The organism is Noviherbaspirillum malthae, assembly GCF_015352985.1.
GTDB lineage: Bacteria > Pseudomonadota > Gammaproteobacteria > Burkholderiales > Burkholderiaceae_D > Noviherbaspirillum > Noviherbaspirillum malthae.
The window spans coordinates 1-55,007 of sequence record NZ_JACYXF010000040.1; the positions used below are offsets into that span (position 1 = coordinate 1).

Genomic DNA, 55,007 nt, shown 5'->3' on the forward strand with positions numbered 1-55,007 from the left:
GGTACAGCTCGAAGCTGCCTTGTGCCAGCGTTTGTTGTTTCATCGTCAGATTTCCCTCTTCCGTTTCAAGCCTACCTGCTTAACGCATGACACAATAAAACGGACGACTTTTGCAGAGATTCCTTAACATTCATTGGCCTTGCTTTGTCGCGGTCCGGTTTTTTCGGCCAAGGCGGCACACCGCCTGCAGGCAGCGCAAAGCCTTCTTTGAAGACGTTGTACACTGAACTGCAGCTTTTGATTCCATCCCAATTATCCGCAACTACCTTTATGTATCTGGAAGCTTTGCTGGGAGAAAGACCAGCGTTGTCACAGAAGGCTTTATGTTGACCTGAGACGCCGGGTTGCTGGCAAGTGTCATGAACGGTAACGACACGAGAGCAAAACGCGTATAGATCGCTGTTTACCTTTGTGGGATTACTGACATCGCAGTATTCAATGTTACGTTTCCAGATATCGGCTCCCCAACGAAGCCATTCCGTCTCATGAAACATGCGCTGCGCCGTTCCGTATCCTTGGACGGACGCTTTCCATTCAAGGCACGTCGTCTGGCTCTGCCTCACACATGTTGCTTGAGTCACTCTGGGCGACTCGCTATGAGCATCCATTGAGAGCACTGCAATAAGAACCGGTAGGCACAGAGAAATCCACCTTCTCATTTGCCACCGCACGTCTGCATTGCCATAACGGTCTCCTGCGGTGAAGCGCTGCGTCCCGTACTTGTGTAGATCCCTTCAAGCTTCGTACTGACGCATTGCTTGAATTGCGCTTGCCCGTTTTCATTACCAGAAACAATTGCGGGCGCTTGTGTCTGATCCAGACCCGTTCCACTGAAAATATTGTTATGTCCTGATGATGGTCCCACACTGGGTACCGGTTGTGTCATCGAGGGCATGCCGTCAGGTTGTGGCCCCCCGCCTATACCCATCATCCTAGCCCGGTGTAGGGCATCCTGTTGTATCTGCATTCCCATCATCGCAGCCTCGATGCCGGTTTGAACGGCGCTATCGTAAGCCTGCGTGTTTGGCCTTTGCGTAAGGCATTTTTGCGTAGTGCGATCATAGAAGGCGCATACCATCTGGCCTGCTCCGGGCGGCCCTGAATTCAGATGATCCCTGCCATGATTTCCGGTTGTTCTGGCGCCGGGCGGCGTTTGTGGACCAGGTCCCGTCATGCACTTTGCCGAATTAGGATCATCCAGTGGGCCACACGCTAATAACAGCGGTGCAAAACTAACGAGAACTAGTCCGACGAAGGGTGCCAATACGGCAGCTATTCTCAGTCTTTTCATTTCTGCACCTCGGCTGTTGCCTGTTGAGGTAATGCAACAGCCGCTCGATATGTCTGGGGAACCAAAAGGGACCAGCCTGCTGTTAACTTCGCCGTATCCGCTGTTACGAACGCGCCATTTTCCCAGACTGCACGTAGTACAGATCCTTGACTTGCGTAACGGGGTTGCGCCTGTAACGCCTTACTGATTCCCTGAACGACAGGGATAAAGTCCATCTGTGTCGCTTTCAGGATCCGGAAGGCAGCGGTAATTTTCTGGGACGTTGGGTCAAAGTTGAATACTGAGGCAGTCGCCACGTCGTCGCCCGCGACCGGTGCATAGGCTTCTGCGGTACTACTACCTTCGATCTTCTTCCAGCCAATGTTCCCGTTCTCCCGGTAGAGATCACCCTTCACCAGTTCGCTCGGATGTTTCTCGAAGAAGTTGAGAGGATGGTTAAGCTCGTTGATCTCATACGTCTTACTTGATGCCGACAGCTGTGAGTCTCTCAGAATCTGCTGAGTGGTAGAGGACACCGCCCCTGATACCGCAGTTGTAACTGCGCTCGTCGCCGTGGCCGTAACGGCGGCCGCTACATTGCCTTGGATATTTGGTATCGTACCGGCTGCCGTGCTACCCATGGCTGAAGCAGCCATTCGGGCGCCTGTTGCATCAAATCCCGTGCTCTGAGCTCCGACACCAGTCAGAATGCCGTTCATCGTGGCGCCGCTCAACACTTCCCCAAGACCGTTATTCCCAAGCAGTGCGCCGCCCATATTGGCCTGCAGAGCGACACCGCCTAGCGCGCTTGTGGCGACCTGCTTGAAATCTATAAGCGGACCAAGCTTGCTACGGTAAGCCTGCGCATTCCGCATTAGAAACCCTTGCTCCGCCATTGCCCAACTCGCTTCCAGCTTCGGTTGCAATATCCGCTTGGTTGCATCGTCCATTCCTGCCAGCTGGGACTCAACTGACCTATTGAACTTGGTCCGCTCGTCCTCTAGGTTAACCGCATTTTCGCCACCCATAATCCGGTTACCAAGCTTTCCGGTGACCTGATTGGCAGCGTTTATCACGCCTTGAAAAACGCCGAGAAACTGTGCATGAGCTGACGGGACAATGACGGTTGCAGCTAAGCAGGCGGTTACAACTCGTCCGATCATCTTCTTATTCAAGTTATATCCCTTCTGAATGGGTGATTTTTGATATGGAGCGATAGGGCTCTCGTAGCGAGTAGACATCACTAGCAAGAAGGGAGGGAGTCTTGGGTGGATGCCATGTAGCTTGCCCATATACCCCCCCAAGAGCAATGCATGTCTGCAGAATGTCTGTGGCTCGGACTAAGCCTAATGTCGCAAGCCTCTAACGACTATGCCGTTCGCGGTTCTTGGCTTTGTGAATACCACTACTCAAAAAGCCAGTTTATCGAGTTTCTGTTAGCTACACGTTGGACATTGGTATGACAGATGGTGGGCTTCAACGAGGTGAGGCGTCTGACATTTTCGACACAACATCACTTTAGCGTTGTCATACTCGAAGCCCGTAGACCCACCTTTGGGAATATCACGCCAGTTGCGTTCGAAGCCACGGCCTACCAGGAGTTGCCACCGCTCTCCACTTATTTCCGCATCGTCCTTAGCGACCTTGACATATAGTCTATAGGCCAATGTAAACGCGACGCCGTGCGAGTCGGCCATTGAGGAGTAATGCTCTCGATATTTGGCATAAGTCATCAGTAGGAACGCCGCTTGTTTCCGGCGTTCCTTACTGGCAAAGAACCATTGATGATCGGTGGGTGTTTGGCCGCTTTGAGACTGAGTACCCTTGACGTCTTTGTAGATCTGGCGCGAATCGGCAGGCTTCGTCCTAGCGACGGCGGTCAATGTCACGGCCCGGCAGTCCAGTTCCGCGAGCTCCTTAGCGATATCGATCTTCGACGCATAATTCCCGCTGACCTTCATTATTGTCTGCCGTTACAGAGTATTAAGCGGAACGTCGCTGGAGAATGTCTTCAGCAGCACGTTGAACAGGGGATCGGTCTTTCCTTCTGCCAGGACACTGATGGCTTCGGTGGAGGAGAGACGCGACGACCAGATCGGCACTCCGGTCTGCAGCACCGGGAGCAATTTAGACTTACTTGTCTGCCCGATAGCCTTGATAGCTTCATCATCGACGCCGAACAAGTTCGCCGCCATCGGCTCACCCAGCTCATAAGCAGCCCGGTAGGCCTCAATAATAGCGAGATTAGCCGCCTCGATAAGGCGAGCCACCTGCTTGTTTGCGTCCAAAGTTGCTCTTGCAGCGGAAACGGTAACGAGACTCATCATGCACCTTTCAACAGATTGCCCATTGCGACCATAGCATCGCCAAGAGCGTTAATAGACGATTTGATATTCTTGTCGGAATCGGACATAGACTTGAGCATCGCGAGCGGGAATTTCAGCATCAATGCCTCGACTTCTTTTTTCATTTGAAGGAAGTCTTCACTGCCAGCTTGTGCGGCTGTGAGGTTCGCACGCATCTCAGCCATTTTGCGCTGACTTTCTTTCAAATCCGCGTCTACCCTCTCCAGTTCGCCGGTCTTTGCTTGCAGTGCCTGCTCCGCAGACTGAATAGCCTCGGTTACGGTGCTGTAACCTTTCGGAAGAACCTCTACTTCAACGGTCCTTTCCACAACTTGGGTTTCTTGTTTCTGCAGACGGTTGACTTCCTCTTCCAAGGAATCGCGCTGCTCCGTCAGGCGACGGCAAAGTTCCTGGCTGTTCTCAACCTGGCCCTTGACCCTAGCGAGTTCGAGCTCTGCACGTTCACCGGCCTTTTGTGCCGTACGTACTGCCAGTTCGACTTCTGCCTCGGCGGCGGCAACGCGTGCTTCAAGTTCGGCTTCGCGGCTTTCAATCAGCCGCTTCACAGTGGCCTCATTGACCTCCTGCCCGTTCTGAGCAATAGCGCGAATTTCCGCGATAACTTCATCCGCTGGCTCATTAGCCAGAAGAAGCAACGCACCTTGCGTTATATGGCGGGTCTCGCTCCAGTCATTGCGTCCGTTCGCATCAGTAAAATGGGCTTTGAGGACCGAATGCACCTGAAGATAGCGCCGGCCCGCGCGCCTCGAAATTCCGAGTTCTGATTCGACGAATGCTGCAAAGCAGTCACCTAGCATCTCATACACAAGCTGAAGCCGCTCAGTTAGCAGGTACAGTTCGCGGCCAATTCGATCTTGTGCAGTGCGTATCTCAGCGACAAGAATACGAAGTGTGGTCATCTGTTCTTGGCTCAGATGAGACAAGTCGACCTGCTTCTGATTACTTACTTCCCTGAACGGTGCTTCAGCAATGATGCTCATATTTGTCCTTCAGCGGCTGTTAGTGACTGCTCAATCCCTTCTAGCACGAACCGATCGCCAGACCGCCTTACCAAGCGAGAGCGAAGCAGCGTTGAAACGGATCAAGAACAGTTTCAATTTGTAAATTCTTATCGAGTTGAATTGTAATCTTTGAAATTCTCATGCGCAAGGAGAAAATTGTCATGTGGAAACAATAATTCGCATGTCGATATAAGAAACGTGACACTTTGCAATATTTGCATGCATTTTATTTCGCGATGCGAAATGTCTTCGCATCTAAGACGAGAATTCTCATCGTGACGACGCAAGACAAGAACCACACGCAAGAATACTTCGCCTGTATTAGGAAGAAATCGGCTTTCCTATGAGAAAATAACCCTCGCTATATCCTGAACGTTGTTATGCCTACCATACTTGGATGATTGAATGAGTGACCAGAATATCGTCGAGGACTCCGCCGCGGTTGCTGAACGCGTGCGTGACCTCCTTTCTAGGCATGGTCTCCCAAGAGGGCAGCAGGCTTCTAAGCTGGCTGAGATATTGGGGTTGAGTCTCTCCCAAGCCTATAAGAAGCTTGGCGGCGTTAGCCAGTGGACAAAAGATCAGCTACAAGCGATCGCGACCTTTTATGGAGTGCAGATCTCTGAGCTAACGGACGTCAGTCTTTCTGTCACTGACATGAGCGACACGAAAGTCGGCGGCAAGCGCTACGATGCGATCATGGAAGTGGGTGGCGAGCAGATTGATTGCGTTATACAACTAGGTAAGCAATTGAAACTCATACGTGATACTGACTTCGTTGCTTACAAACACAAAGAAGACGGCATTTGGCGGGTTGTACGTCCACGCGCCGCACCATTCGATCATGTTTTCTTAATTAGCAGCCTAAAGGTTACCCTGAAAGAGCCGAAAGTCTATTCGGTAGCTATGCTCGACGACGATAGAGATACTACGGACAGCTTTTGTGAGCAGCTAAATGACCTGGATCTCGATGCGCGTCCGTTTTATGACATCGGGACATTGGAAAATGCATTGGCGTCGCGAAAATTCGACGCCTTCATTCTGGATTACTTCATAGGCAATACCACTACGGTAGAACTGATTAGGAAGATTCGAGCACAGTCAGCCAAGGTACCTATAGTCCTTCTCACCGGTAAGTCCGCAGATGCATCGCCTTTTGAAGTCTCGCAGATGATTCACATGTTTTCGCTAAATTGGCAAAGCAAACCCTCGCTCCCGGCTGTAATTGCAGCTGAGATTACGAGAGACATAATCCAGAGCCATTAAGGGCAGCAAATCGCGTCACCAAACACTTTGGCGTCGGTTCTATTCTTGCTCCCAGAAGATAGGCCTACGCGTCCCAGATAATAGAAGAAACAAAACCTAACATGAGAAGGCGAATAGATCTGCAGAGTGCTTTCTCTTACGTCTTACTTTGCGTCGGCCTTTCGGCGAGCCCTGCTCTCACTCTAGCTGCACAAGACTCCACTGCCCCAATAACTGCTCCACTTAGCAAGGGGACAGCGAGCAATCTATCAAGCACCTCGCAGGGTCCAACTACACAATTCGCTCAACTCGCAGACAGACGTAGACGTGAGGAAGCATTAACCCAAGGCTCGATTGCAGTCCTCTATCCCCAGATAGAAGAGCCATACCAATCCGTCTTCGCTACTATCGCACGCGGCATTGAATCGCAGTCAAAGTTGCCCGTTCGGACATATGCAATACCCAATTCGGATCTGCAGGACCTTGGCAGTAATTTGAGGAGGAACGGCACAAGAGGAATCATTGTTTTAGGAAGGAAAGGCTACCAGACCATCGACGCGCTAGACAAGGATCTACCTATCCTCGTAGGGGGCGTATTGTCCGTGCCGGAAGACCCAAGATATTCGCTGATCAGCTTAACACCTAGCCCAGTACTCCTCTTTGCAAAGATGAAAGCTCTCGCGGGACAGATTCGTCGGATCTACGTCGTGCACAATCCAAAACGAACTGAAGCGCAGATTCGCAATGCAAGAGAGGCTGCTAGAGAACAAGGCCTGGAACTTATTGTGCTTGAAGCTTCGGATGTTAGTGCTGCAGCTCGCCAATACGATGGGATCATGCAATCGATGGACGGGCGAACCGATGCCTTATGGCTCCCGGATGACCCCAGTATTCTTAATAACAATATCGTTCTGCCACTGATTCTGGAACGTTCTTGGAACAGAAGCATTCCAGTATTTTCGAGTACGGTTGCGCATGTTGCACGAGGCGTGCTCTTCTCGATGCATCCTGATAACTATCGTATGGGACAGACCTTGGCAATTTCGATGTCAACAATGCTGACGGAAAAGGGGCGCCGATATCACGACGATCTTCGCGATGTTCGTGTTGCCATCAACCAGAGGACCGCTCGCCATCTTGGTCTGAACCTTGCGGGCCATATCGATATAGATATTGATTGAATTTCAATGTCCATCGCAGCCTTCGTGCCTTAGCTCCCAATCAGTGTCTCTTCCACTAGCCATGATTCAAGCATTTCTCCGCAAGACTGGTCTAAAACAACAGCTGACGATCGTTGTAAGCCTTGCCATTCTTATTATGGCTGTAGCGATCTCTCTCCAAAGCTCATGGGAGAGCAAGAAGCGGATGAGGGATGCGCTGGTAAACCATGCCAAAAGCGTCGCTGCCACCCTCATGGACCGCGGCGCCTTGGCGCTGATATATGACTCGAGCGAAAACGTCGACGTACCTCTTAACGCTGCATTGGCCATGAGCGATGTAGTACGAATTGATCTACTCCATCCTGACGGCAAACACTTGCTCACCCGGATAAGCGAAAACTACTCAAATATCCCCCCGCTTCCCAGTGATCCGGACCAGTACAAGAAAGGGGTACTGAAGGAGGACCACAATTACCTCAGCCTAGTCGTACCGGTGAAGGAAACCACCGAATCTGAGAATCCTTTCCAAGTCGCCGAGAGCCAATCTGTGCTTTACGGATATGTTCACGTTGCCGTGAGCAAGGAGCAGCTGAACCGTGTTGGTACCGCACTCCTAACTAAGAATTTGTTGATCGCACTGATTATCGCGGCGGGACTCATTGCTTGTCTGAGAGTCCTGACAGGTGCAATCGCTCGCCCCGTCGATATTCTTTCGCGCTCGATGAAACGTGCTGGTCAAGGAGAACTTGGCATCCGAGCAGATGTTGACGGGCCCTATGACATCGCCGAAATGGCATTGTCGTTCAATGAAATGATGAAGGCGCTTGAAGTCCGGGAGACGGAGCTAAAGGCGTCGCGCGACGAGGCCTTACACAACGCGATGGTCAACGCGCAGTTCACGGCGACCATCAGTCATGAAGTGCGCACACCGCTCATAGGAGTGATCAGCTTGTTGGAATTGCTCCGCAAGCAAAACCTGACCAAACAACAGCGTGAGCACGTCGACTCGGCCTATAAATCCTCAACTGCATTGATCAATCTGCTGAACGATACCTTCGAGCTTTCGCGGATGAAGGCAGGCGATCTCCAGCTGAATGAAACGGACTTTGACCTTCATAAGCTTGTTGAAGACGTAATGGACGTATTCGGGAAAACAGCACATGCGAAAGGGATCTACCTAGGTTATCTCCCCTGTCCTTTCGTTCCAGATCGGATAAAGGGTGACTCCATCAGGTTACGCCAAGTCCTGACCAATTTGCTTTCTAATGCGATCAAATTTACCAATTCAGGAGAGGTGGCGATAAAGGTAACAGCCGCTGAGAGTGGCCAGGAGTCGAAGCTACGGTTTGAAGTGACAGATAGCGGGATCGGATTGACGTCCGAGGAAATTTCCAACGTTCTGGACGCCCCAGTTCAAGTTGGTCGTTACAAAGACAAGCAAGTGGGCCAACCAGGTCTGGGAATAGCGATCTCCAAACAGATCGTTGGACTGATGGGCGGCGAGATGGGCGTCACAAGCGAGAAGGGAAAAGGATCCACTTTCTGGTTCACAATAGTATGCAAGCCTTCTGACGCAGTGGAGCTAGACGATGACCACCCCATGCTGTTTGATACCCGAGTACTTATTGCCGATGAGAGTTCGATCGTAAGGGAGTTTATTGGCCAATGCCTGACTAAGCGTGGAATGCGTTGCGAGTCGTTCGATAACGCTGACGATGCATGGGCCGCCCTTATTCGTGCAGAAACGTCGTCTGATCCATTCCGTCTCGTGATAGCGAGCAGTCGCTTGAGAGACGGGCTGTCACGAAGCTTCATCGACTTGGCCTACAGCGAACTCGTCGCATCTCCGGAACGGATACTCGCTCTTGATCTCTATAGCGCCCCTTACCGATCTGAAGCAAACGACAACGGAAAGTGCCTCGGGCGGCCGCTAACGCAGTCGCGCTTGATTCAACATATCGAAGACTTGCTGGAGAAACTACCTGAGTTTGCATTGCCGGCCAAGAACCATATTTCAGTATCTTTAGAACATGGAGACCCAAGACACCGAGCTCTGGTAGTTGATGCTGATGCAAATAGTCGCAGCCTTGCGGCTACCGCCCTAGCTAACGCTGGATGCGAATTCACGCTGGTCAGTAATGGCTTGGAGGCTTTACAAGAGATCAGAGACAATGAATATGACTTCATCCTTCTAGCATCGGATATGCCCGTATTAGACGGATTCGAGACCGCACTTCGGATTAGGACGGAGGAGAGCCGGACCGGCGCGCGTACACCAATCGTTGCCATGATAGACGTTGGGGATCAGGATGCTAAACAGCAATATCAAGCGTTCGGAATGGACGACTGGATTCGCAAACCTATTACCACCGAAGATACCCGGGCTCTGGTACGCCGAATGTTGCAGCAATCCGAGATCACCATCGGCACTCAGCCTTCGCTGTTTCCTGAGATTGAGAGCGGTTCGTCGGCCCCGCTGGCTTTCAACCTCCGACGTTATGAAGAGATTAAAGCCTTGCTTGGAAAAGCGGCCGGCGATTCCTATCAAGCATTCCTGCAAGATATGCCGGGCCATCTCGCCGCATTACATGTCGCAAAGATTGCCAGCAACCATACGGAAGTTGCGCGGCTTCTCCATCTGATAAAAGGTACGAGCATCAATATTGGAGCAGACGGACTGGCGACCGCTGCAAAAGACCTTGAGCAACGATGGAACGCTTCAGAGCCAATTGACGACGGCGAAATGATCTCCCAATTACGCTCGTTGTTCGCCGCTGCGGAGACTGTGATCAACCGTATCGTGCCGGACTGTACAGAAGTAACCGACCCCATCGCCGAGCCTATTGGTCATGTATTGATTGCCGATGATGACCGAGTGAATCGAATCTCCCTTCGGGCGATCCTTGAGAAACAGGGTTATAAAGTCACGGAAGCGGACAATGGTGCGACCGCCCTCGCTCACCTCGACAACCAAACCCCCGACGTGATCTTGTTAGATGCAGTAATGCCGGTACTTGATGGTTTCGAAACCTGCGCGCGCATCCAAAAGCTCCCGCCTTCGAAGGCATGTCCGGTCATTATGATGACCGCATTGGAAGATGGTGCAGCGGTAGAGATGGCCTTTGCAGCTGGCGCAAGCGATTACATTACGAAGAGCAGCGGCACCTCTGTATTGCTATCCCGGATCAAGCACACGGTCGACTCCAACGAAGAGCTCAGATCGGCTCGGGCACGCTCGTACGGAGATGAGCTGACTGGACTTCTCAGCCGTCCTGCTTTCTACGAGATAATTACCGAAGAGCTACGTGCACCATCAACCGAACGGGCCGCGGTACTGTACCTCGATATTGACCGCTTCTCGTCAATTAACCACGAGTACGGACACGACGTAGGCGACCAGTTGTTACTGGAGATAGCACAGCGCCTTAAGCGCACAGTCCGCAAGCAGAACTGTATAGCCCGCATTAGCGGATCTGACTTTGCAATATTACTTAGCCCAATTGCCTCCGAATCAGAGGCGGATAGTATGGCGGACCAGCTGGTAAAGGCCATCGCCCACCCCTTTGTGGTAGACCAGCATACGATCTCCGCTTCCGTCAGTATCGGCATCGCAACGTATCCTGCAGACGCTACCGATGCAGGCATGTTGGTTAAACGCGCCAGCACTGCCATGGCAAAAGCTAAGAAAGCCAATGCGACGATCCATTTCTATGAAAGCTCGATGGACCCGGGCTTCACCGAGAAGCTACGGGTGCAAGAAGAATTGCAAGCAGCATTGGACAATGGGCAGCTCAAGATTCTCTACCAACCGCTGGTTGCCTCGAATACCGGATTGATCACTGGCGTGGAAGCGCTTGTACGTTGGAACCATCCGTCGCGCGGCGTGCTTGCTCCGGCGGATTTCATACCAGCGGCAGTTGAAACAGGACTGATTATTCCACTCGGAGAGTGGGTGACGAACAACGCATTCGCTCAATTGAAACAATGGCACAGGCAAGGCTGGACATCACTTAGCCTCAGCCTCAATGTATCAAGCCAAGAACTCCTCCAGCCCGATTTCCCAAGCCTTATCAGTCAGATGGCGAAGAAGGCGAGCATCCCTCCCTCATCTGTCATTCTTGATGTTGCAGAGATAACGCTGGTTGAACATATCGACCATATCAGTGACGTTCTTGCACAGTTGCAGGGGCTGGGGATCAGGATTGCAGTTGACGATTTTGGGTTGGGTTTCACCTCGATGTCCTATATCAAGCGGCTGCCTATCGAGTTTATCAAGATTGATCGGGCGTTCATCCGCGATGTGCCACGTGCACGTGAGGACACTAGCATCCTTGATTCAATGCTCACTCAAGCACGGGAATGCGGGATTTCTGTGGTAGCAGAAGGAGTCGAGCGCGCTGATCAGTATCAGTTTCTCAAACAGCGAGGATGCGCCTTCGTCCAGGGGAATTTCGCCAGACCGGTAACGGACGCCTCTCACCTTACCGTTTTCTTGACGCTACATGCAGATAATGTAGCAACGCAACTGCATCCCGAGCCGTTAATTACGGTCCAATAGATTGCCCCAACGTACGCCAGGTATCAGAGCATCTTCAAGCAGGGAATAAGAGCATATGCATTACAGACACAACATGACTAAACAGCTTGCAGCAAAACGCTACCTGCTAGAAGTTCTGGTTATCGCAACATTGATTGGAATGCAGGCTGTAGCGACGTATGCTTATCTTGCATATCGCCAGGTGCATGACCTACTTACCCTGTACTTGATCTTTCAGACAGTATGGACTACCGGTCTTGCCGGCGTCTGCGCACTTGGCTTCGTAAGATACCGGGAAGGCCAACTGTGCGCCGAGAAAGATCTAGTCATCAAGGTGAACGACGAGCAGCTCGCAAAGGCACGTGACGCCATCATGACAAAAAATCATTTCCTGGGGACCGTGAGTCATGAATTACGTACTCCACTGCAGCGGATCGTCGCCTCGATTGACTTACTTGATCGCCCTGATTACGACAAGCGCCAGAGAAATGCCCTTGACCGAATAACTTCAGGTGCGGCTCAACTGGATGCGTTGCTACACGACTTTCTCGACTTCTCCCGTTTGGATTCCGGCAAGTTGCAGTTACGCAGCGGTACTTTCAACCCAATGGAAGTGGTCAGGAAGATCGTGTCAAACTACCAAGCAGCAGCCAAGAACAAAAACATGCACTTGGTATGCGATTTGGGCACATCACGTATTGAGGTCCGATCGGACATATTCCGCTTTCAGCAGATCGTGACGAACCTTGTGACGAATGCGATCAAATACGCTGATAAGGGGAAGATCCACGTAACACTCATTTACCGGCACGACAACCAAAGCGGCAAGACAACACTCGGGCTTTCCGTTATCGACGAGGGCCCGGGAATTGCGCCAGAGCACCAACAAATTATCTTCGATCCTTTTACTCAGGTAGATCAGACAAACACCCGAGCAAAGGACGGTGCCGGGATGGGGCTGGCAATCGTCAAACGTCTGGTCGAAGACCTATTCGGCGGTCGAATCTGGGTAGACAGCGAGCTTGGGAAAGGCTCTCGCTTCGAGGTCCGCATTCCCGTGGAACTGGTATCACAAACTCCGGAATTTAACGCCCAAGCGCCTCAGGCCTTGGAGACAACGCGCTACCACCAATCGCCAAAAACTATTACCGGCACCGGAAAGAGGATACTCCTGGTAGATGACCAGTTAGCAATACTCGATCTGTTCAAGGATCTGCTCGAACAAGTCGGCTATCTATGTGCGACGGCCTCGAATGGAGCAGATGCCGTTGCGATGGCTTTGGTGAACAATTACGATGCAATTCTTTTAGACATCCACATGCCTGGCATGGACGGCTTCGCCGTAGCGCGCGAGATCCGTGGCCAGAGCGGGCCCAATACCGGCACACCGATCATCGCCGTAACAGCGCATTCAGAGTACCTTACATCAAAGGATCAACGCCAAGTGTTCAGTAATTACCTCTTGAAACCTGTGCGGCAAGACGACTTGACGAATGCGATCGAGCGCGCCGTTACAGAAGAATCCTCTTAAAAAGCAAATTTGTCATGCATACCGCCGCTTTTGAAGAAACCGTTTTCTTTAAAAACAATAACTTAGAGGAAAAAGCGCGTGGGCACGCTGGCCGCGTAATATGGGTTTTTACATGAAGCGCATCTGCGGTGACTAGAACTGCAAATTCTCCCTGTTTTTGACCTCTTTTTGGCTCTGAAGAAGGGTGACGGTTATGGACACTGCTAGCCATGACCAATTTCTTAAAACAGATCCCGCCCGAAGCGTTGCTGGAGGATGCAAAGTCGGCTATCGAGGCAATACGAACCGCGGCGGGGTTCTCTGATGCCCAATTCAACCACCTGTTCCTGCCCGTATTGAAGCACTACGCGAAATGCGTACAACAGCTTCCGCTGAAACCGGACTATTTCTCCGAGGCACGAGGGTCTTGGGAATTCGGATTGACGGTGTCGATCCTGACTCTACGCCTGGCGGGCACGCGCATGTTCTTCCCATCTCTTGAGTCGGAAGCACGCCGCGCTCTCGAGCCACAGTGTCGCTTTGCTGCGTATGTTGCCGGACTTGCCTCTGGGGTGGCGATACTAGCCCAGAATGCCAAGTTGCTCGACGGCGATGATGAATTCCATCCGCTAACCGCCGCTCAGCCATTGCAGAACTGGTTGAACACTGCGAAAAACCCCATGTTCAACTGGCGCATAAATGAACAAGCACTGTCGCCTCAGGAATGTGCTGCTATAGGCGCGCTTTTCATTCCAAGGGGTCTTCTACGCGACTTCGACCTCCGGGTCACCCTAATGATTTGTAATTCAATCAATCCCCCTGCTTCTGCAAGTGGCATCGAATCTACTCTAGCTAAGGTTGTCAGGACCTCCATTGAAAAGACGATCGAGCTTTACGCAACGAAGCAAAGGATGCAATACACGGAGCCAGCAAAGAACGGCGCACCGCTGATACATGAGGCTGGCCGTGCAGCAGCCCAGATGATAGATTCTGCTCGCCCTGAACCGGTAGTAGTGAATCCTCTATCCTCTCCTCCCGCAACAGAGGTGACTTCGCACGGGAGTCCCGGCGAGCTGTCGGCGGCGCACTTTGCAGAGGGTGCGTTGCGACTGGCAAATGGCGACCATACCGCCGCAGCGCTACTGAGCAAGGGAGACCCCGTTTTATTGGAATGGTTTAGCGCTCTTACCACTCACGAGCGGTACGCCGCGGTACGCGAGAAGCTCGTTGTCACCGAATCCGGTATAGAAATGCCGGGAGCCATCCTGGGTAGCTTCGGCGTGAGCGGTGCAACAATCAAAGGCTATCTCGATAGTGCGGGCCTTGTGGCCGGCAAAGCGTCGAGCTTAAAGAACGTTCTACTTTCCCCATTGCTGAAACCGGTTCTCTTTGGAGATAAAACATGACACGCACTTACCAGGATATGTTTCGTCCGGCGTATGAGGCGCCTGCATGCGTTGCATGGGCCGGTTCCACCATCGCATTATTAGCCACTACCCCACCAGGTTGGCCCCTTTTCGCCTTAGGCTCTATTACCCTCACGTATATGCGTGGGAGGGAAGCGCTGGAACTGTACCGGTTCAGATCCTCCGTCTCATCACTTCGAGTCGAAACTCTCACGTCGGAGGAAGCGGTTGCTATCTCGAAGCGCCATCTGCAGGAAAAGACGAAGTTCTTCTGGATGGGGCGCGGTTTCCGCTGGACCCAACGGCACGCGGAGATCGCCCGTAACTTGATGTACCGAAACCCAGAAGAGATCGTCGGCGCACCGGCGTGGCTTCCCTCTTTCGTGAAGCGCCGAATCACTCCACCTAACATGGTGCCACTCAAAGAGGACTTAATTGGCGTTCCCTGGATCCATGGTATTGAACCGAAAGAGGAAGAGCTGAAACTGCCCATTGAAGCGCTTCCCGGTCACACCTTAATCGTCGGCACGACTCGAGCAGGTAAAACGCGCCTTTACGAGCTGCTAACTACACAGATCGTACATAAAGGCGATATCCTCATCGTTCTTGACCCAAAAGGAGATAAGGACTGGGAGAACCGGCTTCGGCGTGAATGTGAAAAGGCGGGTCGTAAGTTCTTATACTTCCATCCCGCCCATCCCTCTAAGTCAATCCGGATAAATCCGCTTGCGAACTGGAACACGCTCTCGGAGCCTGCAACTCGCATCGGCCAGCTAATCGATGCTGAGGGCACCTTTGCCGCGTTCGCGTGGAAGACGCTCTATCGAGTGTTCCGTGGCATTGTCGCTGATGGAGAACGTCCCACGATCAAAGCGGCAAAGGAGTATGTGCAACTCGGCGTCGAGCCGCTACTGGAGCGCCTCCTCGCCAAGACGCTTTTTGCTAAAGAAGGCTCGAAGTGGGACGCTAACCTACAACAGTATGCCGCCGCCGCGAGTGTCGGCAAGAAAGGTGCACAAATCTCCGAGCGGTTGGAGCTCATGATTGCCAAATACAAGAGCTTCGAGTTGCGAGATGAAGCGATCGATTCACTGATCTCAATGGTGCATCATTCGAAAGAGCACTATAGCAAAATGATCCAGGTACTCGAACCGATCCTTGAGATGCTCGGCTCCGACGAGATCGGCAAGATGCTCTCCCCGGACCCGTTGGATAGTGCAGACCTGCGACCGATTTACGACACTCAGAAGATCATCGAGGAAGACGCCGTTCTTTACGTTGGGCTTGACTCTTTATCGAACAAAATTATTGGATCGGCCATCGGCTCGGTGATGCTCGCCGACATCGCAAGTGTTCTCGGTGCCATCTATAACTTCCGCGAAAAAAAGGACATATACCTATTTGTCGATGAGGCTGCCGAGATCGTCAACGAACAAACGATTCAGATTCTGAACAAGGGTGGCGGTGCCGGCATGAAGGCCTTCATCGCGACGCAGACCATCGCTGACTTTGACGCAGTTTTCGGCTCCAACGCGCGCACCAAACAGGCTTTAGGAAACCTCAATAACGTCATATGTCTGCGAGTAAAGGATCCAGATATGGCGAAGTGGATTGCCGAATCGTTTGGAAAAACGACTGCGCGTTCGCTTAGTGTCTCGTACTCAGCCGGTTCAGAATCGTCTGCTTCCTTTACTGAATTCCGCGGCCAGACCTCCCGCTCCATGAATGAAACAGAAATTCCTTTTGTCTCACCAGACTTGCTTACCCGATTGCCTGGCCTTCAATACTTCGCATTTCTTGCCGGCAGCACTCTATACAAAGGCCGCTTGCCGTTGATGATTGATGACCCGAAGAATAACTGATTCATTGTCCAGCATACGAAAATCTCATGACCACAACCCAAAAAGCCCTTCTGTCCGTCATCGATAACCAGGCCGTTCAGGTTAACGCGAAGCGTATATGGCGCCATAGCCCGTTGCTCGAGTCAATGACAATAAAGTTGGCCAACTTTGTCGGTATACATGCCCAGACACATGGCGGGGAAACGCTGCTTGCCGCCGCAATTTGTGCGGCCGCCGCCGCCTATGCGAATGCCGAGATCGATGATGGTAATGATGACGCCGCAGTCAACGCCTACGCCGACCAGATTATCCAACATGCTGTACTCGTATTCAGCCAGACTATCTACGTCGCGACCCCATCAGGGGAGGTAAAGTGGATGCCGTTTGAATGTTCACTGCTCGACTTCGTGCGACGCCATGATGGGACAAACGTGTCTGTGTTGTTCAGAGAGCCACTGTTCCCTAAGGCGCTCGCAGTGGCCTTCGTGATGGCAAAGCTAGTGCCCTACCCTTTGCTAGAAGCGTCTACCTCTAGCACGATCTTCACCGATATTGTGAACTAGGGACCAAATGCATCCCGCTTCAGTGAAGAACACTTTCATGAGCCATATGGTGTTCTGGCTCGTGTTTCTCCCTATTCTCACCATCATCTTTCTTCCTCTAATGAAGATTGCAGCAGATATCGACCCCGTGGAGCTGCGAATGGTAACGAGCGCCGGTGTCGATGTGCAGGAAGTCGCAGAGAAGGTCAATGCCCGCTTCTCCAACTGGTTCATCCGAACCGGCGTAATGCCTGCAAGTGAATCGTTCTTTGGCGGGTACGTACCAGGTACCGACCAGCAGGAAGGAATGGGCATGGCGACTAATATGCGCACCTTCGCTGCCGACTGGGTACGGGGCATGTGGATCATCGTGTACCGTGCAATGTGGCGTCTGCAGGCCCTGTCGGGAATTTATATTGCAGCGTTGTTCGCAATCTGCCTTCCAGCGTTCATCGATGGACTTGCTGTTCGAGCAAGGAAACGATACCAGTTCGAGAACTACAATCCAGTCTTTTTCTACTTCTCATACCACTCTGCTGTGCTGGTTTTAGGCATCCTCTTCTACTTGCCTATTGTGCCAGTTGCGCTCTCGCCCCTCGTCGTAATTCTTTTCCTTGGTCTGCTAGGCACTGCGATCTGGTGGGCCGCTGCAAACCTCCAGACCGGTTCATGAGCTAGCTTTGCTATGGTGGAGGGTACTTTCTGCCCTCCTACGTCGCGCAGCACGATCGATTGCCGTAGCCGCAGCAATATCAGGAACGACAGCAATCTCCATCTGAATAGCCCGCAGAGCGGCATGTGCGTTATTTTCATACGCTGCAAGCAGTTCTGTCACGGTCACCTGTGGGAGACTATCCGGTGCTTGTCGGCGCGATTCCTGGTCCAAATCGACTTCGTCGATGACCTCTATCTTGTCCGAATCGCCGATAGCGCGCAGTTTTTCCCATCCGAGCCAAACGATGGCACCGATCGCTATAAGAACTGTTCCGCTAAGGCGCACGGCCTCAGGTGCATCAAGTTGGCTGGCCAGCTTACTGACGGCTAGACCGGGCACCATGCATACCGAAATACGCACCCAGTTCTTGGTATCCATCAGTGACATGAACCTCTCGATGCGACTTTGCATGGCTTCTTTCCTCATTTTCCAAAAAATACAATAAGTGTCGCTCAAACAGCCATAAGCCAGCGGTCGAATCATGTCCAAACCTAAGGCCTATTCATTTCACAGATAGCAAAAATCTTGGTAATATCGTCAGGCCGCTCTGCGGTCTTACTCAAAAAATTAATGCACGTTTGCGTCAGCAGGTGCATATTCATGCGATCACGGCCACTGCAATTTTGTTGCATGGTTTTTTTCGCTCCACGGATTTACGGACTTCCCGAGTAGGAGTACTCAGGAAGCCTTTATGGCTTGCTCCTTACCAACGCCTCTCTGAGGCAATGACAGGAGAAAGCAATGAAACAATCCGTTACGGTCAACACGGCCGTGCTTCAACGTACGCTTGCTAATGTTGAGCGCATCATTCGTCCAACCCCGCTTTTACCAGTGTGCGCCTACCTCAATATCGTCTGCGAGGATGGAAAGATGGTAGTTACAGGTACTGATTGCCAGGGTTGGTTGGTTGCGGAAATCCCGCTTCCTATTCCGATCAAAGCCACCGCGCTTATCGATGCGAAGAAATTGGCTGGAGCCGTTTCTACGGCCACCACCGAGACAACGACGCTTACCTTTGAGGACTCGCCAAAACGGCTGATTGTAAAATCTGGCCGGTCGGTTTTTCGCCTTGCTTCGGCTTCCGGGGCCATGGAGTTCCCGGGCCCCACAACGATTGATCGAGGGGATGCTAGTGTGTTTGAAGTAAGCGGCCCAGTATTGGCCAAAGCAATCCGCAAGGTGGCGTTTGCAGCCGCACGGGGCGATATACGGCATTTCCTCAACGGCGTGGCGATCCAAGGCGACGGCCAGCAGTTATCGCTAATCGGTACTAATGGGCACCAGCTCGCCAAGACATCGATTGCCCTAACCGCTCCTCTGGAACGCGGGGTCAATATAATCTTGGCCGTTGAATACTTAGGGATTCTGGCTCGCTTCTGCGAAGCAGATAACATCACCGTAGCGATCGGGCGAAAGTTGGAAATAAGGACATCATCCCTCCTTTGCCACCTACCGCTTATTGAGGGCCAATTCCCAGATTGGGGCCGTGTTATACCGAAAGATAACCCGTGCCAGCTGACGGTCAATCGTACTGCCTTAACTGAAGCCATCACGCGCGTTAGTTATTGCATGAACGAAAAGCAAAAGGCTGTCTGGCTTAAGGCATCCTCTGATTCCGGCTTACTTACCGTACGGAGTCAGGACGATGAAAATCAAGTGGAGGATGAAATCGAGGCGCAGAATCAAGGCCTCGAAGTGAGCTTGTCCCACGTTTACCTGAAGGACGTTATCAGCGTCATCGAAAATACTGATGTGGTTATCAGCTCCCGCGACCACGGATCATCAGTTCTCTTTCTCGACAAGTCCGATCCGAACTGGCTAGCAGTCATTATGCCTATGAGGATCTGACAGAAACGCTTCAGTAGTTACTGTCGGTAAGGCCCATCGCCATCCTGGCGATGGGCAGTATCGGCGGACTACTGAGCGCATTACTACATGTGGGCAGGCACATACCACATCCGTTACTAGACGCCCTTGATAGTGTTGCGTTCCAAGATTTTCGCCGCTATTTCAAGATCGCCTTGGCTCATGTTTAGCGCAGCTGGAAGCATTGCAGCTATGTTGAACTTGCCGCTCACTAGGCCATACGCAACCATCAATGTGAGCTCTTCTATCGCTTTTTTTCGGTAGCTGGATAGAAACCCCCTTGCACCGGCGTATGCGCCTAAGAAGTCCGCAATCTGAACGTTCAATCGGTGCGATAGTGGCAAAATACCGCTGTCGGAATTGAGCGGCTTTGGTTTCTCTTGTTTGCGCTGATTTCGCAGATTGCTTGGCCGTTTCCCCAAAGCTGGCGCCGCTTGTATCACCAATGACCGTAGCATGGCAGTTCGCCAATATGGGACTTCATAACCCTTTGACTCGCATAATTGAAAGATTTCGCTTCGCCTCGGCCTGTATTGAGTGTGCTGAACAAAGTGATGTGCGAATTCTCGTGCGATTGCATGCAAATCTATATCAGTGCGCAGGTTATCGAGCTCGGGCAACCCAGAACGAGCCAGGAACTCATCTCTGATAATTTTGATCTGTTTGACGTTGAGGTTAGTGTACTTAAGGTCTTTCAATGCTGCCGCAACCGCTCCCAAGGTGGGTTTTGCACCACTTCTTTCGAAACTTTTTATTAGGCTCACAACAATTTCGCCCCGTCTTTTGAGGGAAATCCGACTTCCTGACCTGGGACTTGACAGCTTCACATGGACTGCATCTTCAACAGGCACCTCTTCTTCGAAGAACTTCTTAGTAAGGCCTTCAGCCTGCTCTACAGTAAGGTAGCCATATCCACATTCATGGAGCACTGCCAAGAAGTCACCCGAGGAAATCTCCCCAGTTTCATTGGATAGATGTCGTCTTACACGGGCGAAGATCACCTCCCGAGCTTGAGGGGTCACCTTATTGCTACGGCGCTTGACTGGGCGTTCCGGGCTTGCAACTTTACTATTGTTCATCGCTTTACTATCCACAGGTAATACCTTTTCTTTCAGTCGTCCAAGTATGCCGCGAAATTACCGTCACGCAACCATCAATGCTGACGCCAATACCATCTAGAAACGTCTAGCCTTCTGCGAGCGAAGATAGGTTCTCCACATAGAGAGCGCATGCATCCTTTTCCTCTTTGTTATCCGACGTTATTTGTCTGGGAACGCCATACCGCTGCGTGCTGAGTGTAATTACACAATCTACGTCGCAGAACGTCTGTGCGGGATGGATAGCATCAGGACATTTCTTGTAGTAAAATAAATTTGGATCGTATGGAAAAGGCATCTACGCTTTCCGCCTTCATATGATCAAGCCGCTCTGCGGCACGAAGTTCATCAATCCGGCTTTACGCCCACATCAAGACTATTCCGTCTTTGTTTCCTTGATGTCTTTACATCTAGGAAGCCTTCAATAGGCTCGTCCCTCTTTTCAACAGCCGTTCTACGGCAAGGAGATGGGAATGCAGCAGCTATTACCGTGTCCGCAGGTTGGGCACGCTAGCTTTGAAAACAGCCTCAAACAGATACATATCGGGGATGTCGAAACCCCCGCCCAGATCAGTAAATTTGTTCGCCCCGCAATCTGTATCACAGACGACGGCCTTGGCATTCAATACGCCGAGGGCCAGTTACAAAAAAAGGACCTAAGCCTCGTACCGCACCTCTTTGCTTACCCGAGGTTCGTGCTTGATACCTTCCATCAGCACCGGAATCGGTTTCGGGTTTCCGAATGCCGCATCTACCAATTCCAGACGGTTCCGAGATCCGGCACGCCATTCGTGTTCGGCCTCTTCATCACCGATACCGACAACGCCCTTATCGACTTTTGCGTGGAGTCCACGCAGTCGGCCAAGCGGCGCCAAGTGCTCGTTCGCCTAATGCGCGCGATCTGCACGCCGAGCTCCGTCACCTTCAAACTTACCCATTAGGGAAATTCAATGCACCCGCAATTACATGAAACCGGCCCGATGTTCCTGGCGCCGGCAGGCCCCTCTTACGAAATCGACATCGAAGCGCGCTATGAACGTTGCAACGATCCGAGCCCGAGCTATATCGTCGATGCGCACCAGCCCAAGGTTGTTGAAACGCGCGCAACACGTATTGTCAGAGCGATCTCCGGGCAGACCGAATTTCGGCTGCTCAAGGAAACAGAGGATGGAGTCCACACCAAATACATCCTCGCCAAGATCAATCTCAGTCCCTATGCGGTGCAGAAGGAGCCGCTGGTGACGCAATTGAAGCGACGGGATTCCGGCGATCTGCTGCCGATGCATGAGGATCAAGCGCTGAAGGCCTTCGATTCAGCGGTCGCAGCTGCCTACCCTTCGCTCCCAACGCGCGGTGGCAAGATGGTCGCCACCTGCATCGACATTCTTTAATCAACGGTTATCACACCGAACTACTCTTCAAGAGGAAAAAATGGCACACGATATCTCTATCCGTGCAGACGGATTTGCTGAAATGGCCTATGTTGGCCAACTCCCTTGGCATGGCCTTGGACAGGTACTCACTGATAACGACTCAATCGACGACTGGCGCGTAGCGGCCGGGCTGGATTGGACCATTCAGCGCTCTCCTGTGCAATTCATGAACGGCTCGATGCATACTTGGCCGCAAAATGAAGTGCTCTACCGGAGTGACACGAACGATCCACTCGCGGTCGTATCAAATCGCTATAACGTCGTCCAGCCAGTGGAGGTGTTGGAATTCTTCCGCAACTTGGTGTCGGAGCATGGTTTCAAGCTTGAGACCGCTGGATCGCTAAAAGGCGGCCGCCGTATCTGGGCTCTAGCCAGAACCGGCTTCGATGGCGATGTCGTTACCAACGACCGCGTTAATACGTACCTCCTGCTTGTCACAAGCTGCGATGGCGGCTTGGCAACTACAGCCAAGTTCACCTCGGTACGGGTTGTTTGCAAGAACACCCTTCAGATGGGCATGTGGAGCGCGGCAGAGACGGGAACAACTGTCAAAGTGCGGCATTCAACGGTATTCGATCCCACTGCGGTAAAAGGCAACCTGGGGCTGAATGCGAACATCGTATTCGACAGCTTCATGGGAAAGATGAAGTCGTTTGCGGAAAAGTCGCTGTCGGGTCAAGCCGCCACGGAAGTCATTGAGCGACTGTTCGCCTCGAGCGGAAGCGCCAATCTACCAGTACGAGAGACCCGCGGCTTCAAGACGGTCATGCAGCTCTTCAATGGCGCTGGCAAAGGTTCAACCATGGACGGCGTTGCCGGTACCGGTTGGGGCTTGGTCAACGCCGTCACGGAGTATGCCGACTTTCACATTCGTGCGAAGAATCAGGACAATCGTCTCAATAGTGCGTGGTTCGGTGAAGGTGCAAACCTGAAAGACCGTATCGTCGACTTGGTCGAGATGGTGTAAGCAAAGAGACGAACACTTGTTCGTCGGAAAATCCTCTCCAGAGGGTTTTCTAGTGCCTTGGGCACTAGAAAACCGCTTGGCCTTATCCGGAACAACACTCCTCGCTGCCGAGGTCGTTACATGGTCGAAATTATCGTATTGAAACAGGGTGTCGTGTATCCCGTCGGCTTCCGCGAACGCGTACGGCATTTCAACAATCGTTTGCTTCGCGATCACGATCCCTACATCATGGAATTGCTGGATGCATTCCCGGGCTCGCAAATACAAAGCCTTGTCATCCACAATGCGAGTGACGAGGAAAGAAATACCTATCGCGAGCTACTAGCGATCAGGCAAAGCGTGCATGATGCTCACTTGATCTAACGTCCTGCCTCCGCAGTCCGAACCGCTCACCGACGACACCTATATCCGGCAGCGATCTGGCCCTACCAGTTCGGTGCCCAACAACGCACTTCTCCTTCACACGCCTTGAATAAGGCAATGATGAGTTGGTAAGCACGTTGCTTACCAAAAACCCATTCAGACGAACGTCTGAATAAGGAGAAAACGTGAACATGAAAGTGTCGATTCTTTCGCAACGCGCTGCAGGGCGCGATCAACAGATCAAGGCTGGCGGCAAGATCCGTCCCGGCATCAAAGTACTCACCAATGCCGCAAAGGCTAACGCCAAGGCTGTGGACTTGTACAACCAAGGGGTTCTGAAGCGATTGAAGTTCTCGGAGATTGAGAAGCAGATCGTTGAAGCATGCAATATCAAGAACCCGATGTACCCGCGTAACACTCCCTATTACAACGTCGCGGCATCGGACTTCGGGATGCCGGAACTCGCTGCGATGATCGTTGAAAAGTATGGGGAAGTCCGCAATGGGGATAGTGAGAAACGTCTATATCGCTTTCCGGTCGTTTTTCACTCCGGCGATGTCGGCGACATCTACCCGAACCAGTTCCGGCGTTACGGCGGCGAACCAGGTTACGAATCCCACTATGGCGAGGATGGCAAGCGATATTGCCGCTATCTCCCAGAGGTCACAAAGGAGATGGTAGCGGAGCAGCAAGCAAGGAGAATCAAGCGTCCGCCTCGTCGCGACAAGGTGATACGCGGTGAGTGCGAACCAAGGAGCTGCCCCGAATTCCTGCAGGGGCAATGCAAGTTCCGCGGCACGCTGCATTTCTACATCCCGGGAGTTCCAACCACCGGCCTGATGGTGATGGAGACGACTTCCGAATATGCAGCAGAGGCAATCTGGTCCGACCTCGACCGTATCCAGCAAGCGCTAGGCCATATTCCGCGCACGAATCCCAATAACCCTGGAAAGCCAATTTTCTGGATTACCAAGGTTCAGGAGATCCGGACCTATTTCGACGAGAATGGTCAAAAGAAGTCGGGTATCCAATGGGTGCCAAAGCTTCAGGCCGACATCGACATGGGATCGTTGCTAAGTAGTGGCGCCGACCTTGCACTACAACACAAGCCTGCTCCCGTCGCATGGCTGGCGGCGCCTAAAGCGATGCCAGAGGCATCAATTCTGGTACCTACTGCCCCCGTTGACATGCCGCCGATCGATATCCCATCGACACCAGCGGCGGTTGCCTCTAGCTCGGTTGCTCCTACACAGCACCAAGCTACTGCGGCAGCAGGCGATCCAGTCGAAGCAGTCCTACAAAAGCTGGACATGCTCGGCTTGGAACACGAAGAAACGGTTCCCTATTTCGACCTGAAGTTCGGAGAAGGATGGGAAGACCGTACGGAATCGCTGGCCGCAGTACTGAAGCAGCTTGACGACTTCAGCAAGGTTGGCGGTGCCTGCGCAAGGCTACTGATCGAGATGACGCTCCTTGCCCATCAAATCGATGTGCCGCCGCAGGATTTCATGCGGTATGCAACCGGCCGTCATGGACGTGGCATTACTGGTAACGAAACAGTCCTTAACCAGGTCGTAACAGAACTGCGTGAGCTTGCCAAAAGCGGGCCCCAGTTTGCAAAGTCCTATATCTACGATGAGCTCAAGATGATCGAGCAACGCGTAGCGTAACTCAGCATAGAGGCCCCCGCGAGGGGGTCTCTATGTCTTCCCATGCTGGCGGCCAAGCCACCTCGCTTCGATATGAAAGGCAACTTTCATATCCTTGCTTTCACTCGCGTCCCTGACGCAAATTCCATAACCCGGTCGGGCGTCCCGATTCGGGGGGCTTCGACGACAACACGAGGCCTTAGCCATGAAACAGCACAACAACGCAGTACGTGACGCCGCTAATACCGATTACCGGACTTCCCCGACAAACTATCGTTTGAAGGACGGTGCGGTTGTTGCGACCAAGGCGGAAACGCTAACCAGCAACAAGAAATTCGTCCCCGCCGGCACGCTTGGAACGGTAATCCGTGCACGCACCCCGAAGGTCATCCATGAAAAGGGAACAAGCCTTTATTTCGCAAATGTTGATGTCGAACTCGACGGCAGGACTGAGCGAATCAGGGTGCCACACGGCGCTTTGAAGATACTCGGTACCCGTCTGCGCTCGCCTGCCCGCATAACAGCGCACCGTTCACGGTGCGTACGATGAACGCCCCGGTCGACCTCTTCGCCCTGCTCCAAGCCACGAAAGAACATGCAGAAGCCCCCAACCTCGCTGACTATGACCGCTTTTTGGTCTGGTTTAGCGGCGGCAAGGATAGCCTCGCCTGCGTGCTCCATCTCCTGGAATGCGGCGTACCTCCCGCAAAGATTGAGATCGGTCACCATCTCGTCGATGGCCGGGAATCCTCAAGGCTGATGGACTGGCCAGTGACGGAATCCTACGTTCAAGCGTTTGCAAAGCATTTCGGCCTGAAATGCTATATGTCGTGGCGTAAGGGCGGCTTTGAACGGGAAATGCTGCGGGAAAATCAGAAGACAGCCCCTGTGGCATTCGAGTCGGAAGATGGCACGGTGCATGAGTTTGGTGGAGACGGTGGCTCCGAAAATACCCGCTTGAAGTTTCCGCAAACGTCAGCAGACCTGCGCGTCAGGTACTGCAGCAGCGCGGTCAAGATCGATGTAGGCGCACGGGTGCTCGTTCACGAACCGAGATTCCAGCAAGGCAAAACCTTGGTGGTAACCGGCGAGCGGGCCGAAGAGTCGCCTTCTCGTGCCATGTACAAGGCGTTTGAGCCGCACCGCTGCGATCTACGGAATGGGAAAAAGGTGCAGCGCCATATCGACGCCTGGCGGCCCGTGCACAAGTGGACCGAGGCGCAGGTATGGGCAATCATTGAGCGGCATCGCGTCAATCCCCATCCGGCTTACTGGATTGGTTTTGGCCGCGCCTCTTGCCGTACCTGCATTTTCTCCAGTCCTTCTGGATGGGCCACCGTACGCCATTACATGCCGAAGGCTTTCATCCCAATAGCCACTTACGAACGACGCTTCGGATACACGATTCACCGTACCAAGACTGTCGATCAACTGGCTGATAGCGGGGTCCCATTCGAGTGTGATGCACGCTGGATCACGATCGCCGACAGCTTCGAATACACGGAACCCATCATCGTCGACAGCTGGACGCTCCCGCCCGGTGCGTTCAAGGAGTCTGCAGGCCCCTCCTGAACGTCCTGCGGTCGCCCACGTTCAGTCCACTTACTGCCTCATCCACGGATGGGGCAGTAAACCTCACCGCAAGCTTTCCACTTTACCTCCGATACCTATGGGTATTGGTAGGTAAAGTCGGAGTTTCCATTGTAGAATCATGCCGTCGGGTGCTTACCCCGGCCACGCCGCGATGCGGCATCACAAGAATCCAATGCTTTTCTATGCCCAGGGCATCGAAGAGCTTGTTAAAAAGCTCACTCCTTTTCTACCACCGCTCAGCGGAAAAAGGAGCAATTGTGCAACAGCAGACATCGTTGCTTGAGTTAATTTTTGACACAACACCGCCCGCAGAAACCGTCTCTTTCCAGAGCACCGACACTGCGCTTCCTCCTCCACCAGCTCCACCAAAGACATCACTCAATGATGTTTTCGCAAGCTATCTCCGCATGGAAGCCCGTCTTGGACGCGTTTATAGCGAACAACGGCATTTTGAAGAGCGGCTCTTTGGTGTGTCGCTTACCGAGGAAAAATCCACCGAATCCATCACACAAATCGCCAACCGTGCTATCAAGGCACTGGTGAGAAAAGCCGAACGCGAATTCGCTCCAGAGGGCGGAACGCTCAAGATTGATGAATACGAAGTACTGAAGGCAATCAATCAGTATGACTGGGAGGAACGCTATCGCCGGTCCTCATGGAGGATAAAGGATGACGTTCCGAAGCTTGAGCTCGACCTGGACGCGGTCTGGCTTCACCTCGAGAACACCTATGGCGGCGATGCCGGTGTCACGGCCGGCTTGCGGCAACAAGCCGCTAACCTGTTAAGTGTCTTTCACTTCGACAAAGCGGAGACGATTCGGCGGACTGCAAATTCCATCAACGTGGATCTTCGAATCTGGTCTGAAAAGAAGGATTACGGCCAGAACAAAGGCATGTTGGAGCCCTCGTACCACAGTGGCGATACACGACTGAAAGCGTTCAGTAGCCTCCGCTGTTTCGCCAAATGGGCTGAACTGTTCGACCTTGCCAACCGGCTCAACCCTGAATTCCACGACATGGCCAATTATGGCTTCTGCTACAACTCCCGAGAGAAGCGCTCTTTTCCCGGGCTGGAGATCGTCATGTACAAAGAACGCTGGGAATGGCGGTTTTCTCATGAAGTAGCCGAGAAATTGATGCTGTTCTTAGGCGAATACGCAATAGAGTAATACCCCGCAAGCCCTTATGGGCTTGCAAATGGCCTCGCTCCGCCATTTGCAAGCCGCGTGCTTTCCTGTTTTTCACGCCATTCCATGGCAATTACAGGAGAATCAAAATGGAAAACACGACCTGGTACGACCCACTTCGTAACCTGCGGAGCTTGGGGAGTCAAAAGGAGAAAATCGCTCACATGGGTGAGCTTGCCGCACAACGGCGCCAGCATCTGGGCCAGTTCTTCACACCTGACGCTATTGCCGCCTTGATGTGGCGAATCGTCTCATCCCTGCCAGTCCAGTCGATTCTCGACAACAGTATTGGCTCCGCACGCCTTCTGCAATTTGCAGATCCGTCAAAGCACCACCTGTACGGCGTCGACGTACATGCCAAGACCGTCGACCATGTAAAGGAAGTCATATCGGCGGCAGGATTTCAATGCGATATCCTCACCGCCGGCATGCAGGATATCCGTCCGCGGTCAATCGACCTCGCATTGATCAATCCGCCCTTCTCGATCCACCTCGAAAGTCCGGCACTGTCCCATTTTCACGGTTGTACAAAAATGGGACGCTTCGGCCCTAATTCGAGCGCCATCAGCGACGAATATGCCGTGTTCCAAGCATTGGATGCGGCTTCGATAGTGGTGGCGCTGTTGCCGCGATCCAGCGCTGACTCGATCCGGGCACGCAACGCGCCATGGAGTTCGATTTCAATCCAGTACCGTCTACGTGCGGTTCTTGACCTCCCTGCTAACGCATTCAAGGAGGAAGGCGCCAACGTCGAAACGTCCGTCGTAGTTTTTGGGGAAATCCGAGGCTACTCGAAACATGACCATATCCAACTGGTTGATCTGAATGATCCGCTTCCGGATTTCGGTCTGGGGAAGGCGCTGGAGCGACGCTATGGCAAACCTTCGCTTGGCTTCCAGCATATCGAGGACAAGGAGCCCACGATCACCCTTCCGGCGACGAATGATCCCTCGGTCACGATCGCATTAGATGGGCGGCGGATCAAAGTCGGCTACAAGTGCGGGTTCACCCAGGCACGTGTTGCCAACGCCATCTTGGGCAAGCGGATCTTTTCGACCGACCAGACACGGCTCCCTCGAGGAGTACGTTACTCAGGTCAAGGCCGGCTAGATCTGGAGGTCTACCTCATGCAGACGGACCCGATGCAAGCCTTCGAGGACTTACTGGCGACAATCAGAGACGCCGGCGGCGTTCCAGTCGTCAAACCCGGGGGGACGGAGACACTACGCAACAAAGCCAGACGTAAGGCCCGCGCTTCCTGTCCTATGCGGCATACGGTCTGGTCACGAGGCGCTAGCTCTGCTGCAGAGGTCGTGGGAAAGGCCACCCAGACGCACAACGTCGATCCGTCAATATGGCTGTCGCCGGTTATCAGGGCAGGCGAAGAGGTCCAGTTCTCCAGGCAAGCCGATGGAAAATTCACGTTCCAGAAAAAGGGAAAGGAATACCTCATCACTGCCGACGAGTTGGAGAATCGATTCGCCCTTCAGGGGGTGGTCGAGGACTGGCAGGTAGTGCACAGTGGACTTCGGGAGAAGTTTCCACAGCACGCGGCGCTACTCACGAAGCGGGCAAAGCACTTGGGAATCGATCAGTGGCTTACTTGGGAGTTCCAGCTGCAGGACACCGTCGAGCTTCTCATGAAACCAACGGGAGGAATCGCAGCATGGAAACAGGCCTGCGGGAAATCCCGCCTCGCTGTCGCCTTGATCCTTCTGTCCGGTGTTAAGCACGGTCTTATCGTGCTTGAATCGCGGCTGATCGATGAGATGGTTGCGCAAATCCGTAAGCTTCCGATTGACATGGCCGACGTCAACGTCATCGACGAGCCGGGCAAACTCAGCACACTGCGCAGATACAACATAATTGCGTATGAACGACTGAGGATGCCGATCGATGCACAACGGTCCAAGGCCGTTACTTATGCGAAGCGGCTTCGCCGCCGAATTGGACTGGTGACGGCCGACGAAGGCGAACGGCTCTCAAACATCGACTCCGATCAGTCACGTGCGCTGATGCAGTTAAGCGCAAGGCGGCGATACGTGCTGTCGGGCACACCGATCAGCAACTATCCACGCGATATCCATGGGGTCCTCCTCTTTACCAGCGGAGATGGCAACGCCTCCCAACCTTATGGCCTTCATCAACCATATATGGAGGAGCGCTTCATCAATTCGATGGAGTTCGCCTCCCGGGGGATTGACGCGATCCGCAATGATTTCGTCGTCGTGGAATGGTGTACCTGGGAATTCGCCGACACGCTAAGGGAGGGAGCAAAGCGTGAGGTGCCGAAGATCGCCAACGTTGAGAAGTACCGGGCATGGCTGGCGCCGCACGTCAAACGACGGATCACCGAAGAGCCGGAGGTTGCAAAGTACATTCAGCTTCCCAAGCTCACCTACGAGACGATCGACGTGGAATGGGACAAGGAGCATTTGGCCTTTTACCTGAAAGCAGCTGATGACTTCGCCGAGTGGTACAAGCAATCGGATGGGGTGACGAAGAACAACCTCGCAGTGCTCCTGGCCCGCCTGATGGCTGTCCAGACTGCCTTGAATGTTCCTCAGGACGGTGTCGATGGAATGCCTGCCTTCACCGGCTTGACGTCCAAGCAACGGGCCGTTATCGACCACTTGGCAACGCTCGCGTCTGAAGGCAAGAAGGCATTGGTGTTCACCGAACATCCAACTGTCGTTGACATCTTCCATCGTGAGCTCAAGGCGCGAGGAGTTGAGACAGTCCGTTTCCATGGTGGCATCCCCATAAAAAAGCGGGTCAAGGATAAGGATGATCACTTTGTCAATGGAAGTGCGTCGCACCTCATCGCAACAAAACGCTCGGCGCGCGCCGGTTACAACTTGCCGATGGCCGACGTTGTCGTATTTGCTGACAGAAACTGGAGTCACAAAAATGAAGACCAAGCCGTACGCAGGCCGTTGCGGGTGGAGCGAAAGGCACCAGTGGAGTGCCGGTATTTCCACATTCCAGGCAGCCTTGACGTCTACCAGGCGCAGATGGTTGCCTTCAAAAAAGATTCCGCCGACGCGGGTCTTGATTGGGCTACGCCTGAATTAGGTGATCAGGAGTTTTTGCACCTGTCCACCATTCTCGACCGTTTCATTGAAGAAATAGCCAGCCTCCGCGGAATGCGCACTTACGAGATGCGCGAACTGCTCAAGAAGGCTGCATAACCGCAAACCACACTCCCCAATTTAGCGGGGAGTGCTCCAACCATGACCGACATCACGGTCGACTTCCTGGCGACCTCGCCAGCATCAAAGGAAAGACTTGCTATGGCAACTACTATCAACGAAGCAGACGTAACACTAGGCGACGGAATGGTAACCGTCCGCCGAAAAGGTTCCAGTTCACTGGTCATTGCCAACGTATTGGGCACGGTAGCGACCGAGGCATCTGAAGCGATTTACCTCGATCGCCTTGTGCATAAGCCGTTTGAACAATCGCTGGGCAATTTTGCAGTGACGGGTGCAATTTCGAGCGTCCTCCACCACTCAAAGGCAAAGTAAGAAGCCGGCCGGACCCAAGGGGGTGACCCCTTGGGCTGTGCCCAAGAGAAGAAAGGATCTGTGTTGTTCAAGAATATCAAGAACCCACTACACACACTGACGATAGCCGAATTTTTTGCGACCTTTCGGCCAATCGAGAACTTGCCTAACCAAGGCGACCAATTACAGGGCCGTCTGTTTGCTGCCGGCGGCCTAGACGAAGCCTACGTTCAGAAAATCTATGCGACGGCGCCACTTCGGGTATGGACCGTCACGCATTCCGATGATATGACTACGATCATAAATGGGATGCATACCGGATACCGGATCGGCTATTTGATAACGGAAGTATCCGCAGAAGAAGGCATCACCTACGAGGCACTCGATCCGAACGAGCTCTTCTTCCATTTCGAAACATGATGCGGTGAGGTGAAGTCATGAAATACACAAGGCCTAAAGCCGAGAACTAACCCAGCTGCTACATTACCCTTCGCAATCTTGGCCCCTCTTTGAGGGGCTTTTTTTTCGCTCAGGGAAATTAGACTCGACCTGCAAACTCTCATCCGATTTCGTCGCGCCTTATAACCAGCCGCACTTCCGACAACGGCCACAACCGGACCTTCCTTCGCCACGCAAACCTGCATCTGAATAGCGCGACGCCTATGCCATTATGTCGTCAGCTGCGTGCGCACTTGGGCCAGCAATGCGGCAATGTCCGACACCATCGGTTCGGCGACGGGGATCACGATCGCATGGCTTTTGCCGCCATAGCGCAGGTTGAATTTTGTCTGGCCTGTCGTGTCGCCCGGAATCGTTTGGCCCGTCATGTCGTTCAGGCGCACCAGCCATCCAGGCGGGACCGGGGCAACGGCAAGACCCTCTGTATAAGCGAGACCCCACAACGCAACCAAGTCGTGCTGCACTGCTGGGTCACGCAATCGTTTTGCATCCACTTTGCAGCTCTAATACGCTTTCAGAATGTTTTCGACGGCTTGCACACACCCCAGCGCCATCAAGGTGGCGGTGTCTGGCAAGCCGGCCACCGCGTAGGTGATCCCGGCCAGCAAGTTGTCCGCTACGCCTAGATACGAATGCGGGGGCGCCGGCGGCGCGGCCGTGACCGCACCCAGCGTTACGTTGACATCACCGGTAATCGGTTCCATGGCAGCAGCCTCTTTCTGGAAATTTAAGTGTGTATTGGAATAGGTGGCCCACCATCAGTTCCAGCAATCATCATTGGTATTTGCGCACATCTTCTGTGCTTTAGGCATTTTTACTCTTCGCAAAAAGACAAGAAATGGGAATGCAGCGCCAGAAAGAAGCGCAATAATAGGATGAAAGGATTGCCTAATGAAAGGGTAAAACATGGCAGTAATTCTTGCTCCGCACCACGGCCGGCTCACTCATGGATACCTTACGGACCGTTACGGTAACGATCCGTATGTGTGGACCTCCCCCTTTTTATGGAGCCACTGCCATGCTCGCTCGCGAGCTCCGAGTTTTGGGTCGGCTACCACAGGGCCATTCGTATATGGCCACGATGCCGTGTTTTTCGTCACGCATGACCAGATAACAAAACAACTCTTTTGCGATTGCGTGTTCGTGGTGGCGGACGTCGTTCCGATAAATGCGGCGGCGGCACTGTATCCGCCTTCACATGCCGCCAGCCATTACCATTTCGACCATGGGCTTGGGCGCAATCCTTCTCATCAGCATAGCAACACCACGCGTTTTGCGGATCGCGACCTGTCATTCGTGCCGCACCCGCCGATGCCGATCGGTAATTGGATCGAAAGCCATGTCGATCGGCGTGGGCAAACGGTAGTGGACTATTTTGCGACGAAACGGCGCAAGAATGTACGGATCATTACGCGCCGCGCACAGGAGTTGTATGACCGCATCGTCGCGTGGACCGACCAGCCGGGCCATCAGCGGCTATCGCGACTGCCACTGTCCTCCCTCCAGCCAATCCCGCCCGATTATCCGGCTGCACAGCCGATCAACTGGCATATTTCCTGAATGGCTACGCTAACACAGGCTATTCTTGCGAAAGGCCGTAATTCGACCTAGGTCGATTGCATCGACTGTTGATGTTCACGCAGAACTGCCCCCGGGGGTTAGATCTCAGTGAACGTCAACACACGGATCGAGAATCGCTTCGGAACCATTTCTCTTTCGCCACCAGTTTCACCGCACATGAAGGCGTTCATAGCGAAGCAGGTGGCGCTTGTCAAAGCCAGGTAAGGCAAAATCCGTCGTTGCACCTCGAATGACCGCTATCGGCATAACTAACTGCCTGGTTTGGGTCGAACGCGGAAATTCGCAATCTGACACATCCGTCAAACCACGGCATGACTTATACACCTATACGGTCGCAGCAGGCTAATCGCCTACGTCGAGTTCCACGTCTGCCGGTGCCCCTACAACCTTGTTGACACCCTCTCTGAGCATGTCCCGAAGAGCATGAATCACGTCCTTGTCGTCCCAGTAAAGCGTATGAGACTGCGGCGTTGCGCCGAGGATGTACTCTATTGGGCCTCGGCCATTGGCATTTATTTTCTTATCAACCACTAATGCCTGATAGCGATCGTTTAAGGGGCCAAGTGGCCAGCCGAGCACATCGTCCTGATCGTACAGATTGATCCAATCAAATTGGGCTGAAGGCTTCTCAATCGGAACGATGTGCATTTCCTTATGTGCCGCTACAAATATTGGGATGTTGCAACCAGTGGTCAATAGCCCAACGACATTACGGCCGCTCAAGAACGCAATCTCGGCCTCAGTAAAGTCCTTTCCATCATCTTTTATCAATGAGCTATAGCGATGGATATCCTTCCAGATTCCAGCGGAAGGCATAACCCCGGCGTTCGATTTCTGTGCGTCATATAGATAACTAGAAAAAACCTGCCCACCTAAGGATTGAGCAATAACGACTACCGGACCCTTGGGGGGCAACATGCTATGTAAACTCAGAAGCTGACGAGCCACTTCTACTTGGGCAAGCGCATACGGCGATTCAGGATCTTCCTTGCGCGTCTCCAAGCCAGCTGCATCTGCAAATCCATAAAGCAGGAATTTCCGTAGGTCTTTATAGTTGAGTCCCTCACCTTTCATGCGCTCCCAGACAGTATCTTCATTGTCCTGAAGAATTTTCTGGTAATAGACATGCGCAGGGGCCACCGTGCCATCGAACTCGTCCATTGCGCTTTTTAGCGCCTTCAGCAAACCCTGGTAATACGTTTCGGACGTTTCCCCCATCCCATGTATCGTTAGCAATCCGATTCGGCTTGGCATGGCTATGTCTCCTTCACAAAGTGATGGCTGTTCCCATAGAAGGATTTGGCGCCTATTGTCCCCGCCCTGCTTTGATCGGCGCCATCAATCGTTGCCATTTCCACTCATGGCTATGGGATTAGCAACCGCAGGGCCAGCCGGCCAATCAGACCGAGCCGGCAACTGGTGTTTAGGCCACTTCCCTAACGCCGATGGCAGCTGGTCCTCGCCTGTTCGTGGTCGCCGTAAATTCGACGCGTTCCCCATTGCGGATAGTCCGGCCAGCGCCAATCCATGAGTCGCCTGAGAAGAAACGCTCTACCCCGTCTTCCCCGCGCAGGAAGCCGAACCCTTTTGTGTCGTTATAAAACTTGACGACGCCTTCGAGCACTTCACCGTCAGCGGCAGTCAAGCGGGCCTCACCAAGCGCATTGGGCTGCAGGCGCAACTCTCTAAGCGGGGCGGTCGGCAAACCATCCTTGATGGCCTTGTCAAACTGCTGCAGGACTTTCAGCTTGTCCGCATCCCGACGCGACATAGGCGCAACAATCGTGCTTTGGTTCGCAGCGAATGCCTTCATGCGCTCCGCTACGGAATTCGCGTAGGCATCATTGGTGGCCATACCAATGATTGACCTCGGACTATCTTTTCCGAAGGCAACGGAAACTACGTCTGTCACCCAAACGCGCAACGTTGCGTCTTCAATTCGAGTCAGGGTCGAGCGGGAGCGCACCGCGCCAACCACTTGATTGCCAATGTCCAGCTTGGATGTTTGAAAGGTCCCATTAACCTCGATCCAGACCAAACGAGATTTGAAGTACATACGGCCCCACAACGAATGGCCGATCTGGAGGCTAAGCGCAGAAGCTGTGCCAAGAGCAACGATCGACACGATCGCGCGGGTAATCTCCATGCGCGTGTAATCATCAAACTCAGGTACATAAGCTGCCGCGACAAAAGAAGCTACAGCCGCCAAGCCAAGTCCCCAGAATGCGAGCAAGACGAGAAACCGGGCATATGGAACCGAGAACGCATGGCCGATGCCTTCGATCCGGTCAGAATTGACCACCTCGGGCTGTGTCTCTTCCATGATATTGCCCGCGAATTGGCCGCGGTCGCCATCTTGTGCGACAGGCGGTTCGTTGATGTAGGCGCGATTCGGCGCATTGAATGTCCAGTTATTCTGGAAGTCGCGGCCGATCTCGCTCCAAAGCTGCGCGGGATGACAATTCATGTCAATCACAGTCTGTTTGCAGCTGACGCCGGTTTGGGGTATCTGCTCGATCAGGGAGAATGCCGATGCGAGAAATAGCGAGATGGCGACAATCGAGGTAATCAAGAGCACAGCCGGCGCCACCCACATTGGCGGAACATTGATGACCGGCGCGAACCGAGTCACCAGCGAGGGCCCGACAACAGCGAACGCTACCATTCCGACCAGGTTGAACAACATTGACTTGGAATTAGGCGGCCCCTTTGTCTTGTTCTTCTGCATGAACGGCGACAGGATCGACAGGCCTGTCAGCGGCAAATATATCCAAGAGACCAAGCCTTCGTACTTTGTACCCTCGAATAGGAAGTAGGACAGTGCCAACGAGAACAGGATACCCACCATGCCAAGCAGCGAATGGAAGAGGCGAACAGCGTCGTGCTGCACCATATCCGGCGCGGTCTCAAGGCCTTTGACAAGAGAATAAAGCACTCCAGACATGATGCCGTCAGGCTCTGGAAAAGAGATGGCCTGGTGGCGCATCTGCTCCTGCAACCCAACTGATTCAAAGCCGGCGCCAGTTTCCGAGGGACGCAGTTCACGTGCGAGGCCAGCAGGAAAGCCGCGGCCAAGCACGAATCTCAGCTGTGACAGGCATGTGATCGCCATTTTTATGGCAAACACAAACAGGATTGTGGCTGTAAGGCCTGCGGCAATGGCAATCTTGCCGTCGCCCGCCTCGATGAACTTCCGGGCCTGCAAGAGCGCGAATCCGCCGCCCCCAGCGAACGCAAGAGCCGTGAGGAAGAGAAAGAGATTTTCTACCTTATGCGGGTTTTTCACCCCAGCATGAATATCAATGGCGCTATGATCGTACATACGTCACCTAGAACAAGTTTCGATATAACAATTAAACCACGGCATCATGACAGCGCAACCTCACATCATGCGCCGCTCGCTCGCGGCTAACGTTGAAATAAAAAAGGCGAGTGTCATGAAACACTCGCCCTTACGAGGGAAAAAAACTACATTTTCTGTCAATCAGCCTATAAAGAAGCCATTCGATACCAGTACGGGGTCAACGCCTGTCTGCAGCGCGGCGATCGCATCGTTCGCAATCCCGATCAGCTTGACGTTCGTCTGCTCGTTCGCGGAGGCGTACGACAGCCATTTTCTGGCGTTCAGGGCGGCAGTACCGTTCGAATACAGGTCCAGTTCGCTCTGCCGATCGATTGCCGCGACGAACGCAGCCGCCGCTGCGACTTTGCCGGCAATAACGAGCGCATCGGAGTTCTGTGCCCCATTCAAGATCGACATGGCTGCATCGCCAAGTTTGAGGGTTCCATTGTCAATCGCTTTGGCCCAGAACGTTCTGCCGTCGGCTTCGGCTTCGCGGTTGAACAGGTATTTGTAGATGGAATTCACCTTGTCCTCGGTCGTCACGCCAGCCGAGAGCGCCTTATATTCGTCGCTGGCGCCGAAGTTGACAGTCAACTGCTCCATCGTGCCGCCCTTGTTGAAGTGCTCGACAGCAGCGGTTAGGCCGTTGGGGTCGGCGGGACGACCGAAGTACGCGATGTACGCTTTCAGCGCCGCACTAGCGTCGTCGTCGGTAAGTGCCGTCCACGGTACCAGGGCACGGTCAGTAGCCGTACCGCCAAAGGCGACACCAAGCGACAGGCCATGCTTGGAGAGAACGGGCTCAACGCTATTCTGGAGGGACGAGATCACCTCGTTAGCTGCTGCCATGGCTTTTGTATTGGTTGCCTGGTTGTCAGCCACCGTTGACAGCCATTTGCGAGCGTTGAGAGTAGCAGTCTCGCCCTTGTACAGATCGACTTCCGCTTGGGTATTCAGCGCCGTGATAAATGCTCTGGCGGCGGCAACCTTTGCACTGATGACCGCTGCATCCTGGCCCTGTGCGCCGTTCAAGATGCTATAGGCGATGTTGTTGATGGTAAGCGTGCCGTTATTCAGAGCGTCGCCCCAAAACTTCAGGCCGTCCGGTTCGGCGTTCCGGTTGAAGAGGTACTGATAGATGGAGTTGATACGAACTTCCGTAGAAGCGCTGCCATACAGGCTCTTGTATTCGGTGCTATTACCGAAGTTCGCCAGCAGGTCCACCATCGTTAGACCGGATGTCTTGAAGGTATTGACCCAGTAAGTCAGACCTTCCGGATCGGCCGGTCGACCAAAGTGCGCAATATACGCCTTGATCAGCGTATCGGCCTGAAGGTCAGCCATCGCCTGCCATTCGGGCAGCGTTGGATTGGTTGGCGATGTACCCAGTGCTGCACTGACCACATCGGGCATATAAGTGCCAAATGCAGTCTGGACCTCTGCTGCCGTGGCAACCTTATACTCCACTACCGTTTTGAGAAGGCTTACGAACACCTCCTTGTTCGTGATGATGGGGCTTTTCCCGTAGATATCGTCATTCATCAACGCGTAGTTCTTTGACCCAAGGTAATAGCCAGTAAGCGTTTCAATATCAACGGAACCGACCGTGTCCTTGGTGATCGTCCCATTTGGATTGATCACATGGGTGTACTGCTTCCAAGGATTGTCCGCTGTACCGACACGAAACAGGACCGGAGTGGCCTTGTAGTTAGCATCGGCATCTGCCAGGGGATCGCCAGACGATGGTGTTCCGGTTGGGAGTTTGTCGTAATCAAAGCGCAGGAAGGTAAATGCGCCATTCGTGATGTCCAAACCGACGAAGGGACCGGTTGGAAAATACTTCATCAGGTTTAACACCGCACTTCGATCGAACTGCGAGAGAATTGTCGAACCTGCCTGAGCGACTTCCATCTTCAGCATAGACAACAGGGGAGCGTCACCTTCGCCGGCGACCTTGTACCCGTTCATGCCGTAGGTATCAACAAAATATGCAACGTTTTTCAAGCTATATCCCTTCACTAACCGATATTCAATGGGGCGACCCTTGACCCCGCTTGTATCACTTCCTAGCGCCCCGCCAATTACTCACACATGAAATCATAACGCCCGCAATTTCGTTCGCAACCCCGACCTAAACCTACTGGCATACCACCGTGCCCATCAACCAGCAGCCTACGCTGTTGAATGCCGGGTCTGTACACGTATTCGTGCCGGTTGGAGGGCTGCAATTCAGGTTGCCGTCGATAGTTCCACAGTAGCGGATGTTCACCCCCCGGTAATCCGTAGCAACAGATTCGCCGTAGATATTCACCGATCCGGGGTAGTGCTTCTGGCAGACCAAGGTCAGTCGGTTCGGATCATGCGCAATGCGGTGCCCCTCGACGGTTGTCGGGTTATAGACGTAACGCTTAGGCTTCGCGCACGTGCCGTTGCTGAGACTGCGCACTCCGTTGGTACACGACGAATAGATGCTTCCTTCATAGCTATTAGCCGAGGTTAGCCATTGTCCGCTGCCGCTGGCCTGTTCAGGAGCCCATGCAGCACATGTGACAGAACTGCCCCAATATTGCGTGCCTCCAGGGCATTTGGGCGGAGGGGGCGTGCATGAGCCGGAGTAATACGACCAAGATCCATTGTTGCATGAATACTGTCCCCAACCACTACCCGAGGTCATCGAGACATTCACGATCTGGCCCGACGACGCGGAGGGCACATTTCCGCTGCAGCCCCCGAAGCTGACAGACGTCGCGCTGCATCCTACAGCCGGAGCGGTACAGGAAGTGTTGCTGATGCTCCATGTACCATTATTGCAGCTGACGTAAGCATCCCCGTTGTTTCCATTGGTACTAGAAATCCACTGGCCACCGCCATGCGATGTCGTACCTACGCTGCCCGAGCACGATGCAGATCCAGACCAGGAGAACGAACGAGCAGAACAATTGACAGGCGGTGGCGTACATGAACCCGATTGATAAGCCCAGCTACCGTTGCTGCAGCTATAAGTGGCCCATCCAGTACCGGTCGTCATTGTGACGTTCGCTGTGCTCCCCGAAGTCGTGTAGGGGAGATTGCCTGTACAACCGCTAAAACTGACGGAAGTTGCCGCGCAGGGATTCGGAGGGGGCACCGAAGCCGAAGGAGTCTGCCAAGTGCCATTGATGCAGGAGGCCAGCGAACCGGCCGCCGTTGCCGCCTGATAGCCCGAGAAACCGGCACACGATGCACCATTAGCGACGATTGTCGTCAATTGCATACGGCCGGTCACCACATCTCCTGTGGTTGAGATGTTTCCGGTGTTCGTAATGCCTTTCGTCGTCGTCGCACCCGCGACGTCAAGCGTACCGCTAAGCGTCGTATTCCCTGAGTTCGTAATGTTACCGGCGATATTTGCCAAGCCGCGGGTAGTGGTTTGACCAGTCACGCCCAATGTGCCGCCAACCGTCGCGTTGCTGGATGCAGTTAGTGTGCCGGTGGTGGTAAGGGTTCCAGAGTTGGTCAGATTGCCGTTATTGACGATGCCGGTAGTCGTCGCGACCCCGCCGATCGTTGCTGTTGACGCGGTTGCCATCGTGCTCGTACCAAGATTGCCAATCCCCGTGACGTTGACGTTACCCATGTTCCAGTTCGCGGTCGGCGGCGTCGTCCCGTCCCTTCGGGTGAGCTGCGATAATCCGGAAGACCCATACCCGGATCGCATACACAGGATGCCAGCTTGTGGAGTGCTCGATACCGTAATGGGATTTGTTGCAGTCCAGGCTCCCTCGGAGCCGTTGATCGTTCCGGGCGCGGTATCGGTGCTAAAGCCGGCGTTACCGCCTGCGCGGTTGACTGCGGTTCCCAATGATGGACGATCAACTCTGCCGTTGCTAATGATTGGAGTGGTGAGGCACGTCAGTGCACGCAGGTCCGTTCCTGCAGGCGGGCCAGGAACGGCAACTGTTTGGATTTGCACGTTGTAGCCACCACCGTAGAGGTTGTTTGCAGATACATTGGACAAGAACCCCCCTGCCGTCAACTGCGCCACTGTCGGCGCCAGGGGAGCGGGGAAGCCGGTGATCGCCGTGCCACCGATGAGCTTGTCGAAATACTGGGTCTGATAGTTTCCGACGGCATTGCTGATCGCAACCAGATCATCTGCCTGAGTCGATGCCATGTCATCGACCATCGCGCGTGCGTCCGCCCACAGCTTGATTGACGCAATGCCAATCATCACCGCGAGCGCAATGCTCAGCTCGATGAGGGTGAATCCGAACTGCCGGCTAAAATGCGATCTCGATTTCATGGGTCTACGGGCGGTTATCAACTTCGGCTATTGTGGGCATAAAAAAAGGGATTCGAATGCCGAATCCCTTCTCATAAATGACGCGATTTGCTTGGCTTTAGCTCTTGCCAATATCGAAGGTAATTGCTGACGCGCCATCACATGCGGTTGCCAACGTAGCGTCGACCACAGCACCTCCGTCTGCCTTGACGAGCGATCCGCCGCCGGCGGTCGCGGAGTTCGCGGCGTCGACGTAGATGCGGCGAACCATCTTCGATACCCCTTTTACCGTGTCAATACATTCCTGCTTTGGAACGCCCTGAGAGACCAAGCGGTAGATGTCATCAGTGCTTGTAATTGTGCCGGCTGCGCCTGTCACCGCCCCGCCCCATTGGTTCTGAACGGTGGCCGCGCCAGTTGCAGGAATTGTTGCCCGGCCTTCGGCAAAGACATTGGATCTTGCCAAGGTATCAATGGTAAGGCCGTTATAGTTTGCGCGGTCTTTCGCCGTTTTCTTGACATTCATGATGACTGTCGGAAGTTCCGATAATTCACCGACCGAGTTCATGCTTGAAAACAGTGAGGGGGCCGCGGAAATACCGAATCCGATCAACCCAAAGACGACGGCAATCACTACCGTCAATTCGAGGAGGCTAAAACCTTTTTGCTTCTTCTTTCCGATCTGTGCCCTATCCTTCATGCTTTTTCTCCAGTAAAGATTGCTGTTTGTTTTTCCGAACTGACCTACCCCGCCGCCGCGACGTTATCGGTACATTTGCGCTTTCTTCGACGCCTGTACTTGCTGGACTGTCGTCACGGCGCCGGCGAACATCACGACTAGAAAGATCCCACAGAACACCAGCAGCAGACCATTCAAAAGCTTCGCGGATTTCGCCACGAATCGAGCCGACTTATCGATTGAACGCAGGCCGACCTTCGCGACCGCTGACTGGAACGACGAGCGTTTTCCAAACTGAATAACGCGCTCTGTAATCTTGCGGTTGAAGATGCCAGTATCAAAGGCGACACCCGGATTCTCGGACTCGCTGTATAGCCGGTGCTGAATCTCCTCGATATGGGACTGCAGCCAGGGATTGCTATTCTCGTGCAATACTTCCAGCGCACTTGAGAGGTCCACATCGTTTTCCATCAAGGCTGCCAATGAGACGAGGAACAGGCTGCCCATGTAATCACGATAGATGGTGTAAGGAAGGACGTATCGATCGCACCATTTTCTGACTGGACCTGCCCGCCAACGAGACAGCGAAAGAAAGAACGCGATAACGGCGGCCACGATTACTATGGCAGTATGGACGCCGTAGTGAGTGACATACATGGAAAGACTGTAAACAAGCTTCCCAAGCGGCGGCCACTCTGCAGGCGGGAGCATCCGCAGCAAGAGCGGCACCAGCATAAACGCAAATGTAAGGAGCATCGCAATAAAGGCGATCACCAAGATCACCGGCATGGCGAGGGCACCAAAAATGGCTCCCGACATCTGTCGTGACGCATCAATTGCCAAGCAAAGGAACCGCAGTCCGCGCACCAGGCTATTGGCGGAATCAGACGAGTTCAAGATCATCTGGTCCAACGTTGGTACGGTGCCCGTCAATGCTTCCACAAACGACCGATCTTCCATCCTGTGGAGCCAGAGTTTGTAGAGCGACCCCATAACGTCCTTGCGGCGCTCGGCTTTGTCCGCATTCCGCGCGATGATTGACTTTGGCTCGTCGTTATCCTCCAACGCCTCGGCAAAGTCCTCGTAGTACTCTCTTCTTGCCCCTAGGAACTGCAATCTAGCCAGTCCTAAAGAGATAGAATCCGACAGGTCCGAGCTGCTCATGCCGCCACCTTGAGGGGTATTACGGTATGCACGGCATAAGGCACAAAGCTCTTTTCTAGGTCGACCGGATCAACCAGACCGCAGTGCACCTTGTAGAGGCCATGCTCCAGTGCGGTCTTACCTGTGCAATCGGGTTCTGTAAACGTAGCGAACCTGGTGCTTCGCCAATATTCCTCTGCGCCTGTGTCATTACCACTACGGACAAGCGAAAGGTATTCGTGGTCGGGCAGGTTCACCTCGGCGACTACAGTACGTCCCTTCACGCCCTTACCTTCACACTCGCTGCAACCATCAGGGTTCCTGACGCGGATCGTTTGCAGGTCCATGCCGAATTTCTCAGTCAGGATGGCTTTGTACTCATCTGAAAGATGCTCTTCCGCTGGTAGCTTGCAGCATGGACATAGCTTCGGCACCAACTGCTGATAAACAACCGCGGACAGGAAGTCACGGGTGCTCAGCGTCTGGCGGCTAAGACCGAGTTCTTCGCTCACAAGTCGTTCGACTACGCCTGTACTGTTCGAAGCGTGCAAGCTGCTCATCACCGCGTGGCCGGAGAGGACCATCAGTTTAAGCAGCGATAACGATTCCTTATCTCGGACTTCGCCGACCAGAATGGTATCGGGGTCAGCGCGCAGAACCATGCGCATGGCGGGGAGGAACGGATTTTCATCGGAGGTATCGGTAATGCTACGCTGCACGGAAACCTGCGAAACTCCGAACATCTTGTACTCAACCGGATCTTCGATCGACCATGAAATCCGGCTTAGCCTATCCTCCGAATACATCATGAGCGACTTTAGTAGCGTCGACTTTCCCGAACCGGTGGGTCCCGAGACAAAGATTACGCCAAAGGTCTTGCGCACCGCGAGGTCCAGGAGCCGTACCTGTGACGGCGCATATCCCTGATCGAGCAACGACTCCTTCTTTGTTTGTCCCGGTGCTTCCTGACCAAGGAGACGTAGGGCCACATGGACGCCTCCCGAGATAGGTGCGCTCTGCCAGCGCAACTTGAATTCTCGGTTGTCAACCGTCATCGGGATGCGGCATGACTGCATCGCCTTGGCATTGAACGTCGGTTCGCTGCGCGTTCCGTCTTCGGCGAGATTGGTATATGCCGCACCGACGGCATCGAGTAGATCTTGATACGGCACCCGGTCGATCAAGTTGATGCTTCCATGCTGGCGCACCAGTACCGCCCCGGAGTTTGAATCCTTCTTTATCACGAAATGAAGGTCCGATGCACCGATTCGGGCGGCACGGGACGCATATTCCGTAAACATGACGATCGTTTCAGCCTCTTGTCCGGCCTTTCGATCAACCTTGATCCTCCGCTCGGGCCCCAGTTGCTTGTCATGCAGCATGAGGAGGACCGACCCCCGCACTTGGATCGACTCAATGGGCGTCTTGCCCCGTACTCCATGCTTGATACGCTGCACAAGGGACAGATGCTCGGCCTTGTTATAGGCATCCGGTGTCGCAAGCACGAGGATGTTCGCCTTGGTGCTCACCGCGGCAAGCTTCTTCCTGACGGTATCGCCTAGTTGATAAGGCTTGCCGGGCAACGTGAGAACATCCGTGTAGCCTGGTAACTGGCTAATGTCGGACACCAAGGTGACTGTCTCGCTACCCTCGGCCACCTCGCCGCCGTTGATCTCCGCAATCTCGTCTGCATTCGCGGCGATAGCTGCACCATCAGCATGGAAGGATTCCGTAGCGGCAAAGGTGTCCGGCTCACGCCGGTGCCCAAATCGATTGGGAAGGAACCTCATCATTTCGCGGCCGCAATGGTAGAAGGAAGCGGCGTTACAGGCATACTGCTGGTCTGGCCAGAATCCGCTGGTGCCACCTGCTTGTCGATCGACAGCAACACGGTTTTGCAAGCTCCCACCTTGGCACTACCTACGCGGCAGATCCGAGCCTGGCGAGGAGTCAGTGAAGTGAGCTTCCATCCCCCGATTTCGGACTCGCCGTTGAGAGAGAAGGTAACTAGCGTCCCGTTGAGCAGGAAATCAGCTTTCAAGTCATCTTCGATCCCGTAATGCCCGACAAATTGAACTTCCTCTCCCTTGACCGCACCCATCACCGGGGCGCCAGCAGTCATCGGAACCGGTACTGGAGTAGTGCCACCAGGACCTGAGCCATTCCCCCGATTCTGCGCTTCACGAACCTTCGCTTCCAGTTCCGCAACGGCCAAACGGCCTTGTATAGCGCGAGCTTCTTGAACAGTCAGGCCGGAAGGCTGCGCCCACGCGAAGGAGGCAGTGATAAGCAATGTGGCCGTTAATAGAAAGTTAATTTTTTGCATAGTATTTCCCCTCTGCTTTGAAACCAAACGGGTTGCTCTTCAGGTTTACGGTGATGGAATCTAAGGTCATATTCGCTGGCAAGGATCGAATGACGTCCACGCCATGAATATCGCCGTCATATTTCCAAGTACCCATCACTACCGCATTACGGATATCTGTCTGTTGGATTGACGGTGGCATAGCTACGATGTTGACTGGAGGGGTGCGGACGACGGGCTTGAAGATCCCCTCATTCTTGATATTGCTATCGTCCTGCGCAAAATCGAAGTCCCCAATGAATGGCAAACTGGCTTGCTCGATACCATTCCAGTCTTTCGAAGGGGCATTAACCGCGATTTCTCCAGAAAGCGACTTTGCCTTTACATCGAAGGCCACATTTTTAATACCGGGAAGCGGGTTACTCTTGATCTCGCTTAAGCTGCTCCCGGGTTCCATGGTCAGCACCAGTGAGCACGCCTGATAGGTACAAGAAGCGGACTCAAGCATCCAACCAGCGTGATACAGAGGCAGTACATCTATCTGCTCAAGAAGGTGATCCGTAGCTTTTGCGGCGGGATAACCGGCGGTTGCCAGGATCGGCGTTACCGCGCTCGCGTACCACGCATTCGGGTCAAGCTTTTGTTGGCTTTCCTGCTCCGCACGCGCTCTTTCCGCGGCGCGGTCGGCTTCCCACTTCGCGTACATCTTCGGACCTGCAATCGCACACGCACCGGCTATGAGTGCCAATACGAGGTACTCGGCCGGGATCTTGGTGGCACGAAGGACTGCGTCTTTCGCACGCTTCTTGCTGTTACCAATCAGTTGTTCCGGCGTGAGGACAGAAGGATCTTGCCCTCCGATCGCGACCGTTCCATATAGCGGAATTGAGACATCTCCGTGAAGGTCTTTGAAGTGTGCCGCGACATTGGCGATGTGGTGCGGTGTACCGACCACGTCATAACCCGGCAGGGGCATCCCCTCGGCGACACCAATAAAGCTATAGAAGCCGTTACCCAAGTCATGACAGAACATTGCCGTCCTGTCATCCGCGCGTCGCGCGAACATCGCAGCTGCGGACAATACTTGCCCTTTGACCGCCGTCTTGGTCTTCAACAAGCCGACGATTGCGCCGCCTGCCAGCGCATGGAATACCGTTACGCGCCTAGCATCGTGGCGCTTTATGAGCTCCTTGATTTCACTCCGCTGCTTACCGACGCCCGGCAGCGTTGACCATTCCAAGCCAAAGGCGAGCTTACCCCGCCGGCCTACCTTCAGGAATGACGTGGTCATCGGTTATCCCCCGTTGACTACAGTCGGGGTGATGATGAGGATGACTTTCTCCCGTTGCCGCATCCCAACATAGGATCCGCCAAGGCCGGCCGAATCAGTCAATCCTCGCTGTTCGTACTGGGCGCGGTCAAGTTCGAATCCGGTTAGAACGAGCGACTGGCCCTGTTGCAGCGTCGCCACGTTGACCGAAGCCACACTGGAGATCTCGGGAGTCTGAATGCTCTGCAATGTCGGCCCTGCTCCGGTGGAAACAATGCCGATTTTCTGCAACTCGCTGGAATCGACCGATACTTTCAGAAGCACGGCATTATTGTCGAGCACTGTAGGCAGAACGTTGGCGACAAAACCCGTGGTAACCAGTCCTGGTTCCAGACCGGGCAGAGTCGATGTCGCGCCGGTTGCCGCGCCAGGTGTTGTGCGGGCCAAGTACGAAATCTGATTCGTGATGGCCAATGGCGCCGACATCCGGTTCTGAGTGATGGTGGATACTGCCCGCTTGGTATTTACGTTGCCAAATTCTTGCAGCAATCGCACCATCGCCTGCGATCCGGAGAACTTGGCAAGGTTAGAGCCTTCGGAGGCCGGTGCCAAGATCGCTGATCCCAAGGCGCCCACTGAGGTGGATGTCAAGGTAGCCGGGGTACTTGCAACGATGCGCCATTGGGGCACCAAGCCTTCAAGCTTCTGGAAGACGGCCTCCCAATCGAACCCTGTTTCGTTCCCCTGCTTCCGGGTCAGGGATACCAGTTCCATCCGTACCGCCACCTGTCTGGAACCGAGGCTGTTGCTGCGCTCAACGATCTTCTCCACCATATCGACGACTTCCGGCGTATCGGTAATCGTCACGCTGCCCTGCGCCTGTGAAACGTAGTAGCGATCCGGCCGCGATATGCGGCTCAGCGTTTCATTCAGGCTGTCCCAGATCGACCAGGAGGACTTACTTTCTACCTCGCCGGTAGAACTGAAACTACCCGACCCGCCAGCGCTACCAGTCTTACCAACCTTGGTATTGAAGGAAGAATCACCAGGCACCGCGTGAACCGTGAAGGTCTTTGTAATGGTCCGGTAAAAGACGACCGATCCCTTCTGGTATTCCCAGTAGATTCCCAAGCGAGCGGCGATCATATCTAGAAGGCCCGACAACGGACCCGAGTAGTCAGTGATCTCGATCCCGCCCGCGTTCGCGTTGGAGTCGATCAGGCTCGGGGAGCTTGGGAGCGGCTGTACGACTGTCGGCGCGGGAGCGCCGCCGGGCGCTGGTTGGCGCTGAGTTGCGACCCCAATGAGGCCATTTCCAGAGGTTACATCTGCCTTGATCCGTACCGGAACGCCATAGATTCTCGTGATGCGTTCCGAGATCGCTCGAAGGCTTTCTCTTCCCCCGAAGCCATAGTTGACGTTCTTGCTGAGAATTGGCGGCCAGCTGTCCTCTTCACTCAATGGTGCGGAACGGACACCCATATACGGACGCCCCTTGATCCGAACGGCGTACATATCCTCTACCGCAGCGTTCATCGAAGTCGTACGGCGAGCATCGACCTCTTGCTCGACCTTGTCGCCGTGAGCATTGATTACGGCCTTCTGCTCCACATGCGCGCACCCGCTGGCCATGGATGCCAGTATCAGCGCAGCAAATACAGGAGATGTCTTACGAATTGAGCCCACCATCACCGGTTCCATCCCATTGGAATTAGTCTTCACACTTTTTCGCTTCGCCGCGGCGGACCACGCGTAGCACCTGGTTTGCCTCATACAAGCATGCGATGATCGGATAGTCGGTACCCCGAAGTGCCTTCATCATCTGTTCTACTGCCAGATCGAACGGACCGTTAAAGCTCGCTTCGAACCCAGCCGGCAGCTTTCTTGGTACCTCCCATGCGACTTCCCAGCCGACAGACTTGGCCCACCGCTCCAGAGTGCTTTGGATCGTCTTATCACTTTTCGTGCTTCGCCAAGTCTGGATCGCCGATGCACTCTGCGGGACCGCGACCGCGGGCACACCGTGAGTTTCGACGGTAATGCTCCTGGATTGCGCTGGTTGTGGCTCGGTACGTTTTGCGACCAGTGTGTCGCTAGTGGCTGCTGGGTCCGCCCTCCTCTGCTCTTTCGTGACCTCAACAGGTGCTAGCGAGGCGACGAGCAATGGCTGGGTATCGCGTTTCACAGTCCTTTCGCTTGATCCGGCATCAACGGAAGTCATCGGATTGCTCAGCCCGTTGGATGTTTTCTTGCCCTGCAGCGCTTGGGTAACACGAAGGTAAGCGCGCCGGTTTGCGCGATACACGAGTGCATTGCCATGTGGTTCTTTACGGATGAGCTGCGCCCCTAATGCTTGAAGCATGTCTGACAGCTCGCTAAGCTGCTCGAGCGAATAGCCGCTCTCGACATTCACCGTAAAATTTTGCTCGGCTGAAACAATGAGGGTGTCATTCGACACTGTATAAAAAAACCCCATCGTCTCGGCGAGATTACTAAGTACCACTGGAAGCTGGCCACTTACATTTTTTGCGGATATCGTGCCAAAGCGGTCGTCTCCCCCAACCACTGTTACACGCAGCGGTGTGCCTTTTACCAAGGTCTCGATAGCCTTTCGTACATCGGCTTTTGAAAAGCTTATGTTCACAATAGCGACGTCGGGGATAGCACTATGTCCTGTTGGCTGGTGCAAGCTCAGCGTTGCAGGTATGACCGCCCCGGTATCAAGTAGCTCTTCAGTGCGGGTGTCGATGCTACGGTAGAGGTCTGATGTGGAACTCGTCTCTGCCGCTGAACTCCTGACCCCTACTGTAGGCTTTGCGGCTGCCACCGTTGTAAGCGCCACGCAACCGACTGCGGCCATACATAGGATCACCAGTTTGGTGGCCCGCACTTTTCCCCTGACGTGAACGGATCGACTCATACAGATTCCTGGATACGGATTAAATAAGGAGAGATTCTGAAAGCCGTTTTGTGAAAAGCACGAGTGAATGGCGCTGTTTATTCAGCCTCATTCCAATACGGCGCCCGAACTGAACTGCGTCCGTACAGCGATGCGTGCGGCGACCGCTTCCAGACGCCCGAGATCGCCATCGTTGCGAACCAGGACAATCCTTCGATCCGCTCGTAGACGTCGCACCACTGCCGCCAATGAGAGATCTCGCGTTGATTTGTAGTCTGCATGCCACTTCCGCAGCGATACTTCCGCCCTTGCTTGAAGCCTTGCCGTACGGATGCTGCTTACCGTGTGCATATAGATCGTTAGCGCATCTGCCGGAAGCAATTCGATATGGGCTGGCGTAGCAGGGAGTCCATCCAATACACACGCGGAAGACTGCTTCGCAATCTCAATAAGCTGCTTTACTACGCCATCGGGCAACATTTCCCCATTGGGTATCCGGCGTAACGCAAGCATCAGCGAAACGGGAACGTCAACAGGAAATTCCCCTCGGCGCGCAAGACGGCGTAGGGTTCCGACACTGAAATGCTCGAATCCATAGGCACCCAACATACCCGCGAAGGTGGATTTCCCAGTGCCATGCCGGCCGATCAAACAGATGAGACTCACGCCACCACTTTAGCTAAGGATGCCGGTAAGCCACCCGTACTCACGGTATCGCCCGAAGCAACTTGGGTGGCCAAGCAGCGTAAAGCACTCTGAATCGTTTCCAGTCTGTCAATCTCCGCAACGATCTGCGGACGAAGCGGCTCGAATTGCTTCTGAACGCGTTTGAGCGATTTGATGCAGTCCGCAATGCAATCGGCCCCATCCCTGAGATGTTCACGGGCGACCATTGAGGTCATTGCCATATTCTGTTTCCTTTCTGTGAGTGCCCGATGGGTCATTAAGGAGTTGCGCATGACGCACGACCTCCATTGCCGCTCCAACGGTCTGGGTAATCGACTGAATTACTGCTGGATCGAAGAAAAGCCATGCGAACACCAAACCTATGCCGCACCTTCGAAGGACCGTGAAACAACGCACACCGACGACGTCAACACACCGTCCCATGGTCATTTCTCTCCAAGCAGCTTGAATCTCTTCTCCTGCGCACCACCGACCTTCCCGTCCTCCCCTACTAGGACGAACTTCCCGTCTTCAGGAATATCGGGCTTAGTATCCTTCTCTGGACGAGCATCAGCGGGCCCGCGCTGAAGCGCGGCCGTCTGCCGGGGTGCGGGTAATTGGGCCGGTAATGGAGTAACCGGTAGCGTCGCAGATGGGCTCCACGATGATGCCGTGGGCATCCTTTTGAGTTCCTGAAGGCAGCTAGTAACCTCAAATCTTGAAGCACCAATAACTTGTTTCATCTCTTGTAACTGCTCGCTGCCGTGCCGCAGTTCGACATATAGAAGCGCCGTAAGCAAACCGGATAGGAGAGAAGTGAATAAACACGCACATATCAGGACTGACTGAAGCGACGACCTCTCTACCGCTGTACTGACAACGCCATGCATCATTCAACCCGCCTATATTGTTGGAGCAGAATGAACTTTAGCCATGAAACAACGGACGTCGCGACTGAAAAGAGCGGGAATTCGAATGCCTTTCTCTTCGCTCACATAAACCAGCGGCTCCGGATTCTACCGTCGCATAGCCCCGCGGATATGAAACCACTTATGGTCGCGAAGCGCCCCTACCAGCGCGCTTTATATGAGATGAACCGATGCGTCGCCCAACGACGGCGATCACCAACCGGGTACCGCCGGCAACGCAAAACATCGCCTCAGGGAGCCATCAATCCTCTCTTATCGTGCATATCCTACATGCAAGAACAATGATTTTGAGAGATGGAGTCGTTTCAAATCAAATACTTATAGCAATTATTGCTTGGGCAGCGTGGCCGCCTGAAACTTGGGGCTCCGATGACGAAACATGACTGCAAATCGATGTGCTTTCGTTTCCTGCCGATGGCGATGCCTTGTCACGATAACACCTCCAATCCACCACATGGAGCAGCACATGCAAGACAACCAAATGCAAAACGAGGCCGCAACCATCGCCGAACAGCCAAACGAAGCGCGTCTCGCATTGGAGGAGCTCACCCAAGTCGCACACGACACCGAGCAGCTTTTAACTGCTGATGCAACTGGCCTGAGCGCCGCACCTACCACCGAGATTAGCATTCCCACTCCGGTCACCGATGACGAAGTCGATATGTTGCGTGCACGTGCGAGCCGCCAACGCGCGAGCGGCCGGAAAACGCTGGCCCAGCGACACGACGGCATTGCTTCTCTGATCGTCGATGTGACCATCAACGAGCGTGTCGTCGCATCGACGTTTGAGCGTTTCTACCCAATCATTGAACGCGGCATTTACGTTATTGCACGGCGTGGCGATCTGTTCTTGGGCGAGGCCTCCGCGCGCACGGTGATCGAAACGACAATCAAGAAGATCGAGGCGCTCGAAGCGACTATCACCACTGATCTTGCTGGCGTAAAGCTGCAGCTCGACCTCCACAGCGGTCGTGATGAGTTTGTGCAGCCAAACTACACAGCTCCCAGTGCGAAGCACCAAGTCCAGGTTCGCCACCCCTTGGCCAACCGAGTGCTCAAGCTCTTCGTAAAACAGGACGAAGTGATTGGCGGCCTGCAAGTTTTGAACTGGAACGAGGAAAGTGACGCAGGCACCATTGAAGATCAGGAGTACCGCTTCAAGCGAGATACACGCGACCTCGCTATGCATATCCTCCGCACACTGCGCGGGATGCGCAGCCGGGTATCGCGTCCGCCCAAAAAGGCAGAATCGGCTGAAGCGGTCGCGGAGGCAGCTTGATCGACGAGGTACTGGCTGGCTTGAACCCGGAACAGATGGAAACAGCACTGCACCGGGGGCATTGCCTCGCGATCGCATGTCCGGGTTCCGGCAAGACCAAGACCCTTGCCGCGAAAGCGGCATTTTTTTTGCGCGAAGGGGCGCGGGTAGGCGCCGTCACCTTTACCCGCGATGCAGCGATTGAGCTACGGGATCGAATCGTGAAGGCTGCCGGCCCAGGCCACCAAGCGCGCCTGTTGGTAGGGACTTTTCACAGCATCGACATGTTGATGGCATTTCCCTCAACTCGTCAGAGTGAATTTGGTGAAGCGATCCTTAGAGATATGCAGTCGCCTTTCAAAAAGCCATGGAAAATCGTCAACGACGGGGTTCGCAAGGGCTACCTATTGCGAGCAATGGCGCAGACAGGCATCGGGAATCTGTCCTTCGAGGAAGCATCAAGGATCATCGAAGAAGGTAAGGCCGGCGTGGCGGGAACCTTATTTGAGCCCACTCATAAAGAGATGCTGAGTGTCTATGAAAGGCTCATGGAGCGGTCGGGCCAGATCGACTTTCAGGACATCATCCTGCATACCAATAAGGCCTTACTCTCGGGTGAGATGACTCCATTGAAGGTTGATTACCTTCTGATCGACGAATTCCAAGATACTGATCAGGCGCAGTTTCAATGGGCAGAGGTGCATGCCGCGGCCGGCATAGCAACAACCGCTGTGGGCGACGACGATCAATCGATCTACGCGTTTCGCCGCGCGCTTGGTTACTCTGGCCTTGAGCGTTTCGCAGAGCAGTTCAATGCGCAGCGGATCATGCTCGGTACAAACTATCGCTGCCGTTCGGAGATACTAGGAACATCCGAACGCCTTATCTCGTGTAACCGGGAACGGATTGCAAAACGTCTCCACGCTCATAAAGGGCCCGGTGGGAATGCAGAGTGGAAGCGGTTCGATACACCGATTGAAGAAGCGGAAGAAGCGAGTGAATGCGCACGCCTTGCATACGGTGCCGGCGAAAGCTTCGCCATTATAGCGAGAACAAACCGCGCGCTGGATGAAGTCGAGTCGGCACTAAACAACAATGGCACTCCTTTCAAGCGTGCAGAGGGCTCAAGTATCTTTAATTACCCTGAAGTGCAAGTCTACCTCGCTCTACTTCGCAGTCTGACCAAGCCGGCGGTACGAGATGTTGACCAAGTCTTGGCCTGGGCTGGCATGAGTGAGGACGATATCGCCGACATACACCGCCTATTTGGAAACACAATCCGCATGGGCGCAAAAGGCGACTTCGTCGACTCGCGCATATCCGACCATGGTCGCGACATATGGCGTTCCTTCGCAGACCACCACATCAAATGGTCTATGAACCAGAAAAACGGCAATTTCCGAATGAACCGGATCGGCATTAGAGACTGGCTTCTGGACCATCTGAAGAAACCAGGCAATCCTAAGCGGATCGAGCTGATCGATCGCCTGCTCTACGACAACGACAAGGTTATTGAGCCTCGCCTGAAAGAAGTAATGGACATGGAGCGCTCACGAAAGGAAAAGGCATCCGTGCCCAATGCCGTGGCGTTAATCACCGCACACGGATCAAAAGGCCTGGAATACGATCGCGTATGGATCATTCGCGCAGAGGAAGGCATATTTCCAGACGAAGAAAGCTCTCTCGAGGAGGAGCGTCGGCTGATGTTCGTTGCCATGACACGCGCTAAAGAAAAGCTATGGGTTTCTTCGACCAACGAGAAGCTTCCAAGCGTCTTTTTGAAGGAGTGTGGCCTCCACCCCTGCTGATCCCCCTACAGTTCACTAGCGAATCCGCTCGATTTTCTGAGCGCATTTCCTGCGGACGTGTTCAATGATCGGCAGACAATAAAGGCATGCTAAGACGCGAAAACATCCTCGAACTGCTTTCCACCAACCTGAGTCCGGTTACTCCATGGTTGGAAGACAGCTCCGTTACCGAAATCATGGTGAATCCGGGCGGGCATGTGTACGTCGAGAGCAAGGGGCACAAACGCTATGAGGGCAAACTTCTCAGTCCTACGGCAATTGCGATTGCTCTGAAGGCTCTCGCCCGTACGGTCAACAGAGAGGCAAAGGCGAATACAGAATCCTCCATCGTTGATGCAACGCTGGACGACCTGCGTATCGCCGGTGCCTTGGCTCCAGTCAGTCCGGATGGAGCTTTCATCACTATTCGGAAGCATCAGGACAAAAGCCAGCGTCCTACCCTCGAACAGCTTGTCAACGACTGGAAATCCCTTACTCGAGAGCAAGCCGATAAGCTGGTTGACCTCGTTATCCATCAGAAGAAAAACTGCATCATCGCAGGTGCAACCGGCTCTGGTAAAACCACTGTAACGAACGCCTTACTAAGCAAGATTCCACACCACGAGCGCATTTTTACGATCGAGGACGCCAGCGAACTCCACGTCGACGTACCCAATCGAATCTCGTTGGTCACGAATCCGACAGATAACCTTACGGCCCGCATGATGGTGAAACTGGCAATGCGGTCCTACCCCGACCGGCTGGTCCTGGGCGAGACGCGAGGCGATGAAACCTATGACCTCATTCGGGCATTCAACTCCGGACACGACGGATCCATCTCTACTGTGCACGCCAGTTCCTCGGAAGCGGCGCTTGAGGCGCTTGAAATGCTGTACCAAATGAGCCTTCCCTCCGGCGCCTCGATACCCGCGGAAATGGTACGCCGCTACATCGCGCGGTCCGTCAATGTGGTGGTTTTCGCCGAACGCACCATCACCATCGTCGATAACAAACCAGTCACCTCTCGTTCTATCAAAAACATTCACCTAGAGGCTGTTATGAACTAATGAAATAGCAACAAGTCCATGGCGGCATGGCTGCCAGAAAACCCTATCCAAGCGACGTGCAAGACGAAGAATGGGACTTCGTTGCGCCTTACCTATCGTTACTGCC

Annotated in this window: 45 protein-coding genes; 24 read left to right on the plus strand and 21 right to left on the minus strand. The window is 53.8% G+C overall.

The window, feature by feature from the left end; genetic code table 11:
* Positions 1-1,287: 1,287 nt before the first annotated feature.
* The 4 genes from IGW03_RS26420 to IGW03_RS26435 all read right to left on the minus strand — a co-directional run bounded on the left by IGW03_RS26420 (position 1,288) and on the right by IGW03_RS26435 (position 4,616).
* On the minus strand, positions 1,288-2,445 hold the full coding sequence (locus tag IGW03_RS26420) for a hypothetical protein (RefSeq protein ID WP_228536107.1): 1,158 nt from the start codon (positions 2,443-2,445) through the stop codon (positions 1,288-1,290).
* A gap of 261 nt (positions 2,446-2,706) precedes the next feature.
* Positions 2,707-3,231 carry a FlhC family transcriptional regulator gene (locus IGW03_RS26425; protein WP_194725531.1) on the minus strand — a complete coding sequence of 175 codons (525 nt, stop codon included), beginning with the start codon at positions 3,229-3,231 and terminating at the stop codon, positions 2,707-2,709.
* Between the two features lie 12 nt (positions 3,232-3,243).
* The gene (locus IGW03_RS26430) at positions 3,244-3,597 is read right to left on the minus strand and encodes a hypothetical protein (RefSeq protein WP_194725532.1); all 354 of its coding nucleotides are present in this window, start codon (positions 3,595-3,597) and stop codon (positions 3,244-3,246) included.
* Complete coding sequence (locus IGW03_RS26435) at positions 3,594-4,616, minus strand: hypothetical protein (RefSeq protein ID WP_194725533.1); 1,023 nt, start codon at positions 4,614-4,616, stop codon at positions 3,594-3,596. The genes IGW03_RS26430 and IGW03_RS26435 overlap by 4 nt, the downstream gene beginning before the upstream one ends.
* 426 nt (positions 4,617-5,042) lie before the next feature.
* Here IGW03_RS26435 and IGW03_RS26440 point away from each other — a divergent pair, with 426 nt between their 5' ends.
* The 8 genes from IGW03_RS26440 (at position 5,043) to IGW03_RS26475 (ending at position 17,551) form a co-directional block, all read left to right on the plus strand.
* The gene (locus IGW03_RS26440) at positions 5,043-5,903 is read left to right on the plus strand and encodes a helix-turn-helix domain-containing protein (protein ID WP_194725534.1); all 861 of its coding nucleotides are present in this window, start codon (positions 5,043-5,045) and stop codon (positions 5,901-5,903) included.
* A 581-nt stretch (positions 5,904-6,484) separates the two neighbouring features.
* Positions 6,485-7,063: an ABC transporter substrate binding protein gene (locus IGW03_RS26445; RefSeq protein WP_323745031.1), complete on the plus strand. Its 579-nt coding sequence runs from the start codon at positions 6,485-6,487 to the stop codon at positions 7,061-7,063.
* A 61-nt stretch (positions 7,064-7,124) separates the two neighbouring features.
* Positions 7,125-11,600, plus strand: a complete 4,476-nt coding sequence (locus IGW03_RS26450) for an EAL domain-containing protein (RefSeq protein WP_194725536.1) — start codon at positions 7,125-7,127, stop codon at positions 11,598-11,600.
* A gap of 73 nt (positions 11,601-11,673) precedes the next feature.
* Positions 11,674-13,110 carry an ATP-binding response regulator gene (locus IGW03_RS26455; RefSeq protein WP_194725537.1) on the plus strand — a complete coding sequence of 479 codons (1,437 nt, stop codon included), beginning with the start codon at positions 11,674-11,676 and terminating at the stop codon, positions 13,108-13,110.
* Positions 13,111-13,319: 209 nt separating this feature from the next.
* Positions 13,320-14,495 (plus strand): TraI domain-containing protein, encoded by a 1,176-nt coding sequence (locus IGW03_RS26460; RefSeq protein WP_194725538.1) that lies wholly within the window; start codon positions 13,320-13,322, stop codon positions 14,493-14,495.
* Positions 14,492-16,357: a conjugative transfer system coupling protein TraD gene (gene traD, locus IGW03_RS26465; RefSeq protein ID WP_194725539.1), complete on the plus strand. Its 1,866-nt coding sequence runs from the start codon at positions 14,492-14,494 to the stop codon at positions 16,355-16,357. The genes IGW03_RS26460 and traD overlap by 4 nt, the downstream gene beginning before the upstream one ends.
* 26 nt (positions 16,358-16,383) lie before the next feature.
* Positions 16,384-16,899 (plus strand): hypothetical protein, encoded by a 516-nt coding sequence (locus IGW03_RS26470; RefSeq protein WP_194725540.1) that lies wholly within the window; start codon positions 16,384-16,386, stop codon positions 16,897-16,899.
* Positions 16,900-16,936: 37 nt separating this feature from the next.
* Entirely contained in the window at positions 16,937-17,551 is a 615-nt protein-coding gene (locus IGW03_RS26475) for an IncC plasmid conjugative DNA transfer DtrJ family protein (RefSeq protein ID WP_194725541.1), read from the plus strand.
* Here the strand turns inward: IGW03_RS26475 and IGW03_RS26480 are convergent.
* The gene (locus tag IGW03_RS26480; protein ID WP_194725542.1) at positions 17,546-18,004 is read right to left on the minus strand and encodes a hypothetical protein; all 459 of its coding nucleotides are present in this window, start codon (positions 18,002-18,004) and stop codon (positions 17,546-17,548) included. The two genes, IGW03_RS26475 and IGW03_RS26480, sit on opposite strands and share 6 nt — an antisense overlap.
* A gap of 330 nt (positions 18,005-18,334) precedes the next feature.
* On the opposite strand from IGW03_RS26480, the gene dnaN reads away from it, so the two are divergent.
* Complete coding sequence (dnaN, locus tag IGW03_RS26485; RefSeq protein ID WP_194725543.1) at positions 18,335-19,441, plus strand: DNA polymerase III subunit beta; 1,107 nt, start codon at positions 18,335-18,337, stop codon at positions 19,439-19,441.
* A gap of 116 nt (positions 19,442-19,557) precedes the next feature.
* Here dnaN and IGW03_RS26490 read toward each other — a convergent pair whose 3' ends face one another.
* Positions 19,558-20,538: a hypothetical protein gene (locus tag IGW03_RS26490; RefSeq protein WP_194725544.1), complete on the minus strand. Its 981-nt coding sequence runs from the start codon at positions 20,536-20,538 to the stop codon at positions 19,558-19,560.
* 491 nt (positions 20,539-21,029) lie between these two features.
* Between IGW03_RS26490 and IGW03_RS26495 the strand changes: the two genes are divergently transcribed.
* The 11 genes from IGW03_RS26495 (at position 21,030) to IGW03_RS26545 (ending at position 31,674) form a co-directional block, all read left to right on the plus strand.
* The gene (locus tag IGW03_RS26495; protein WP_194725545.1) at positions 21,030-21,497 is read left to right on the plus strand and encodes a hypothetical protein; all 468 of its coding nucleotides are present in this window, start codon (positions 21,030-21,032) and stop codon (positions 21,495-21,497) included.
* A 39-nt stretch (positions 21,498-21,536) separates the two neighbouring features.
* On the plus strand, positions 21,537-21,947 hold the full coding sequence (locus IGW03_RS26500) for a hypothetical protein (RefSeq protein ID WP_194725546.1): 411 nt from the start codon (positions 21,537-21,539) through the stop codon (positions 21,945-21,947).
* 40 nt (positions 21,948-21,987) lie between these two features.
* The gene (locus IGW03_RS26505) at positions 21,988-22,956 is read left to right on the plus strand and encodes a DUF932 domain-containing protein (protein ID WP_228536109.1); all 969 of its coding nucleotides are present in this window, start codon (positions 21,988-21,990) and stop codon (positions 22,954-22,956) included.
* 120 nt (positions 22,957-23,076) lie between these two features.
* Positions 23,077-23,319 (plus strand): hypothetical protein, encoded by a 243-nt coding sequence (locus IGW03_RS26510; protein ID WP_194725547.1) that lies wholly within the window; start codon positions 23,077-23,079, stop codon positions 23,317-23,319.
* Positions 23,320-23,510: 191 nt separating this feature from the next.
* Positions 23,511-24,989 carry a recombination directionality factor gene (locus tag IGW03_RS26515; protein ID WP_228536111.1) on the plus strand — a complete coding sequence of 493 codons (1,479 nt, stop codon included), beginning with the start codon at positions 23,511-23,513 and terminating at the stop codon, positions 24,987-24,989.
* 184 nt (positions 24,990-25,173) lie between these two features.
* Positions 25,174-25,518, plus strand: coding sequence for a hypothetical protein (locus IGW03_RS26520; protein WP_194725549.1), 345 nt, complete (start codon positions 25,174-25,176; stop codon positions 25,516-25,518).
* Positions 25,515-26,540 (plus strand): phosphoadenosine phosphosulfate reductase domain-containing protein, encoded by a 1,026-nt coding sequence (locus tag IGW03_RS26525; protein WP_194725550.1) that lies wholly within the window; start codon positions 25,515-25,517, stop codon positions 26,538-26,540. Before IGW03_RS26520 ends, IGW03_RS26525 begins: the two co-directional genes overlap by 4 nt.
* 278 nt (positions 26,541-26,818) lie before the next feature.
* Positions 26,819-27,730: a hypothetical protein gene (locus tag IGW03_RS26530; protein ID WP_194725551.1), complete on the plus strand. Its 912-nt coding sequence runs from the start codon at positions 26,819-26,821 to the stop codon at positions 27,728-27,730.
* Between the two features lie 107 nt (positions 27,731-27,837).
* Positions 27,838-30,939, plus strand: coding sequence for a helicase-related protein (locus tag IGW03_RS26535; RefSeq protein WP_194725552.1), 3,102 nt, complete (start codon positions 27,838-27,840; stop codon positions 30,937-30,939).
* Between the two features lie 42 nt (positions 30,940-30,981).
* Positions 30,982-31,275 carry a hypothetical protein gene (locus tag IGW03_RS26540; RefSeq protein ID WP_228536110.1) on the plus strand — a complete coding sequence of 98 codons (294 nt, stop codon included), beginning with the start codon at positions 30,982-30,984 and terminating at the stop codon, positions 31,273-31,275.
* Between the two features lie 63 nt (positions 31,276-31,338).
* On the plus strand, positions 31,339-31,674 hold the full coding sequence (locus tag IGW03_RS26545; RefSeq protein WP_194725553.1) for a hypothetical protein: 336 nt from the start codon (positions 31,339-31,341) through the stop codon (positions 31,672-31,674).
* 248 nt (positions 31,675-31,922) lie between these two features.
* Here the strand turns inward: IGW03_RS26545 and IGW03_RS26550 are convergent, their stop codons facing one another.
* Complete coding sequence (locus IGW03_RS26550) at positions 31,923-32,192, minus strand: hypothetical protein (protein WP_194725554.1); 270 nt, start codon at positions 32,190-32,192, stop codon at positions 31,923-31,925.
* Positions 32,193-32,216: 24 nt separating this feature from the next.
* Positions 32,217-32,417, minus strand: coding sequence for a hypothetical protein (locus IGW03_RS26555; protein WP_194725555.1), 201 nt, complete (start codon positions 32,415-32,417; stop codon positions 32,217-32,219).
* 382 nt (positions 32,418-32,799) lie between these two features.
* On the opposite strand from IGW03_RS26555, the gene IGW03_RS26560 reads away from it, so the two are divergent.
* Entirely contained in the window at positions 32,800-33,273 is a 474-nt protein-coding gene (locus IGW03_RS26560; RefSeq protein WP_194725556.1) for a hypothetical protein, read from the plus strand.
* Between the two features lie 363 nt (positions 33,274-33,636).
* Here the strand turns inward: IGW03_RS26560 and IGW03_RS26565 are convergent, their stop codons facing one another.
* The 13 genes from IGW03_RS26565 to IGW03_RS26625 form a co-directional block, all read right to left on the minus strand.
* On the minus strand, positions 33,637-34,548 hold the full coding sequence (locus tag IGW03_RS26565) for a hypothetical protein (RefSeq protein WP_194725557.1): 912 nt from the start codon (positions 34,546-34,548) through the stop codon (positions 33,637-33,639).
* Positions 34,549-34,717: 169 nt separating this feature from the next.
* Positions 34,718-36,616: a cold-shock protein gene (locus tag IGW03_RS26570; protein WP_194725558.1), complete on the minus strand. Its 1,899-nt coding sequence runs from the start codon at positions 36,614-36,616 to the stop codon at positions 34,718-34,720.
* 162 nt (positions 36,617-36,778) lie between these two features.
* On the minus strand, positions 36,779-38,641 hold the full coding sequence (locus tag IGW03_RS26575; protein ID WP_194725559.1) for a DUF4214 domain-containing protein: 1,863 nt from the start codon (positions 38,639-38,641) through the stop codon (positions 36,779-36,781).
* Between the two features lie 133 nt (positions 38,642-38,774).
* Positions 38,775-40,919: a prepilin-type N-terminal cleavage/methylation domain-containing protein gene (locus tag IGW03_RS26580; protein WP_194725560.1), complete on the minus strand. Its 2,145-nt coding sequence runs from the start codon at positions 40,917-40,919 to the stop codon at positions 38,775-38,777.
* A gap of 97 nt (positions 40,920-41,016) precedes the next feature.
* Positions 41,017-41,598, minus strand: a complete 582-nt coding sequence (locus IGW03_RS26585; RefSeq protein ID WP_194725575.1) for a type 4 pilus major pilin — start codon at positions 41,596-41,598, stop codon at positions 41,017-41,019.
* A gap of 63 nt (positions 41,599-41,661) precedes the next feature.
* Complete coding sequence (locus IGW03_RS26590) at positions 41,662-42,741, minus strand: hypothetical protein (RefSeq protein ID WP_194725561.1); 1,080 nt, start codon at positions 42,739-42,741, stop codon at positions 41,662-41,664.
* A complete protein-coding gene (locus tag IGW03_RS26595; RefSeq protein ID WP_194725562.1) occupies positions 42,738-44,621 on the minus strand; it encodes a GspE/PulE family protein in 1,884 nt (627 codons plus the stop codon). Before IGW03_RS26595 ends, IGW03_RS26590 begins: the two co-directional genes overlap by 4 nt.
* Positions 44,510-45,046, minus strand: coding sequence for a hypothetical protein (locus IGW03_RS26600; RefSeq protein ID WP_194725563.1), 537 nt, complete (start codon positions 45,044-45,046; stop codon positions 44,510-44,512). Before IGW03_RS26600 ends, IGW03_RS26595 begins: the two co-directional genes overlap by 112 nt.
* Positions 45,033-46,316 (minus strand): type 4b pilus protein PilO2, encoded by a 1,284-nt coding sequence (gene pilO2 / locus IGW03_RS26605; RefSeq protein ID WP_194725564.1) that lies wholly within the window; start codon positions 46,314-46,316, stop codon positions 45,033-45,035. The genes IGW03_RS26600 and pilO2 overlap by 14 nt, the downstream gene beginning before the upstream one ends.
* Positions 46,317-46,319: 3 nt before the next feature.
* Positions 46,320-47,984 (minus strand): secretin GspD/PilQ domain-containing protein, encoded by a 1,665-nt coding sequence (locus tag IGW03_RS26610; protein ID WP_194725565.1) that lies wholly within the window; start codon positions 47,982-47,984, stop codon positions 46,320-46,322.
* Positions 47,985-48,006: 22 nt separating this feature from the next.
* Positions 48,007-49,215 (minus strand): toxin co-regulated pilus biosynthesis Q family protein, encoded by a 1,209-nt coding sequence (locus IGW03_RS26615; RefSeq protein WP_194725566.1) that lies wholly within the window; start codon positions 49,213-49,215, stop codon positions 48,007-48,009.
* A gap of 77 nt (positions 49,216-49,292) precedes the next feature.
* Positions 49,293-49,475: a hypothetical protein gene (locus IGW03_RS26620; protein ID WP_194725567.1), complete on the minus strand. Its 183-nt coding sequence runs from the start codon at positions 49,473-49,475 to the stop codon at positions 49,293-49,295.
* A gap of 381 nt (positions 49,476-49,856) precedes the next feature.
* A complete protein-coding gene (locus IGW03_RS26625) occupies positions 49,857-50,102 on the minus strand; it encodes a hypothetical protein (RefSeq protein ID WP_194725568.1) in 246 nt (81 codons plus the stop codon).
* A gap of 1,153 nt (positions 50,103-51,255) precedes the next feature.
* On the opposite strand from IGW03_RS26625, the gene IGW03_RS26630 reads away from it, so the two are divergent.
* The 3 genes from IGW03_RS26630 to IGW03_RS26640 all read left to right on the plus strand — a co-directional run bounded on the left by IGW03_RS26630 (position 51,256) and on the right by IGW03_RS26640 (position 54,901).
* On the plus strand, positions 51,256-52,068 hold the full coding sequence (locus tag IGW03_RS26630; protein ID WP_194725569.1) for a hypothetical protein: 813 nt from the start codon (positions 51,256-51,258) through the stop codon (positions 52,066-52,068).
* A complete protein-coding gene (locus IGW03_RS26635) occupies positions 52,065-53,855 on the plus strand; it encodes an ATP-dependent helicase (protein ID WP_194725570.1) in 1,791 nt (596 codons plus the stop codon). The genes IGW03_RS26630 and IGW03_RS26635 overlap by 4 nt, the downstream gene beginning before the upstream one ends.
* 86 nt (positions 53,856-53,941) lie before the next feature.
* On the plus strand, positions 53,942-54,901 hold the full coding sequence (locus tag IGW03_RS26640) for an ATPase, T2SS/T4P/T4SS family (protein ID WP_194725571.1): 960 nt from the start codon (positions 53,942-53,944) through the stop codon (positions 54,899-54,901).
* Positions 54,902-55,007: the final 106 nt, after the last annotated feature.

Excerpts from the sequence above, each read along its gene's own strand:
- IGW03_RS26425 (WP_194725531.1), bottom strand. The coding sequence starts at position 3,231 with ATGAAGGTCAGCGGGAATTATGCGTCGAAGATCGATATCGCTAAGGAG.
- IGW03_RS26430 (WP_194725532.1), bottom strand. The coding sequence starts at position 3,597 with ATGATGAGTCTCGTTACCGTTTCCGCTGCAAGAGCAACTTTGGACGCA.
- IGW03_RS26435 (WP_194725533.1), bottom strand. The coding sequence starts at position 4,616 with ATGAGCATCATTGCTGAAGCACCGTTCAGGGAAGTAAGTAATCAGAAG.
- IGW03_RS26440 (WP_194725534.1), top strand. The coding sequence starts at position 5,043 with ATGAGTGACCAGAATATCGTCGAGGACTCCGCCGCGGTTGCTGAACGC.
- IGW03_RS26450 (WP_194725536.1), top strand. The coding sequence starts at position 7,125 with ATGATTCAAGCATTTCTCCGCAAGACTGGTCTAAAACAACAGCTGACG.
- IGW03_RS26455 (WP_194725537.1), top strand. The coding sequence starts at position 11,674 with ATGACTAAACAGCTTGCAGCAAAACGCTACCTGCTAGAAGTTCTGGTT.
- IGW03_RS26460 (WP_194725538.1), top strand. The coding sequence starts at position 13,320 with ATGACCAATTTCTTAAAACAGATCCCGCCCGAAGCGTTGCTGGAGGAT.
- traD (WP_194725539.1), top strand. The coding sequence starts at position 14,492 with ATGACACGCACTTACCAGGATATGTTTCGTCCGGCGTATGAGGCGCCT.
- IGW03_RS26470 (WP_194725540.1), top strand. The coding sequence starts at position 16,384 with ATGACCACAACCCAAAAAGCCCTTCTGTCCGTCATCGATAACCAGGCC.
- IGW03_RS26475 (WP_194725541.1), top strand. The coding sequence starts at position 16,937 with ATGAGCCATATGGTGTTCTGGCTCGTGTTTCTCCCTATTCTCACCATC.
- IGW03_RS26480 (WP_194725542.1), bottom strand. The coding sequence starts at position 18,004 with ATGCAAAGTCGCATCGAGAGGTTCATGTCACTGATGGATACCAAGAAC.
- dnaN (WP_194725543.1), top strand. The coding sequence starts at position 18,335 with ATGAAACAATCCGTTACGGTCAACACGGCCGTGCTTCAACGTACGCTT.
- IGW03_RS26490 (WP_194725544.1), bottom strand. The coding sequence starts at position 20,538 with ATGAACAATAGTAAAGTTGCAAGCCCGGAACGCCCAGTCAAGCGCCGT.
- IGW03_RS26495 (WP_194725545.1), top strand. The coding sequence starts at position 21,030 with ATGCAGCAGCTATTACCGTGTCCGCAGGTTGGGCACGCTAGCTTTGAA.
- IGW03_RS26500 (WP_194725546.1), top strand. The coding sequence starts at position 21,537 with ATGTTCCTGGCGCCGGCAGGCCCCTCTTACGAAATCGACATCGAAGCG.
- IGW03_RS26505 (WP_228536109.1), top strand. The coding sequence starts at position 21,988 with ATGGCACACGATATCTCTATCCGTGCAGACGGATTTGCTGAAATGGCC.
- IGW03_RS26510 (WP_194725547.1), top strand. The coding sequence starts at position 23,077 with ATGGTCGAAATTATCGTATTGAAACAGGGTGTCGTGTATCCCGTCGGC.
- IGW03_RS26515 (WP_228536111.1), top strand. The coding sequence starts at position 23,511 with ATGAAAGTGTCGATTCTTTCGCAACGCGCTGCAGGGCGCGATCAACAG.
- IGW03_RS26520 (WP_194725549.1), top strand. The coding sequence starts at position 25,174 with ATGAAACAGCACAACAACGCAGTACGTGACGCCGCTAATACCGATTAC.
- IGW03_RS26525 (WP_194725550.1), top strand. The coding sequence starts at position 25,515 with ATGAACGCCCCGGTCGACCTCTTCGCCCTGCTCCAAGCCACGAAAGAA.
- IGW03_RS26535 (WP_194725552.1), top strand. The coding sequence starts at position 27,838 with ATGGAAAACACGACCTGGTACGACCCACTTCGTAACCTGCGGAGCTTG.
- IGW03_RS26540 (WP_228536110.1), top strand. The coding sequence starts at position 30,982 with ATGACCGACATCACGGTCGACTTCCTGGCGACCTCGCCAGCATCAAAG.
- IGW03_RS26555 (WP_194725555.1), bottom strand. The coding sequence starts at position 32,417 with ATGGAACCGATTACCGGTGATGTCAACGTAACGCTGGGTGCGGTCACG.
- IGW03_RS26565 (WP_194725557.1), bottom strand. The coding sequence starts at position 34,548 with ATGCCAAGCCGAATCGGATTGCTAACGATACATGGGATGGGGGAAACG.
- IGW03_RS26570 (WP_194725558.1), bottom strand. The coding sequence starts at position 36,616 with ATGTACGATCATAGCGCCATTGATATTCATGCTGGGGTGAAAAACCCG.
- IGW03_RS26580 (WP_194725560.1), bottom strand. The coding sequence starts at position 40,919 with ATGAAATCGAGATCGCATTTTAGCCGGCAGTTCGGATTCACCCTCATC.
- IGW03_RS26585 (WP_194725575.1), bottom strand. The coding sequence starts at position 41,598 with ATGAAGGATAGGGCACAGATCGGAAAGAAGAAGCAAAAAGGTTTTAGC.
- IGW03_RS26590 (WP_194725561.1), bottom strand. The coding sequence starts at position 42,741 with ATGAGCAGCTCGGACCTGTCGGATTCTATCTCTTTAGGACTGGCTAGA.
- IGW03_RS26600 (WP_194725563.1), bottom strand. The coding sequence starts at position 45,046 with ATGCAAAAAATTAACTTTCTATTAACGGCCACATTGCTTATCACTGCC.
- pilO2 (WP_194725564.1), bottom strand. The coding sequence starts at position 46,316 with ATGACCACGTCATTCCTGAAGGTAGGCCGGCGGGGTAAGCTCGCCTTT.
- IGW03_RS26610 (WP_194725565.1), bottom strand. The coding sequence starts at position 47,984 with ATGGTGGGCTCAATTCGTAAGACATCTCCTGTATTTGCTGCGCTGATA.
- IGW03_RS26615 (WP_194725566.1), bottom strand. The coding sequence starts at position 49,215 with ATGAGTCGATCCGTTCACGTCAGGGGAAAAGTGCGGGCCACCAAACTG.
- IGW03_RS26620 (WP_194725567.1), bottom strand. The coding sequence starts at position 49,475 with ATGCAGACTACAAATCAACGCGAGATCTCTCATTGGCGGCAGTGGTGC.
- IGW03_RS26625 (WP_194725568.1), bottom strand. The coding sequence starts at position 50,102 with ATGGCAATGACCTCAATGGTCGCCCGTGAACATCTCAGGGATGGGGCC.
- IGW03_RS26630 (WP_194725569.1), top strand. The coding sequence starts at position 51,256 with ATGCAAGACAACCAAATGCAAAACGAGGCCGCAACCATCGCCGAACAG.
- IGW03_RS26640 (WP_194725571.1), top strand. The coding sequence starts at position 53,942 with ATGCTAAGACGCGAAAACATCCTCGAACTGCTTTCCACCAACCTGAGT.